Here is a 57,091-nt window from a genome sequence, read left to right on the forward strand (position 1 = left end):
CCCACAACCTCCGGCCCTGCTTTTTTGGCTTTTTTTGGTTTGTTGTTTTTTTTTTTTTTTTGGGGTGGGGGGGGGGGGGGGGCGGCCGCGCGCGGCCCCCCCCCCCCCCCCCCCCCCCCCCCCCCCCCCCCCCCCACGCCGTGCCTCACCCGCGGCGTGCCGCGCTGAGTTCGGCCTCGATCAGGTCGGCGGCCCGGGCCGCGCCCCCGGCGGCGCGGGCCTGCCGCTTCAGCTCGGCGCTGCGGGCCACCACCGTCGGGTCCGAGGTGAGGGCCAGCAGCGTCTGGCGCAGCTCCACGGCGGTGACGCCGGCCGAGTCGACGACCCGGGCGACGCCGAGGGCGGCCAGCTGCTCGGCGTTGGCGAACTGGTCGGCCGCCTGCGGTACGGCGATCATCGGGGTCCCGCAGTAGAGACCTTCGCTGCTGCCGCCCATGCCGGCGTGGGTGACGAAGGCGTCCGCCTGTTCCAGGACGGCCAGCTGCGGTACCCACCGGTGGACCTCCACGCTGTCCGGGACGGGACCGAGCTCGGCCGGGTCGACGTGCGTGCCGATCTGCAGCACGGTGTGCCAGCCGGGCAGGTCGCCGAAGGCGGCGACGCAGCGGCGGTAGAACTCGGGCCGCCGGGTGAAGGCGGAGCCGAGCGAGACGAGCAGCACCTTCTCGGCGTGCTCCGGCCGTACCCAGGAACCCTGGTCGGAGCGGTCGGCCAGGACCGGGCCGACGAAGCTGTAGACCGACCGGTCCACCCGGTCGGCGTTCGGCTGGAGCGCCTCCGGCGGCAGGACGAGACTGCGGAGCGGCCGTCCCTGGAACGCCATGCTGTCGGTGACAGACGAACCCTCCGTGGTCAGCCACGCCGTGAACCGTCGGTAGTAGTCGGCGCCGCGCGGATCGGCCCGCATCGCCTCGACCACGGGTGCCATCTCCTGCTCGTAGCCGTCCCAGGCGACGAACGTCGAGGAGAGCTGGACGGCCGGAATCCCCCACTGCTCGCCGAGCAGCCGGGCCGGCGCGCCGGCGATGTCGTAGAGGAACAGGTCCGGCCGGTCGTCGTCGTAGGCGGCCCGCAGCTGCGGCAGCATGGCGATCGCGTCGTCGAGGAAGAGCGTGAGCTGCTCGATCGGGTCGTCGGTGCCGGCGCCGCCGTCGGCGGGCAGCGTCGAGGCGTACGGCTTCAGCTCCGCGCCGGTGGATCGGATGACCTCGGCGAAGGCGGGGTCGTTGGCATAGGTGACCCGGTGACCGCGCCGCACGAGGGTACGGATGATCTCCAAGCTCGGGTTGACGTGGCCGTGGAACGGAATGCTGACCATGGCGATGTGCGGCACGGGGTCTCCTGAGTTTCGCTGAGACGAGACGTTGCGTCTCGCCACAGCGGAGCATGGCGCCGCCATCCCGTCAAGACGATACGTCTCGTCTCGCTGTAGGCTCGCGGCGTGACCCCGCAGCCCACCCGCCGCAACGAGCAGTCCCGCCGCGCGATCCTCGCCGCCGCCCTGGAGCTGCTGACCGAGACCGGATACCCGGCCCTGACCGTCGAGGCGATCGCCGCCCGCGCCGGAGTCGGCAAGCAGACCATCTACCGCTGGTGGCGTGGCAAGGGCGCGGTCATCCTGGACGCGCTCGCCGACGACATGCCGGAGGTCGTCGCCCTGCCCGACACCGGCGACCTGCGCGCCGACCTGCGCCAGGTTCTTCGGGCCACCGTCGCCGAGTTCGCCGATCCCCGGCTGTCCGCCACCACCCGCGCCGTCACCATCGAGACGCTCGCCGACGAGGACCTGGCCGCCCAGGCGCGCGACCGGCTGCTCCGTCCCCAACTGAATGCGGTCCGCGTACGCCTGGAGGCCGCCCGCGAGGCCGGCCAGGTCCGCCCCGACGCTCCCCTGGACCTGGTGGTGGAGTTGTTGTTCGGCCCGCTGTACCACCGTTGGCTGCTGCGCAACGGCCCACTGACCGACGACTACGCCGACGGCATCGTCGACCTGGTGGTCGCCGCCGTCGCCCCGTCAGCGAGCGCCCGCGGCTAGCCAGTCGCCTGCGGCCTGTCGCGGGCGGCCTATCCGGCGGCCAGTTTCTGCGACATCCGGTCGAGTCCGTCCCGTATCAGATTCCCGTAGCCGTCGTCGCCGAGCGCGCCGATCCTCTCCCGGGCCCGCCGGAGGTAGTCCCGGGCCTGGTCGAGTTCGCCGAGCTTGCGGTGGCACTCCGCCAGGTTGAGATGCAGCGACGGGTACAGCCCGGCGACCGACATCGGCACCCCGGCCTGCGCGACCCGCTCGTCGGTGAGCAGGTCGGCCGCCGCGAGCGCCCGCCGGTCCCAGACAAGCTCCTGGCGTACGTCGTCCTGCACGTCGGCCATCGCGTGCGCGAGGACGCAGACGTGCAGGGGGTCGCCCTGTTCCCCGCCGATCTCGTCCCAGATCCGGGCGAACAGGTCGCGGGCGTCCTCCCGTCGGCCGTGCTGGTGGTGCATCTGTACGCCGTCGTTGATCCGGGTCAGCGTCGCGTCGAACACCATCGCCTGCTCCCTGGGGTCGGCTGCGGTGGCGTGATCGTACGCCGACAGCGCCCACGGAGCCTGCGCGCACATAACTGTCATTATGGTGCAGTGACGGTTTGCACCCTTTGTCGGGTCAACTTATTGGATTACTATTACCGATAATCCGGTAATCAGGTTCGGCGCGGGGGTTCCCTCGGCGCCGAGGTTTGACAGGATCGAGGCATGCGAGCCGCGAGCCGGAGATGGGGGCACCTCGTCCTGACCCCCTGTCTGCTGCTCGCGACGACCGGTTGCACCAGTGAGGACGATTCGGAGCGACCTGAACCTGCCGGCTCCGACTCCACCTCCCCCGGCGCACCGGCCGCGACGCTGCCACCACTGCCTGAGGGCGGACAGCGCCTGCGGTGCGCCGATGCGGTTGCCACGACTCCGGCTCCGGGTGATGGGTACCGGGTCGTGGCCGACGCCGTGGCGGTGCCGTCGACTGTGGTGCGACCCGACGACTCAACCGACGCACGAGGGCCGACGCGTCTCTTCGCCAAATGGGGCCTGTACGTGCGCGCCGGAACAGCAGTGGAAATTCGGGTGGCGCCCGGCTGGGCGGATCGCGCCCGCATCGGGTGGGGCCCGGGTGCCGTCCCGGCGACCACGGTGCAGGTCGGGGCGTGCCCGGCCGCTTCAGCCACGTGGTCGGTCTACACCGGCGGCACCTGGGTGGCGGGCCCGGCGTGCGTGCCGCTGGTGATCCGTTCCCAGGGACGGCAGGTCGAGGTGCGTCTCGCGATAGGCGCCGCGTGTGATGACAGCACCTAGCGTACGAACGGCCTGACGACCTCGAAGGGCTCCGGGAACCGTACGGCGATGCCGCTCTCCCGGCTCTTGCCGTCGAGAAACGCCCTGGCCACGGCGAACCTGTCGAAGAACCCTGGCAGCGGCCGCAGCCCGCGGTCCAGGGAGACGAAGAAGTCGTCCCAGTGGATCGGCACGATCAGGGCGGGCCGGGTCGCGTCCACCACGTGCCGCCAGTAGTCGTCCCGGAACCGTTCGGACTGCACACCCAGCGCGCCGATCGCGAGGTGGAGGACGTCGACGTCGAGCCCGTCGAACGCGTGCGGGACGAAGTTGGCGCTCGGGTGGATCAGCAGCGAGCCGTCGGGGTGGGTGATGAGGAAGGAGAAGCATCCGCCGTCGCGGTACCTGCTCGCCCGGACCGGCGGGACGAGCGGCTTCTCGATCGTGCCGGGGAACCGGTTGCCCGGGCTGTGGAGGCCGCCGAATACGCGCACGGTGAACGCGCCGACGCGGTACTCGCAGCCGTCGGCGATCCGGGTCATCGACTGTTCGCCGAGGCCCGCGCCGCGTCCCACGTTCAGCGTCGACTCGGAGCCGAACAGCCTGCCGCCGAGGTGCTTGACGACAGCGGGGGCGTCCATGACGTGGTCGTAGTGGGAGTGGGAGACGAAGAGCGCGTCGAGGCGGGACACGCCGGCCCGGGAGAGCGCGGCGGTGATCCGCCCGAGGTCGGGAGCCACGCGTCCAAGCGCGACGCGCAGCAGAGAGGGCCTGCTCAGGAAGCCGTCGATCAGGATGCCCGAGGTCCCGTCGGACACGTGCACTGTCGACGTGCCGAAGAAGGTGGACTCGACCGACGCTCCACTGGAGCCCATTCGCACATGGTAGTGCCGTCGCTACGGCGAATACCATGCCGCGGTGATCAAGAACCAGCCGGAACCTCCGGCCGACCCGGAACAGTTCCGGGCGCAGCGGCGAACCTGGAAGCCGTAGGCGCTGGAGACGAGCATCGGTGAGCTCTCGCGCAGTGTGGACGGTTAGCCCGGCGCGATGATCGCCCGTCGTCGATAGGGTGACCGGATGGACGAAGACGCACGACGCCGGCACTCGTCGTCGTTCGGCGCGGCGGCCACCGCGTACGCCGAACACCGTCCGGACTACGCGCGCGCCGCCGTGCGGTGGGCGCTCGAACCCGCGCCCGGTACGCGGGTGCTCGACCTCGGCGCGGGCACCGGCAAGCTCACCATGACGCTGGCCGAGGTGAGCGGCGACGTGACGGCGGTCGAGCCGGACGAGGCGATGCTGGCCGAGCTGCGCCGCGCCGCACCGGGCGTACGCGCGTTGCCCGGCAGCGCCGAGATGATCCCGCTGCCGGACGCCGCCGTCGACGCCGTGGTGGCCGGCAACGCCATGCACTGGTTCGACATGGCCGTGGCCGGGCCGGAGATCGCCCGGGTCCTCTCCCCCGGCGGCGTCCTGGCCGGGTTGTGGAACGTGGTGGACGACCGGGTCGACTGGGTGGCCGGGCTCGCGGCGGTCAGCGGAAGCGCCGCCATCGGCCCCCGGGACACGCCCGCGAGCTGGCGCGCGGCCACGGCCGGCATGCACCTGCCGACGGCGGGCGAGGCCCGGTTCGGCTCGCCCGAGCAGGCGGAGTTCCCGCACGGGCAGCGCCGTACCGCCGATTCGCTCGTGGCAACGCTCGCCACCCGGGCCGGGATGCTGGTCATGCCGGAGCGGGAACGTACGCGGACGCTGGACCGCATCCGCGCGTACCTGGCGAGCCGGCCGGAGACGGCCGACGGGGAGTTCACGCTGCCGATGCTCACCTGCGTGCTGCGGGTACGGCGCAGGTGAACAGCGCCGACGTCCGGGCCGCCGCCACCGGGATGACGGCCGTGCTGCGGCCCGCCGTCGGGCGGGACTGGACGGTACGCGCCGGGGATCTGGACTGGTCCTGCTGGACCACCGCCGCGCACATCGCGCACGACCTGACCGCGTACGCCGGTCAGGTGTCCGGCCGGCCCGGCGGCGGCTATCTCCCGTTCGACCTGCGGGTACGCGCGGACGCCGCGCCCGCCGAGGTGCTGACCGTCGCGGGGGCGGCGGCCGGGATGCTCGCCGCCACCATCGACGCCGCGAGCCCGGACGACCGGGCGTGGCACTTCGGCCCGTGCGATCCGGGCGGCTTCGCCGCGATGGGCGTGGCCGAGATCCTGCTGCACACCCACGACCTGACCCGAGGGCTCGGGCTGGACTGGTCGCCACCGGCCGAGCTGTGCGCCCGGGTGGTGCGCCGGTTGTTCCCGGACGCGCCGGAGGGCGACCCGGCGCCGGTGCTGCTGTGGCTGACCGGACGCGCACCGCTCGGCCACCGGCCACGACGTACCGCGTGGACCTGGCAGGCGGCGCGCCCCTGAGCGCGTGTCAGCGGCGCCACCAGCGCCAACGGAGGCGCGGGCGGGTCCGGGCGGCGTGCGGCGGCGCGGGCGCCGTGACGAGCGGCGTGACGCGTTCCCGGTCGGCACGCCAGCGGCGCACCGCCTCCTCGACGTTCACCGGGCGGACGACCACGCGTGGCCCGGTCGGGGTACGCAGCCAGGCCACCACCTCGGTGTTGAGCGCCGCCATGTACGACCGGACGGCCTCCTCGGTGGGCAGGTCGCGCAGCTCGGCCGGAAGCTGTTCGATGCGGCGGCGCAGTTGCAGCGGCGTGGGCAGCAGCAGGTCGGACGGGATCTGCTCGCGCTCCATGAAGCTGCGGATCCACCAGCCCTCGTCGTAGGGCATGTCGCGCCCCGGGATCGGCTTGCCGGCGCCCGGCAGGTTGTCGAACTCGCCGCGCTCCTGGGCCGAGCGGATCTGCGCCTCGACCGCGGCCTCCCAGCCTGTCGTCACCGCCGTCACCTCCCGTACCCACGGTAGCCGCCACCGTCCGGCAAGGGTCAGCGTCGCGCGGCGCCGGGCTGTTCCCGGGCGCCGGGCGACGCCGCCGCGTAGCGTGCCACCGGGTACGAAAGGGGTGACGGCGTGCGGGAGTGGCTCATCGGCCTCGCTGTGGCGACGGCCTGCCTGGTCGTGAGCTGGGGGGTGCTGGTGCTGCTGGCCCGGCGTCTGCCGCCGGGGCTGCTGCGCGATCTGGCCGCGTTCGTGCCCGACTGCGTGACGGCGGTGCGGCGGCTGCGCCGCGACCCGCGCGTGCCCCGCCGCGCCCGGGTCGCGATTGTCGTCGCCGGACTCTGGGTGGCCAGCCCGATCGACCTGATCCCGGAGTTCCTGCCGGTGATCGGCCCGCTCGACGACATCGTGGTGGTGGCGCTCGCGCTGCGCTATGCCGCCCGGCAGGTGCCCCGGCAGGTGCTGCTCGACGCGTGGCCGGGCGAACCGCGTCTGCTGCTGCGCCTGCTCGGCCCGGCCGCTGCCGCCCGAACCGACAGGTGAGCGCCGCCGGCGTCAGGGCCGGTGGCGGACGTGGCGGTGGCCGTCGCGCGGGTACGGCGGGCGGGCCGGCAGCACCTCGGCGAAGGCGTACCCGCTCTTCTCCGCCACCCGGCAGGAGGCCTCGTTGTCGACCTGGTGCAGCAGCTCCAGGTGGGTCAGCCCGGTGGCGGCGAACCGGGCGAACGCCCACGCGGTGACCGCCTCCACCGCTCGTGGCGCGACGCCCCGGCCGCGTGCCGGCGCGGCCGTCCAGTAGCCGACCTCGGCGGCCGGGCGGCCCGGGCGGACGTCCTTGAGCACCACGCAGGCCACCACCCGGTCCTCCTCCAGCACCGCGAACATGAACCGGTGCCCGGCGGCCCAGCCCTGGTGGCTGCGGCGCAGGAACACCCGCGCCTGCGCCGGCCCGGTCACCGGATGGCTGGTCCAGGCGCGCAGCACCGGATCCCGGTACGCCTCGATCAGCGCGTCGGCGTCACCGTCGCGCCACGGGCGCAGCAGCAGACCGGGCGCGGTCGAAGTGGCCGGCGCGGACAGCACGATCGACATGCGACAAGTATCACCGCCGCCCTCCGATCACGTGACCCGCACAACACCCCCATCAGCGCCCCACGGGTACCCGCGGACAACGGCAACCGGCGTAGGGTCCGGTTCACTGGCGGCAACGGGGAGGCGACATGGTGACTGTCGGCGCGGTCATGGGAATCGCCCTGGTGGCGCTCGGTCTGGTGCTCACGCCCGGGCCGAACATGGTCTACCTGGTGTCCCGGTCGGTGACGCAGGGGCGGCGGGCCGGGCTGGTGTCGCTGCTCGGCGTGGCCGCCGGGTTCCTTGTCTACCTGGCCGCCGCGGTGGCCGGCATCGCGACGGTGTTCGTGCTGGTGCCGCCGCTGTACACGGCGGTGAAGCTGGCCGGTGCGGCGTACCTGCTGTGGCTGGCCTGGCGGACGCTACGCCCGGGCGGCACGTCGGCGTTCACCCCGGCGCCGCTGCCGCCGGACCGGCCCCGGCGTCTGTTCACCATGGGCCTGGTCACCAACCTGCTCAACCCGAAGATCGCCATCCTGTACGTGTCGCTGCTGCCGCAGTTCGTCGACCCTTCGCGCGGGCACGTGGCGGTGCAGAGTCTGCTGCTCGGCCTGACGCAGATCGTGGTCGCGCTGACCGTGAACGCGCTCATCGTGCTCAGCGCGGGCTCGGTGTCGGCGTTCCTCACCCGCAGGCCGGGCTGGGCGCGTCTCCAGCGGTGGGTGATGGGCACCGTGCTGGCGGCGCTCGCGGTGCGGATCGCCGCCGACCGCTCCCGCGCCGCCGTCGCCACTCCCTGACGGGGGTACGCGCGCGAACACCGTCGGGGCGGCGTCACGACGGCTCCTCGCGCACCACCGCCACGCCACCCGGTGCCACAGTCAACGCGCTCCCGACCGCCTCGCCGGTCAGCATCTCGACCCCCGCAGCCGGCACCCGCTGCGGTTCGTCGGTGTGGTTGAGCAGGTAGAGCAGGCTTCCGTCGCCGTCGTGGCGGCGTACCGCCTCGACGCCCGGCGGCGCACCTGGACAGGCCGGGGTCACACCGGCGAGCCGGGCCGCGTCGGTGAGCAGCCGCCGGTAGGTGTCGTCGTCGGGGCGGGTGGAGACGTACCAGGCGTACGCGTCTCCGACCCGGTGCCGGGTGATCGCGGGCCGGCCGTCCAGCACTCCCCCGACGTACGCGCTGACCGTCTCCGCACCGGCCGGGTGCACCGTCTCGGACCAGATCCGGCCGGTCCCGCCGCCGGTCAGCGGCACCCGCTCCCCGTCGGCGAGCGGGTGGAACTCCTCCACCCGCACGCCGAGCAGGTCCCGGTACGCGCCCGGGTAGCCGCCGAGGCGTACCCGGGCGTGCTCGTCGGCGACACCGCTGAGCCAGGTCACCAGCAGGTGCCCGCCGCCCTGGACGTGCCGGCGTACCCAGTCGACAGTGGCGTCCGAGGCGAGGTAGAGGGCGGGGAGCACGAGCAGCCGGCAACCGTCGAGCGGGGCGCCCGGCGGCACCACGTCTGCGGTGACGCCCGCGTGCCACAGCGCCCGGTGCGCGGCGGCCGCCTCGCCGCAGTGGTCGAGTCCGGCGCGGGGCATCCCCGGGTGCCGCAGCGCCCAGTCGCTCGCCGCGTCGTACCCGATGGCCACCGCCGCCTCGACGCGGCCCGGCGCGGTCCCGGTGAGCCGGCCCAGCGCGGCGCCGAGCGCGGTGGCCTCCCGGAACACGCGGGTGTCCGCCCCGGCGTGTGACACCACGGCGGAGTGGAAGCGTTCCGCGCCGCCGGCCGGGGCACGCCACTGGAAGAACATCACCCCGGCGGAGCCGCGCGCGACGTGGGCGAGGCTGTGCCGGGTCATCCGGCCGGGCTCCTTGGTGTGCATCCGCCCGGCGGTGTGGAGCTGGTTGGGGGCGCTCTCGGCCAGCAGCCACGGCGCGGGCTTCCCGGCGCCGTGGCGGGCCCAGCCGCGGGCCAGGTCGGCGGCGAACGCGGTCTGCTCCTCCGCGCCCCTGCCGGTCGCTGACGGGTAGTGGTCGACGGCGACCAGGTCCACCTCGCGCGCCCAACGGGCGTGGTCGACAGGCACCCAGTCGCCGAGCACGTAGTTGGTGGTGATCGGCACCTGCGGGTTCGCCGCGCGCAGCAGGTCCCGCTGCTCGGTGTACGCGGACAGCAGCGTGTCGGACCAGAAGCGGCGGAAGTCGAGCAGCTGGCCGGGGTTGGCGAGGTACTGGGTGGCGCGGGGCGCGCCGACCTGCGCCCAGTCGGAGTAGTGCTGGCTCCAGAAGCTGGTGGCCCAGGCGTCGTTCAGCGCGTCGAGGTCGCCGTGGCGGGTGGTGAGCCAGCGGCGGAACGCCGCCTCGGCGTGCGGGCAGTGGCAGGTGGTGCCGTACTCGTTGTGCACGTGCCACAGCGCCAGCGCCGGGTGGTGTGCGTAGCGCGCGGCCAGCACCTCGGTGATGTTCCGGGCCGCGTCGCGGTAAGCGGGCGCGGCGGCGCAGTAGGTGTCCCGGCTGCCGTGGGTCAGCCGTACGCCGTCGGCGGTGACCGGCAGCGCGTCCGGGTGGCGCAGCGAGAACCACGGTGGCGGCGACGCGGTGGGGGTGGCAAGCGCGGCCCGGATGCCGCCCGCGTGCAGCAGGTCCAGCACGCGGGCGAGCCAGCCGAGCGTGTAGTGACCGGGTTCGGGTTCCAGCCGGGACCAGGCGAACACGCCGACGGTGACCAGGTTGACCCCGGCGGCGCGCATCAGGGCGACGTCCTCGCGCCACACCTCCGGCGGCCACTGCTCCGGGTTCCAGTCCCCGCCGTAGCAGAGCCGGCCGTCGCCCCACAGCGCTTTAGTTGGCATCCCGGCCAAAATAGGAAGAGGTGCGACGGAAAGTCAATGCCATCGATCATTGACAGTTAGTTGGGATTCCAAAGAAACTGGCGAGACCGCCCGTGGACGCCGCGAGGAGACGCCCATGCCGTACCGCCCGCCGCTGGTCCCGTACGAGACGTTCGTGGCCGACCCGCCCGACCTGCCGGTCCGCGCCCCCGGCGAGGAGGGCGCCGACGACGTGCTGCGGGCCGAGGTAGCCGCCACCGACGCGCATGGCGTCACGCTCACCGCGACCTGCACGTCCGGCCGCACGCTCGTCGCCCGCATCGAGGCCGCCGGGGACGGGATCATCCGGGTACGCCTCGCCGACGACCTCTCGGTCCGCAGCCGCTCCGCCGCGGCGCTGACACTGGTCCACCCGCAGCCGCACCCGGCCACCGTGACAGTCGACGGTGACCGGGTGCGAGTGAGCGCCGGCGGCGTGGTCGCCGAGCTGCGCCTGGACCCGTGGGAACTGCGGTTCCGCACTCCCGACGGGCGGCTGCTGCTCGCCTCCGACGGCGGCACCCGGGACATCAGCGGCCGGCGCCGCACGCTGCCGCTGGGCCGCTCCACAGTCGACGGCGAGCCGGTCGCCTGGCACGAGAGCTTCGTCGCGCCCGGCGACGAACGGTTCGTCGGCTTCGGCGAGAAGTTCACGCCGCTGGACAAGCGCGGCCAGCGCCCGCTGATGTGGAACTTCGACGCCTTCGGCGGGGAGTCCGACCGCTCGCACAAGAACGTCCCCTTCTACCTGTCCGACCGCGGCTACGGCGTCCTGGTCGACAGCGGGCTGCCGGTGCAGTTCGACATGTGCGCCAGCACCCACAGCACCGTGCAGATCCTCGTCCCGGACGACCTGCTCGACTACTACGTGCTGGCCGGGCCCACCCCGGCCCAGGTGCTCGACCGGCTGGACACGCTCACCGGGCGGCCGTACCTGCCGCCGAGGTGGGCGTTCGGCGCGTGGATCTCCTCCGGCTTCTTCCCGGACAGCCAGCAGCGCGTGCTGGAACGGGCCCGGCGTCTCCGTGAGCGGGACATCCCCTGCGACGTGCTGCACCTGGACTGCTACTGGCAGGTCGCCGGGCACTGGTCGGACCTGCGCTGGGACGCCGACGCCTTCCCCGACCCGGACGGCATGCTCAAGGACCTCACCGAGCAGGGCTTCCGGGTGTGCCTGTGGATGAACCCGTACCTGATGACCGGCAGCCCGCTCTACGCCGAGGCCGAGGCCGCCGGGTACTTCCTGCGCCGCCCCGACGGCGAGACGTACGTCGCCGACACCTGGCACGGCAGCTACCCGGCCGGGGCCATCGTGGACCTCACCAACCCGGCCGCGGTGCGCTGGTTCCAGGGGCTGCTGCGGCCCCTGCTGGCCCAGGGCGTCGCGGTGTTCAAGACCGACTTCGCCGAGGGTGTGCCGGCCGACGCGGTGGCACACAACGGCCTGACCGGCGTCGAACTGCACAACGTGTACGCGCTGCTGTACAACGACGCGGTGGCCGATGTCACCGAGGAGGTCGCCGGGCACCGCGCGGTGTGGGCGCGCTCGTCGTACCTGGGCGGGCAGCGGCACAGCGCACAGTGGAGCGGCGACGTCAACGCCACCTGGCCCGGTATGGCCAGCACGCTGCGTGGCGGCCTTTCCCACGGGCTGTCCGGGGTGCCGTTCTGGAGCCACGACACCGGCGGCTTCAACGGCACCCCCGAGCCGGACCTCTACGTGCGCTGGACCCAGTTCGGCGCGCTCTCCCCGCTGGTGCGGCTGCACGGCACCACCAGCCGGCTGCCGTGGGAGTTCCCGCCCGAGGCGGAACGGCACGCGGTGGACGCGCTGCGGTTGCGCTACCGGCTGCTGCCGTACCTCTGGTCTGCCGCGGTGGCGAGCGCCCGTACCGGCGGTCCGATGATGCGGGCGCTGCTCGTCGACACCCCGGACGACCCGGTCGCGTGGGCCACCGACCTCCAGTACCGCCTCGGGCCCGACCTGCTGGTGGCGCCGGTGCTCGACCCGTCCGGCGAGCGCGCCGTCTACCTGCCGGCCGGCGACGACTGGCTCGACGCGTACACCGGGCAGCGGCACCCCGGCGGACAGCACCTGCGGGTGAGCGTGCCCCTGGACCGGCTGCCGCTGTACGTGCGGCACGGCGCGCTGATCCCCGTGGTGGCGCCGGCCGCGACGGTCGGGACGGGCCCGTTCCGGGACGTCACGCTCGTGGCCTGGGGCGGCGTCGACGGCGTGAGCGTGGTGCGGGACCCCGACGGCGACACCACAGTCACCGCCGTGCGCGACGGCGACACGCTGCGCGTACGCGTGGAGGGGCCGCTGGACGTGCGGCGCGTCAGCGTGGTCGGGACGGACCCGCCGCGCCGGGTCGTGCTCGACGGCGAACCGGTGCCGCTGACGCCGTTCGCGCAGTGGTTCGGCGGCGGGGACCGGCCGGCCGGGATCTCCCCTATTTAGTTTAAGCTGTAGCCGAACCCACGGCCGGGCGCAGGAGGCGGGCAGTACGTGATCAGCATCGACCGGCCGACGGCCGACCTCGGCGACGTGCGGGTGACCAACCGGGCCGCCGTGCTCCGGCACGTCCGCCGGCACGCCCCCTGCTCCCGGGCGGACGTGGCCGCGCGGACCGGCCTGAACAAGGCGACCGTCTCCAGCCTGGTCGCCGAGCTGATCGAGCACGGCCTGCTGCGCGAGACCGGGCTGACCGAGAACCGGGTGGGCCGCCCGGCCACCATGCTCGTCCTCGACGGCGCGCGTTACGTCGGGCTCGGCCTGCGCGTGGGCGCGGACGAACTGGTGGCGGTCGCCGCCGGACTCGGTGGCGACCCGGTGCTCACCTGGCGGCGCGCGTTCCCCGCCGCCACCGCCGCTCCCGAGGAGACGGTGAAGGCGCTCGCCGCGCTGGCCCGGCGTGCCGTCACCCGGGTCGGGGCGGACCGTACGGTGCTCGGTCTGACAGTCGCCGTACCAGGGCTCGTGGACCCCGACGGCGACGTGCCGGCCGCTCCGGCGCTGGGCTGGCGCGGCGTGCCGCTGGCCGCGTCGGTCCGCCGCGCGCTGCGTGATCCCGGCTTCCCCGTCGCCGTCGACACCGAGGCCAACCTGGCCGTGCTGGCCGAGCGGCGGCACGGCCCGTACGCCGCCACGACCGACCTGGTCCACCTCACCGGCGGCCCGGCGATCGGCGCGGGCCTGATCAGCGGCGGCCGGCTGTTGCGCGGCGGCCGGGGCTTCGCCGGGGACATCGGCCACCTGCCACTGGCCGCCGACGGCCCACCGTGTGACTGCGGACGGCGCGGCTGCCTCACCGCGCTGCTCGGCGTGGACGCGGTGATCGGCCGGCTGCTGCCGGACGCCGGGCGGGTCACCGACCATCTGCCGGAGATCGAACGTGTCCAGGCTCTGGCCCGCGCCGGGGACGAGCCGGTACGCACCGGGCTCACCGAGATCGGCAGGCTGCTCGGGCAGGCGGCGTCGGTGCTGGCCGGGCTGCTCGACCCGGAGGTGGTGGTGGTCGGCGGCCACCTGGCGGCGCTCGCGCCGTGGCTGCTGCCCGCCGCCCACGCCGAGATCGCGTCCCGCGCACCGGTCCCGCCCGGTGTGCGGTTGGAGGCCAGCACGCTCGGGTCCGCTGCGGGTGCGCTGGGCGGGGCCACCGCCGCGCTGGCCGGGGTGGAGGCGGGGCGGCTGCCCGCCGGATGACCTCTTGACCGCACCGGCCGGGAGGTGTCAACCTCGGTAGCGCCGCGTTCCGGGACCGGGCAATCCCGAAGCGGCGTATTTTTCGGCGGTTGTCGAAGCGCTTCACCACCGCTCCGGGCCGACCCCGCCGACCGGCCACCACCACCCTTGACTCGCGTGCGCGCCGCCGTCTCACCGGCTCGACCGTCGAAGCGCTTCGACGGTCGAGCGGCGACCCGCACGCCGACCGGAGGCGCCCACCATGACCGACCCCGCCCCCCACCGTCTCGACGACCTGCTGGCCCGGCTCACGCTGCCGGAGAAGCTCGGCCTGCTGCACCAGTGGCAGGCGCCGGTGCCCCGGCTCGGCCTGCGCCCGTTCCGCACCGGCACCGAAGCGCTGCACGGCGTCGCGTGGCTCGGCACCGCCACCGTCTTCCCCCAGGCGATCGGCCTGGCCGCGAGCTGGAACCCGGACCTCATCCGGGCGGTCGGCGCCGCCGTCGGCGACGAGGTGCGGGTCAAGCACCGGGCCGACCCGGACCGCGTCGGGCTCAACGTGTGGGCGCCGGTGGTCAACCCGCTGCGCGACCCCCGCTGGGGACGCAACGAGGAGGGCTGGTCCGAGGACCCGTGGCTGACCGGCCGGCTCGCCACCGCGTACGGCCTCGGGTTGCGCGGCGACCACCCGATCCGGCTGCGTACCGCGCCGACCCTCAAGCACTTCCTCGGCTACAACAACGAGACCGACAGGGCCACCACCTCCAGCGACCTGCCGCCGCGGGTACTGCACGAGTACGAGCTGCCCGCCTTCCGCGCCCCCCTCGCCGCCGGCGCGGCGGTGGCGGTGATGGCGTCGTACAACCTGGTCGACGGCGTACCGGCGCACCTGAGCCCGCTGATCGAGGGCGAGCTGCGCGGCTACGCCGACGACGACATCATGGCGGTCGGCGACGCCGGAGCCGTCGGCAACATCGCCGGAGTGCAGGAGTACCTGCCCGACCACGTAGCGGGCTTCGCCGCCGCGCTGCGCGCCGGCATCGACAGCTTCACCGAGGACGACGAGGACAACGCCCCCACAGTGGACCGGCTCGGCCAGGCGCTGGCACGCGGTCTGATCGAGCCCGCCCACGTGGACCGGGCGGTGCGCCGGATCCTGTCCGTGCGGCTGCGCCTGGGCGACCTGGACCCCGACCCCCACGACGACGTGCCGCCCGACACGCTCGACAGCCTCGCCCACCGGGAACTCGCCCGCGAGGCCGCCCGCCAGTCGGTGGTGCTGCTGCGCAACGACGGCCTGCTGCCGCTGCGCCCCGGCACCCGGGTCGCGGTGCTCGGCCCGCTCGCCGACACCGTGCTCACCGACTGGTACAGCGGCACCCCGCCGTACGCGATCAGCGCCTACGCCGGGCTGCTCGGGCGTCTGCCCGAGGTGACCACCCACCCCGGCACGGACCGGATCACGCTGCACGCCGGCGACCGGGCGGTACGCCACGACGAGGGTGGCGCGCTGACGCTCGGCGGCACGGCGGCCGAGTTCGACGTGGTCGACTGGGGACAGGACGTGGTGGCGCTGCGCGCCGTGGACACCGGCCGGTACGTCGGCGCCGACGACGCCGGGGCGCTCGTCGCCGACCGCGACGGACCCGGTGGCTGGGTGGTCCGCGAGACGTTCCGCCTGCACCACCGGCCCGACGGCACCGCGCTGCTGCACCACCTGGCCACCGGCCGGCACGTCGCCGTCGACCCGCACGGACGGCTGAGCGTCGCCACCGGCGACCCGGCCGCGTTCACGGTGACGCTGCTCGCGGACGGGGCCGCAGCCGCCGCCGCGCTCGCCGCCGCAGCCGACGTGGCGGTGGTGGTGCTCGGCAACCATCCGATGGTCAACGGCCGGGAGACCGAGGACCGCGCCGACCTGGCGCTGCCCACCGGTCAGGCGGAGCTGCTGCGGGCGGTGCACGCCGCGAACCCGCGTACCGTGCTGGCGCTGACCAGCAGCTACCCGTACGCGGCCGGCTGGGCGCAGGAGCACCTGCCGGCCGTGCTGTGGAGCGCCCACGGCGGTCAGGAACACGGCAACGGGCTCGCCGACGTGCTGCTCGGCGCCGCCGACCCGGGCGGGCGGCTCACCCAGACCTGGTACGCCGACGCCGCCGAACTGCCCGACCTGCTCGACTACGACGTCATCGGCGCCGACGCCACGTACCTCTACCACCGGGGCGACCCGCTGTACCCGTTCGGCCACGGGCTCAGCTACGCCGAGTTCGACTACGCTGACCTCCGATTGAGCACCGCCACGGCGCGCGCCGGCGAGGAGGTGGAGGTGAGCGTCGAGGTCACCAACACGGGCCGCCGCCCGGGCACCGAGGTCGTGCAGCTCTACACCCGGCAGCGCCACTCCCGGGTCAAGCAGCCGCTGCGGCAGCTGCGCGACTTCGCCCGCGTCACGCTGGATCCGGGCTGCGCCACCCGGGTGACGCTGCGCGTGCGTACCGCCGACCTGGCCTGGTGGGACGAGACGCGCGCCGCGATGGTGGTGGAGGACGCCGTCCACTCGGTGCTGGTCGGCCGGTCCGCGCGCGACATCCGGCTCGTCGGCGCGCTCACCGTGACCGGCGGCGACGCGACAGCCGAACCGGCGGGGGCCAGCTTCGGGGCGGCCCGGTGACCGGCCGGAGCCCCGGTGAGCAGGTCACCATCGCCGACGTGGCCCGCCACGCCGGGGTGGCCGCCAGCACCGTGTCGTACGTGCTCAGCGGCAAACGCACCATCTCGGCCACCACCCGCGGCCGGGTGCTCGCCAGCGTCCGCGCGCTCGGCTACCACCCGCACGCCGGGGCCCGCGCGCTGGCCAGCCGCAAGGCCAACGTGATCGCGCTGGTGCTGCCGCTGCGTACCGGCATGCAGGTGCCGGTGGTGATGCGCTTCGCCACCGCGGTGGTCACCACGGCCCGCCGCCACGACCACGACGTGCTGCTGGTCACCGCCGACGAGGGACCGGCCGGGCTGCACCGGATCGCCGGCAGCGCGCTCGTCGACGGCGTGCTGCTGATGGACGTCGAGCTGGAGGACTCCCGGGTGCCGCTGCTGCGCGAGCTGGCGCTACCCGGCGTCCTGATCGGGCATCCCGCCGACAGCACCGGGCTGGCCTGCGTGGACCTCGACTTCCGGCGCGCGGGCGAGCTGTGCGTGGAACACCTGGCCGCCGCCGGGCACCGGCGGATCGCGCTGCTCGGCGCCCCGGCGGCCGTCTACGACCGGGGCACCGGGTTCGCCCACCGCACCCGTGCCGGGGTACGCGCCGCGGCCGAGCGGCTCGGCGTCGACGCGGTGACCCGGCCCTGCGAGGAGGGGCCGGCCGCGGTACGCCGCGACCTGGAGGCGCTGCTCGCCGACCATCCGGACGTCACCGGGCTGGTGGTGCAGAACGAGTCGGCGGTCGGGCCGGTGCTCGCCACGCTGCCGCTGCTGGGCCGCCGGGTGCCCGGGGACACCTCGGTCGTCGCGATCTGCCCGGACGAGCTGGCCGAGCAATCAGGGCTCACCTGCGTACCGGTGCCCGCCGAGGAGGTCGGCCGGCAGGCGGTGGCGTTGCTGATGCGGCGGCTGAGCGGCGAGCCGGTGCCGGAGGTGACGCTGCTGGAACCGCACCTCACAGTGCGGGACACCAGCAGGTGACCGCGCACGGCATCCACGACACCGCGCCGGCCGCCGACTGGACCGACGCGTTCCTCACCGGCAACGGTGAGCTGGGGCTGATGGTCCACGGGCTGCCGCACGCGGAGCGGATCGTGGTCAACCACCACCGGCTCGTCCTGCCCAACGGCAGCCGGCACGCCCGCGCGCCCGAGCTGGCCGGCCGGATGCCGCACATCCGCGCGCTCGTGCTCGCCGGGCGGCGGGCCGAGGCCGCCCGGCTGCTCACCGGCGGCCGGGAGCTGGAGTGGACCCAGTCGTTCCACCCCGGGTACGCGCTCACCGTCGACGCCGTGCCCGGACCGGTACGCGACTACCGGCGCGACACCGACTTCACCACCGGGCAGGTGACAGTCGAGTGGTCGGGCAGGCGGCGGCGCTGCTTCGCCTCCCGCGCCGACGGCGTCGCCGTGCTCCACCTCGACCAGGGCGACTGCGTGGTGGGGGCGACGGGTGAACTGCCCGGCCGGCCGACCGACGTGGTCTACGAGCACGCTGCGTACCGCCGTGACGGGCTGGTGTTCCTGCGGGTACGCGCCCGCTACCCGGACGCCGGCGGCGCGTACGGTTTCGAGGGGCTGACGCTGCTGCGCGGCGACGTGAGCGTCGACGGCGACCGGGTGCGGGTACGCGGACCGGCGCTGCTCACCACGCTCGTGGACCGGCCCGACGCGCCGCCCTGGCGTACCCGGGGATCGGAACGGCGGCTCGCCGCGCTGGCCGGGGACTACGACGCGCTGCTGGCCCGGCACGTGCCCCGCCACGCCGGACCGTACACCCGGGTCGGCCTGGACCTCGGCGTGCCCGCCGCCGACCGGGCGTTACCAGTCGGTGAGTTGCTGGCCCGGCAGGCCGCCGCGCCGGACCGGCTGGACCCGGCGCTGCTGGAACGGCTGTTCCACTCCGGCCGGTACCTGCTGTTCAGCGCCAGCGGGGTGCTGCCGCCCCGGCTGACCGGGCTGTGGCTGGGCTCCTGGGACGCGGCGTGGGCCGGCGACTTCACCACCGACGCGAACCTGAACCTGCAACTCGCGGGCGCGAACGTGGGCGCGTTGCCGGAGGTGAGCGCCGCGCACGCCCGGCTGGTCGCCGCCCAGGTGGACCACTGGCGCGCGAACGCCCGCGCCGTGTACGGGGCACGCGGGCTGCTGGCGCCCAGCCGCACCGACGGCGAGCACGGGCACCTGTTCCACGTCCACCCGGACTGGCCGTTCACCGCGTGGCTCGCGGGCGCGGACTGGCTGCTGCATCCGCTGCACGAACACCACCTGGTCACCGGTGAGCCGCTGGGCGAGGTGGCCGGCTGGCTGGCCGAGGTGGCGGACTTCTTCGCCGACGTGCTGACCGTCGTGGACGGCCGGCCGGCGCTGGTGCCGTCGTACTCGCCGGAGACCGGCCCCTACGACGACGCCGGCCGCGTCGCGCCCGTCGCCGTCAACGCCACCATGGACGTCGCCGCCGCCCGGCACGCGCTGCGGCTGGCCGCCGAGGTGACCGGCGACGACAGGTGGGCCGGGGTACGGCCGCCCGGCTACCTGGTCGACGGGCGCGGCGCACTGGCCGAGTGGGCGTGGCCCGGCAGTGCCGGCGACGAGGACCACAGGCACGTCAGCCACCTGTATCCGGTGTGGCCGCTGGACGAGATCGATCCGGACGACACCCCGGAGCTGGCCGCCGCCGCGCACCGGGCGCTGACCTTACGCGGAGACGAGGACCGGTCCGCGCACGGCAGCCTGCACCGGGCCCTGGCGGCGGCACGGCTGCGCGACGGCGGGCTGGTAGCGGCGAACGTGCGCGAGATCCTCGGCGCGGACATGCTCTTCCGGTCGCTGATGAGCGCGCACAACCCGGGCCGGACCACGTACAACGCCGACGCCGCGCACGCGCTGCCGGCGGTGCTGATCGAGTCGCTGGTGCGGTCCCGTCCGGGGATGCTGCGGTTGCTGCCCGCGCCGCTGCCGGACCTGCCCGCCGGGACGCTACGCGGGATCACCTGCCGGGGCCGGGTCACCGTCGAGGAGCTGACCTGGGCGCCGGGCCGGGTCCGGGCGCGGCTGGTGTCGCCGGTTCCGCAGCGCGTGACCGTGTACGGCCCGAGCGGCCGTCACACGGTCGATCTGGTTCCGGACCGGGCTTACGAGGTGGTGTTCGGCTAGATGTTGTCGGGCTGGCGCAGCGCCGGGTGGCGCTGCCCCGGCGCGGCGTACCAGGGCGGCGCGTCGTCGGTGAGCGCGGTGCCGATCCGCAGCCGGGACCAGTCGTCCAGGTCGGGCAGCGCGTCCGGGGCGAACCAGGCCACCGCCAGCGACTCGTCGCCGTCGGCCGTCGGCGCCCCGCCGACCGCACGGCAGCGGAACCAGATGTTGAGGTATTCGCAGGCGTCGCCGTTGGGGTAGACCACCGGGTGGGTGGCCACGCCGGCGAGCCGGTCGATGGCCACCCGCACGCCCGTCTCCTCGCGGACCTCGCGCACCAGCGCGTCGGCGGGCTGCTCACCCGGGTCCACGGTGCCGGCCGGGACCGACCAGCGGCCGTTGTCGCAGCGGCGGGCCAGCAGCACCCGTCCCGCGTCGTCGGTGACCACGCCGCTGACGCCGTACAGCATCAGCAGGTCGTGGCCGACGTGCCGGCGCAGCCGGGCGATGTAGGGCGAGACGGCCATGACGAGCACGCTACCGGCGGTCCTGCCGGTGCCGCCGGACCATCCCCTCGGCCAGCGTCGCGCCGTCCAGGTCACCGGCGGCCAGCCGCCCGGCGACGGTACGGCGCACCATCCGGTCGGCCAGCGCCGGAGCGTGCCGGGCCAGCGCCAGTTCGATCCGGCCGCGCCGGGTGGTGGCCACGTCGCGTGGCGCGCGCCCGGCGGTGGCGGCGCGCAGGATCGCCGCGACGACCCCCTCGACCGGCTCCGGGCGGGAGACCCCGTTCAGCGACAGCCCGGCCGCCACAGTGCTGTCGTGGATCGGGGAGGCGACCATGCTGGGGTAGACGACGCTGACGCCGACGTGCGTGCCGACCTCGTGGCGCAGCGCGTCGGCGTACGCGACGAGCGCCCGCTTGCTCACCCCGTACGCGGCGGCCAGCGGCAGCGGCAGGACTGCCATCCGGCTGGCCACGAAGATCACCCGGCCGCGGGCGGCCTCCAGGGCCGGCATCGCGGCGGCTGTGGTCCGCCAGGCGGCGAGCAGGTTCACCTCGATCTGGCGACGTACCACCTCGTCGGGTGGCAGCTCGGCGGGCGCGGGCCCGCCCACACCGGCGTTGTTGATGAGCAGGTCGAGCCCGCCGAGCCGGTCGACGGCCGCCGCCACGGCCGGTGGCGTCGCGGCCGGATCGGTCAGGTCGACGCCGAGCACCGGCGGGGTGGCGTCGGGGTCGGCGTGCAGGTCAAGCCCGACCACGTGGGCGCCGGCGGCGGTCAGTGCCGCGCCCAGGTGCTGCCCGAACGTGCCCCGGGCGCCGGTGACGAGCACCCGCCGCCCGGCCAGCCCGCGCACCGCGCCGGTTCCGGTCCGCCGCGCCCCGGCGGCCGGGTCCCGGCCGCTCATCGGGCCGCTCCGGCGCGACGCCGACCGGCGGCCAGTTCCCGGCCCAGCTCGGCCAGGTAGACGTCGAAGTCGACGCGCATGTGCGGGCGGCGCTGGCCCCACCGGGCGGTGGCGGCGCGCAGCTCGTCGCGGCAGGCGGCGGCCTGGCGGGCCGGATCCGGTGGCGCCCAGGTGCCGGCCAGGCGCGCGGCCACCAGCCGGGCCTGCGCCTCGACCAGGGGGAACGCCGCGCCGGTGGACTGCATGAGCCCGACGAACGCCAGCCCGGGGGCGTCCAGGTGGAACACGTGCCGGTACAGCGGCAGCCGGTCCGCGCCGTCGCCGAGCAGCGCCGGGTCGAGGAACGGCACCTCGACCCGGTAGCCGGTGCACCAGATCACCAGGTCGACCTCGTCGTGGCGGCCGTCGGTGAACTCGGCCCGGTGGCCGTCGAGGCGGGCGATGCCGGGCCGGGCCTGGATGTCGCCGTGGGTCAGCCGGGACAGCAGCGCGTCGGACAGCGTCGGGTGGTCCTGGAGGAAGCCGTGCGCCGGTGCGGGCAGCCCGTACCTGCTGGGCGGACCGACCGCCGTGGTGATCATGGTCTGGCTGATCCGCTGCCGCAGCCGCCACGGCAGCCGCCGGGCCAGTGCGCCGTTGAGCGTGTCCGAGGGGCGGCCGAGCAGGTACTTCGGCACCACCCACACGCCCCGGCGCAGCGACAGCAGTGTGCGTTCGGCGGCGTACGAGGCGTCGACGGCGATGTCCATGGCGGAGTTGCCGCCGCCGACCACGAGCACCCGGCGTCCGGCGAGCTGTTCGGGCCCCCGGTAGTCGTGGCTGTGCATCTGCTCGGCGGTGCACTCGCCCGGGTACGGCTCGGGTCGCTTCGGCACCCGATTGTGCCCGTTGGCGACCACCACCGCCTCGACGTCGACCTCGACCGGGCCGTCCGGCCCGGTGGCACGTACCCGCCAGCCGTCTCCGGTGCGGGTGACCCGGTCGACTGTGTGCCGCAGCCGTACCGCCTCGCGCAGCCCGAACCGGTCGGCGTAGTCGCCGAGGTAGCCCGCGATCCGGGTGTGGTCGGGGTAGTCCGGCCAGTCGGCGGGCATCGGGTGGTCGGCGAACTCGGTACGCCCCTTGCTGGTGTTCAGGTGCAGCGTGCGGTACGCGGGCGAGCCGGGCGACCCGTACACCCAGAGGCCGCCGAGCGTGTCCGCGGCCTCGAACGCCACCGCCGGGACACCCGCGTCGGCGAGCGCCTTGAGCGTGGCCAGTCCGGCGGCCCCGGCGCCGACGACAGCGACCCTCGGTGTGGCCATGCCCGCCTCCTTAATCCAACGACCGATGGATAATCTCCGGAGCGCGGGCCGGCGTCAAGCCCGGGTGCCGTCCGGGCCGCCCTGGTACAGCGCGTCGAGGAACCGGTGCACGAACGCCCGGAACTCGCGCCGCTCCCGCGCGCCGGACCCGGCCCCGGCGGCCAGCGCCACCACGTGCCCGTGCACCGCCCAGACCAGGGACCGCACCGTCACGTGCGGGGTCGGCTCGGTCAGCGCGCCCGCCTCGGCCGCGGCCAGCAGCAGCTCCTCGACCAGCCCGTACAGCGGCGCGGCGTAGCGGCGGTCCAGTTCGCCGTGCCGCTGCGGCTCCAGCCAGCGGCGCAGCCACAGCGCGGTGGTCTCCGGCCGGTCCTCCAGGAAGTCGACGAACACGTCCACCAGGTCGTGCAGCGCCCGCAGCGCGTCCTGCGGGCCCGCTGCCAGGGCCGCCCGGGCGCGCTCCCCGGCCGCCTCGATCACCTCCCGTTCGGCGCTGAACACCCGGGCGAAGCAGGCGTCGTAGAGCTGCGCCTTGGTGCCGGTGTGGTGCGCGACGGTGGCCGCGTCCACGCCCGCGGCGGCGGCGACGTCGCGGACGCTCACCGCGTCGAAGCCCCGCTCGGCGAACAACGCGGTGGCGGCGGCGAGCACCAGGTCACGGGTCGGCCGCTGGTCGTCGCGGCGGGGCCGGCCCGGACGGCGGCGAGGCGTGGTCATCCGGCCATTGTTCCCCCTACAATCCAGCAACCGTTGGATTGGGGCCGGCGTGCCCCGAGGACAGGAGACCGCCATGACCGGGCTGGATCAGCGCTCCGACGCGGTCACCCTGCCGCGCGGCCCGCTCGTCGGGTTCGCCACCGGCTCGCTCGGCATGGGCGTCTGGGTCACCGTGCCCGGCCTGCTGCTGCTCTACTTCCTGACCGACGTGCTGGCGGTCGCGCCGTGGCTCGCCGGGCTCACCCTGCTGCTGCCGAAGATCGCCGACGTGCTGCTGCACCCGTGGATCGGGCACCGCTGCGACGTCGAGCAGGCCCGCCGGGGACACCGGCGCCGGCTGCTGCTGGCCGGCTGCGTGCTGCCGCTGGCGTTCGCCGCGCTGTTCGCGGTGCCCGGCGGCCTCACCGGCGCCGCCGCCGCGGGCTGGGTGGCGGTCTTCTTCGTCGCCGGCAACCTGCTGTTCGCCGCCTACCAGGTGCCCTACCTGGCGACCCCGGCGGACCTGCGGATCGGCTACCACGAGCGGACCCGGCTGATGGCGTTCCGGATGGTGGTGCTGACCCTCGGCATCCTCGTCTCCGGGCTCCTCGCGCCGCTGCTGGCCGGTGGCGACGACGCCACCCGGGACGGGTACCTGCTGATGGGCGTGGTGCTGGCGGCCGGGATGCTCGCCGCGATGCTGGTGGGCGTCGCCGGGATCGGCCGGTTGCGCCGTACCGCCGCCGACGCGGTCCCGCCGCACGGCCCGGGCGGGTGGCGGGCACTGGCCGCGAGCCTGCGGGACCGGCAGTTCCGCTGGCTGGTCGGCGCGTACCTGGCCATGTCCACCACCACCCACCTGGTGCTCGCCGGGGTGCCCTACTACGCCGAGTACGAGCTGGGCCGCCCCGGCCTCACCACGGTGCTGGTGGCCGCGTTCGTCGCGCCGGCACTGCTGGTCACCCCGGGCTGGCTGGCGGTGGCGCGGCGGATCGGCAAGCAACGTGCCCTGCTCGCCGGGCAGGCCGCGTTCGCCGCCGGGTCGCTGGTGCTGGCGATCGGCCGTCCGGCCGGGCTGCCGGTGCTGGTGGCCGCCGTGGCGGTGCTCGGGGTGGCGTTCGCCGGCATGCAGCTGCTGCCGTTCTCGATGCTGCCCGACGTGATCCGCGCGGCCGGCGGCACCGAGCGGGCCGGCACGTACACCGGGGTGTGGACCGCCACCGAGGCCACCGGCGCGGCGCTGGGCCCCTACGCGTACGCGTTGTGCCTTGCCGCCGGCGGGTTCGTGGCCTCGACCGCCGGGCAGAGCGTGACCCAGTCCCCGGCCGCGCTGGACGCGCTGCGCTACGGCTTCGGGCTGCTGCCCGCCGTCGTGATGGTGGTGGCGGTGCTGCTGCAACGCCGCTACACCCTCGACGGCGCGGCCCGCGCGGACGCCGCCGGATAGACTTCGCCCCCGATGGACGCCGAGCCCGCCACCGACATCCGACCCTGTGCCCACTGCGGACGCGACGTGCCGCAACGTGTCGGCGCGGGCCGTCCGTTCCGCTACTGCCGGGACAACGACGGCGCCTGCCAGCGGGCCGCCCGCAACTCGCGGATGCGCCACCGCAACTCCCCCGGCCTGCCCGGTCAGGTGGCGCGCACCTGGGAGGCGGTGGACCGGCTCGACCAGATCGTGGAGACGCTCACCGAGGCGCTGCACGCCGAACTGTCCCCGGCCGGTGTGGAACGGCAGCTCGCCGAACTGCGCGCGGAGACCGCCACGCAGGTGGCCGCCGCGCACGCCGAACGCGACGAGGCCCGCCGGGAGGCCGAGGACGCCAGCGCGGCTGCGGCCCGCGACCGGCAGCAGGCCCGCGCCGCGTACGCCGAACGCGACACCGCCGCCGAACGCGCCGAGCGGGCGGAGGCCACGGCCTCGGCGGCGGCCGAGCGGGCCGCCGCGGCCGAGGACGCCCGCGACGCCGCCCGCGCCGAGGCGGGCGCGGCGCAGGCCCTGCGGGTGCAGGCCGAACGCGACCGCGACGCGGCCCGGCACGAACTGCGCACGGTACGCACCGAACGCGACGCCGAACGCCGCCGCGCGGGCGAGCTGACCGCCGAGCGGGACGCCGCCCGCGCCGACGCCGAGCGGGCCACCCGATCCGCCGCCGAGGCCCTGGACCGGGCCGAACAGTCCCGCGCCGAGGCCGACCGGGCCCGCGCCGAGGCGCAGGCCGCCCAGGGCCGGGCCGCCGAGGCGGACCGTTCCGCCCGGGCCGCGACCGAGCGGGCCGACGCGCAGGCCGCCGCCGCACAGCAGGCCCGGGCCGAGCGGGACCGCGCCGACACTGCGCTGGAACGCGTCCGCGCCGAGGCTTCCGCCGCCGTCGAGCGAGCCCGCGCCGAGACGGCCGGCGCGGTGGAGCAGGCCGCCGCCCGTACCGCCGAGCGGGACGCGCTGGCAGCGGAGCTGGCCGAGGCGCGGCGGGCCGCGAGCGCCGCCGAGGCCCGGGCGGCCGACCTGGCCGCGCGGACGGCGACGATCGAGGCGGACCGGGACGCCGCGCAGCGCCGGGCCGGGCAGCTCGCCGACCAGGTGAGCGATCTGGCGACGGCGCTGGCGCGGCTCGGCACGCGTACCGGCTGAGCGGCCACGGGCTGGGAACGGGGCAGCGCCGCACCCGGCCCGGCGGCGAGGATCAGGGCATGGGAAAGACGTACGAGCGCATCGACGGCCGGCTGCGGGACTTCGTCGAGGCGCAGCCGATGTTCTTCGTGGCCACCGCCCCGCTGTCAGGTGACGGCACCGTCAACCTGTCTCCGAAGGGGCTGCGCGGCTGCTTCGCGGTGCTCGACGAGCACACCGTGGCGTACCTCGACTTCGCCGGCAGCAACGCCGAGACCATCGCCCACCTGCGGGAGAACGGCCGCATCACGCTGATGTGGTGCGCGTTCGCCGGCCCGCCGAACATCGTGCGGGTGCACGGGCGCGGCGAGCCGGTGTTCCGCGACGACCCGCGCTGGCCCGACCTGCTAACCCACTTCCCCGACATCGACCCCGGCCCGCACGGCCTGCGGGCGATCATCGTGGTGCACGCCGAGCTGATCCGCGACACGTGCGGTTACGCGGTGCCGTTCATGACCTACGACGCCGACCGGGACCTGCACGAGCGCCGGTTCGCCCGGGAGGACGACACGTCGCTGAGCGCGTACTTCGCCGGCAAGGACCACGTGGCCACCAGCATCGACGGGCTGCCCGGGCTGCCGTTGCCGCTGCCACCGACCCCGGCGGTGTGAGCCCGGTCAGTGGATGCCGGCCATCAGGTGCCGGATCTGGCGGGTGAACATCACCGCGGCCAGGCCCAGCACCACCGAGGCCAGCCCGAAGGTCAGGAAGTACACCGGCTGGGACCAGGTGCCGGCCAGTCGCGCCACCTGACCGCCGATGGCGTCACCGACCGCGGTGGCCAGGAACCACAGGCCCAGCATCTGGCTGGCGTACTTGACCGGGGCGAGTTTCGTGGTGGCGGACAGGCCGACCGGGCTCAGCGACAGCTCACCGGCGACCTGGATCGCGTACACCGCGACCAGCCACAGCGGTGAGACCAGGTCGCCACCGACTGCTGCCCGCGCGGCGGCGGCCATCAGCACGAACGACAGGCCGTTGAGCACCAGGCCGACGGCGAACTTCGTGGGCGTGGACACCCGGTGGCCGAGTTTGAGCCACAGCGCGGCGGCCAGCGGCGCGCCGATGATGATCAGGATCGGGTTCACCGACTGCAGCCAGGACGCCGGGAACGTGAACCCGCCCACCGACCGGTCGGTCTGGTCGGCGGCGAAGATGTTCAGCACCGACCCGGCCTGGTCGTAGATGAGCCAGAACGCGGCGGCGAACAGGAACAGCCACACGTACGCCTTCATCCGGCTGCGTTCGGTGGCGCTGATCTCCCGGTCGGTGAGGATCCGCGCGAAGTAGCCGACCGTCACCAGCACCGTCACCACGGTCAGCAGGTTGACCACCGTGTCGACGGTGAACCAGCCGGCCAGCAGCAGCACCAGCAGCACGGCGAGCAGCACGACGCTCGCCACGCCGACGCGGGTCAGCGCGCGCCGCCGGTCCGCGCCGAGCAGCGGGTCCGCCGGGCGGGCACCCGCGTCGCCCAGGTTGCGGCGGCCGAGCACGTACTGGAGCACACCGAAGGTCATGCCGACCGCCGCGGCGCCGAACCCCAGATGCCAGTTGATCTTCTCGCCCAGGAAGCCGGTGATCAGCGGGGCGATGAACGCGCCCAGGTTGATGCCCATGTAGAAGATGGAGAACCCGGCGTCGCGGCGCGGCGAGTCCCGCTCGTACAGGTCGCCGACCATGGTGGAGATGTTCGGCTTGAGCAGGCCGGTGCCGGCCACGATCAGCGCCATGCCGGCGAACACGCTCCACCCGGTCGGGATCGCCATCACGTAGTGGCCGGCGGCGATCACCACGCCGCCCCAGAGCACGCTGCGGCGCGCGCCGATCAGCCGGTCGGCGACCCAGCCGCCGGGCAGCGCCATCAGGTAGACCATGGCGTTGTAGGTGCCGTACACGGCGTTGGCGCTGGACTCGCCGAGGTCCAGGCCGCCGTCGGCGACCGCGGCGGTCAGGTACAGCACCAGGATCGCCCGCATGCCGTAGAAGCTGAACCGCTCCCACATCTCGGTGAGGAAGAGCGTGGACAGCGCGCGGGGATGACCGAAGAAGGTCTTCCCGGCGGGCGGTCGGGCCCCGACCGGCGCGTCACTGCTCATCGTCACCTCCGGCACGCAAACAGGTGGGTAACATCCCCGTTGGCAGGCGAAACACTCCACCGATTCGGCCCGGCCGGGGACGACCCCGCCGGGCAGCTGTCATGGCCGGTTACCCTTGACACTCCCGACCCGCGTACGGCCCTGCCGCCGTGGCCCCGGGGAATGGGCGAGCGGTCACCGGCCGTTACACCCGAAGACCAGCACCACGAACGAGGGGAAGTCGATCATGGGCGAGCGCATGCTGCGCGGTAGCCGGCTGGGCGCGGTCAGCTACGAGTCCGACCGCAACACGGAGCTCGCGCCACGCCAGACCCGCGAGTACCTCTGCGCCAAGGGCCACCAGTTCGAGGTGCCGTTCGCCGTCGACGCCGAGGTCCCCACGACCTGGGAGTGCAAGTTCGACGGCAGCGTCGCCCGCCTGGTCGACGGCACCGAGCCGGAGCAGAAGAAGGCCAAGCCGCCGCGTACCCACTGGGACATGTTGCTGGAGCGGCGCTCGATCGCCGAGCTGGAGGACATCCTCGCCGAACGGCTCCAGGAGGTCCGTACCCGCCGCGGTCGTGCCTGACCGTCCGTAACGCGCGGAAACGCCCCCGGGATCACCCGGGGGCGTTTCGCTGTCTCCACGCGCCTCAGCGGTCGACGATCTCACCCTCGATGGCCTTGCCCGGGTCGGTGACCGGCTGCGGCGACGAGGCCGGGGCGGGCTCCGGGGCCGACTGCGGCGCACCCCGGTACACACGCACCCGGCGCGGCCCGAACAGGTCACCGGCGACCATCGACGACACCCGCCGCTCGGTGGCCCGGCGCACCCCGCCGCCGGCCAGCCGGCGCAGCGGCGGCACCAGCAACAGCAGCCCCACCACGCCGCTGAACAGGCCCGGCAGCGCCAGCAGCAACGCACCCAGCAGGCCGACCAGCCCGTCGGTCACCTCGGGGCCCGGCGGCCGGCCGGCCTGAGCCGCGGCGCGGAAGCCGCGCCACGCCCGCATGCCCTCGCGGCGCAGCAGCACCAGGCCCAGCAGGGACGCCCCGAACACCAGCAGCACCGCCACGCCGAACCCGACGGCCCGGCCGACCAGCACGAAAACGGTCAGCTCCAGCAACGCGAGCAGCAGCAGGGCCGGTGGTACGAACTTCAGTCCTCGGCGCATCTCACCTCATCCGACCGGGGTCATCACGCCCGTCAAGCATGACACGCCCTCGCTCAAGGCCAGCGCGCGAGCGCATCCGGGCGCGACGGCGTGGCCGCCAGGCGGTCCCGCACGCCCCAACGGGTGACCCGCCACAGCGCCTCCGCCACGATCAGCGGGCTCATCTTGCTGTCGCCGTGTTCCCGCTCGGCGAACGTGATCGGCACCTCCACGATCCGCACCCCGGCCCGGTGCGCCAGCCGCGACAGCTCCACCTGGAACGCGTACCCCTGGGACCGCACCGAGTCCAGGTCGATCGCGTCCAGCGCGCTGGACCGGTACACCCGGTAGCCGCCGGTGGCGTCGCTGACCGGCATGCCCAGCGCCAGCCGCGCGTACAGGTTGCCGACCCGGGACAGCAGCAGCCGCCGCCACGGCCAGTTCAGCACCCGCGCGCCACGCGTCCACCGGGAGCCGATCACCACGTCGGCGTCGCGGGCGGCGTGCAGCAGCGCCGGCAGGTCCTCCGGGGCGTGCGAGCCGTCGGCGTCCATCTCCACCACCGCGTCGTAGCCGCGTGCGCGCGCCCAGGCGAACCCGGCCAGGTAGGCCGCGCCGAGCCCTTCCTTGCCGGCCCGGTGCAGCACGTGCACCCGCGGGTCGCCGCCGGCGATCCTGTCGGCGATCGCGCCGGTGCCGTCGGGGCTGTTGTCGTCGGCGACGAGGACGTCCACCGCCGGCGCCGCCTCGCGTACCCGGGCGACGATGCGCCCGACGTTGCCGGCCTCGTTGTAGGTGGGGATGACCACCAGGACCCGTCCCACCCCGGGATGCCCGACCGTCCGCCTGTCGGCTGCCACGCCCACCGTCGCACCACCTCTCGTCGGCTCAGCCGGGAGCGACCTCCCGGCGCCGGCGCAGCACCGCCGCGCCGGCCAGGGCCGCGACCGCCAGCGCCGTCAGCGCCACCTCCGGCCACACTCCGGCCGTGGTCGCCGGGGTACGCCCGTCTCCGAGTTCCATCTGCCGCACCACCACAGCAGCGGTGTTGAACCCGGTCGCACCGTCTACCCGCCCGTCCGGGGAAACGAACCCGGACACCCCGACCGTGGAGGCCATCAACGCGGCCCGGCCGTGCTCCACGGCCCGCAGCCGCACCATCGCCAGCTGCTGGCGGGCCTCGGCCACGTCGAACGTGGCGTTGTTCGTCTGCACCACCAGCAGCTGCGCGCCGCCGGTGACCGTGTCGCGGACGATGCCGTCGTAGGCGACCTCGAAGCAGATCACGTCGCCGAGCACGGCCGGGCCGGTGTTCAGCACGCCGGGACGGTCACCGGCGACGAAGTCGGACCGGACCCGGTCGACCTGGGAACTGACCTTGCGGGCGATGGACCGCAACGGCACGTACTCGGCGAACGGCACCGGATGCCGCTTCGTGTACACCTGGTCCAGATCCGGGCCGGTTCCCGGCCGCCACAGCAGCCCCGCGTTGCGCACCTCACCCTGGCCGGGACCGACCAGCACCGCACCGACCAGGATCGGCGCGCCGATCGCGTCGGCCGCCCGGGAGATCCGCTCCCCCGCGCCCGGGTTGCGCAACGGGTCGATGTCGCTGGAGTTCTCCGGCCACACCACCACGTCGGGGCGGTCCTGCCCGCCCTCGGCGACCCGCCGCGCCAGCTCCAGCGTCGCGTCGACGTGGTTGTTCAGCACCGCCTGCCGCTGCGCGTTGAAGTCCAGCCCGAGGCGCGGCACGTTGCCCTGCACGATGGCGACGGTGACGGTGTCGCCCGCGCCGCGTACCCCTGTCGGCACGGCCGTGCCGGCGGCGAGCAGCGCCACCAGCGCGGCGGTGAGCCCGGCCACCGGCCGCCACTGCCCGGGCGCGCGCCGCCAGTCCCGCCACGCGGCGGTGACCAGCAGCCCACCGGCGACCGCGACGGCGAACGTGACCAGCGGGGCGCCGCCGAGCGCGGCCAGCTTCAACAGCGGCGAGGTGTCCTGGCTGAACGCCAGCCGCCCCCACGGGAACCCGCCGAACGGGGTGCGGTCACGCAGCGCCTCCTGCCCCACCCACAGCACACCGGTGAGCAGCGGCCACGCCGCCCGGTGCCGGTCGGCGAGCGGCGACACCCACGCGGCGGCGGCGCCCAGCAGCGCCAAATAGGCGGCCTGCAGCAGCGACAGCAGCGCCCACGGCAGGTAACCGGTGTGCAGGTTGGTCCACTCCAGCAGCGGCGCGAACAACGCCACCCCGGTCAGAAAGCCCAGCCCGGCGCCGGCGCGCAGCCGCCGCCGGTGCACCGCGGCGGCCAGCAACGCCACACCGACCGGCGCCAGGGGCCACCACCCGTACGGCGGGAACGCCAGCAGCAGCGCCACCCCGGCCAGCACGGCGGCCGGCACGGCGAGCGTCAGCGGCAGGGGACGCGTGCCGCCGTCACCGGGTGCCCCGTCGGTGGCACGCGGCTGTTCCCGGTCCAGCGTCGTCACCGGCACCTCCCCACGATCACGGGCCGAAGGCTACCCGCCCGGACCGTCGCGGGACCGAACCGGTGTGGGGCGTGCCACCGCCCGCGCGCGGACAGGCGACAATCGGGCGCATGCGGTTCGGTGTGCTCGGCGCGACCCAGGCGTACGCCGCCGACGGCAGCGTGCTGCCCGTCACCGGCGGGCGGCTGCGCGCGCTGCTGGTGCTGCTCCTGCTCGACGCCGGCCGCACCGTGGCGCCGCGGCGCCTCGTCGACGGCGTGTACGGCGACCGGCCGCCCGGGCAGGCCGCGAACGCGTTGCAGTCGCAGGTGTCGCGGCTGCGCCGGCTGCTGCCCGGCGTGCCCGTCGAGTTCGGCCCGGCCGGCTACCGGCTGGCGATCGATCCGCAGCGGGTCGACGTGCACCGGTTCACCGGCCTGGCCGGGGCCGGGCGGGCCGCGCTGGCCGCCGGTGATCCGGCCGGCGCGGCGGCGCTGCTGCGCGACGCGCTGGCCCTTCGGCAACCCGGGCCTGGGCGGGGACACATGGCCGGCCCGGCACGCGCTGGAACTGGCGATCGCCTGGCCGCTGGCGCTGATCGCGGTGGCCGCCCCGGCTGCGGTGCGCCGCTACCGGCGGCTGGGCCGCTGACACGGGGGACATCGGGGGGATGAAATCGGGGCGCGGCCGAAGCCGCGCCCCGATGCTCCCAGGCCCTTCCCGGCCGGTGGGGCGAAGACGATCGGCGCCGACCTTCGGACCGACCCGACGTGGACTGGCTGCCCCCGCCTGGCCGTTGTCTACTGGCCGTGCCTCTCACCCTGCCCGTACACCGGTAACCGCGGCCGGTTCGCGCCGCCCCGCCGACCCCCGCCCGCTGGACCTGGCCGCCGCAACCTTCCGGTCGCTCGGCCAGCGGACGAAGGGACGAAGCGAACAACAGCCGCTTCCCGTGGTAGGACTCAAAGACGGTACGGCGTAGACCCCCGCCGCTGTCAACCCACCCGGGCCTGTCGTGTGTTGCGACACGGCGTGTCGCGTCGGCGCGTCTCGATTCCCGAGCCCGGTTCAGGCGCCCAGGTGGTGCCGCAGCACCGCCGCCGCCGCACCCGGATGATCGTCGGTGAGCAGCCCCGCGGCGGCCAGCACGTAGTCCACGTCGACGACCGGCCGCGCCGCCCGCGGCAACGCCCACCCGCCGGCATGGTCGGTGAGCACCGCGTCGAGCACCGCCGCCGCGTCACCCGGATCGGCGTGCCGCAGCACCCCACCGGAGCCGACGAGCAGCTTCACCTCCCGCAGGTCCCGCCCGGCCCGCTCCCCCGTCGCCGCACCCCGCGCGTGCCGCCGCAACGCCACGGTCGCGGCCAGCGCGGCGATACGCCGGTCCACGGCCCGCTCGCCGTCACCGGCGGGCAGGAACCCCGGGTCGGCGGCCCGGACCGCCGCCGCTGCCACCAGCTCCGCCTCGTCGGCCGGGTCGAGCAGCCGCTCCTCGACCGCCGCGCGCACCACACCCGGCGCGCTCCACCGCATGCCCAGGTCCCCCTCGACGGTGCGGGCCCGCCACAGCGTCCCGGCGACCTCCTGACTCGGGCCGCTGTCCCGCTCGTCGGGGGTGAGCACCGAGTACACGTCGGTGGTCGCCCCACCCACGTCCACCACCGCGAGGTCACCGCCGAGCGTGCCGGCGAGGACCTCCACGCCGGTGAGCACCGCGTCCGGGGTGGCGGCGCGGACCAGCCGCGCGAACCGCGTACCCCGGGACAGCTTCTTGCCGCCGATGACGTGCCGCAGGAACGCCTCCCGGATCGCCGCCCGCGCCGGCGCCGGCTCCAGCACCCCGATGCGCGGCAGCACGTTGCCCGCCGCCGTCACCGGCACCCCCGCGCCCGCCAGCAGCGCGCACAGCTCGTCCCGCACGTCGGCGTTGCCCGCCAGGACCACCGGCACCCGGAAACGGGCCCTCGCCAGCCGCGTCGCGTTGTGGGTGACCGTCTCGGCGTCCCCGCCGTCGGTGCCACCCACAAGCAGCACCACGTCCGGGCGGGCCGCCCGCAACGCCGCCACGTCCGCGCCCGACATCCGGCCCGCCGCCACGTGCACCACGTTCGCGCCCGCCGACAGACCGACCCGCCGGCCCGCCTGAGCGGTGACGAGGGGCTCGTAACCCACGACCGCGAGGCGCAGCCCACCCCCGGCCGACGAACACACGTACCAGGGCACCTCAGCGACCCCGGCCGACGCGGTGGCCGCGCCGACCGCGGCGTCCAGGCCGTGCAGCACATCGGTGCCCACCGTGGTGGGCGCCGACGCCGCCGCGACCAGCCGGCCGCCGTCGAGGTCCACCACCGCGGCCTTCGTGTACGTCGACCCGACGTCGGCGCAGACGACGACCGGCCCGCTCCTCGCGCTCACGCCGACGCTGGCACGACCACCGTGCCGGTCGCGGTGACCGCCACGATCGGCTCGTCGAGCACCTCGGCGGCCGACTCGCCCCTGTCCGGGCGGCCCCGGCACACCACAGTCGCGGCGAAGTCGATGGTGCGGCTACGCGTGCCCACCCGGGTCACCGTCGCCGTCACCTCCAGCACGTCACCGGCCTTCATCGGCGCCCGGAACTGCACATCGGCGTACGACGCGAACAACCCCTCGTCACCGTCGGTGCGGATGCACACCTCGGTCGCCACGTCACCGAACAACCCCAGCGCGTACGCCCCGTCGACCAGGTTGCCCGCGTAGTGGGCGTGGGAGTACGGCACATACCGGCGGTGGACGACGGTCAGACCGACACGGGAATCGCTCATCAGGTGTTCGCCTTCCTGGAGGTGATCAGGGCATGCACGAGGTAACTGGCGACCTCACCCGGGGTGGTGCCACGGCCGAAGATCCGGTCCACGCCCAGCTCACCGGTCATCGTCTCGTCGAAGCGCGGCCCGCCGACGATCAGCAGCGGCCGGCGCCCGGCCGGCATCGCCTCCCGGAACGCCGCCGACATCTCCCGCGTGTTGTGCAGGTGCGCGTCGCGCTGCGTCACCACCTGCGACACCAGCACCGCGTCCGCCTTCTCCCGCCGGGCCGCCTCGACCAGCTCCGGCACACTCACCTGCGCGCCGAGGTTCGTGACCTTCAGCTCCCGGTAGTACTCCAGGCCCTTCTCGCCGGCGATGCCCTTGACGTTGAGGATCGCGTCGATGCCCACGGTGTGCGCGTCGGTGCCGATGCAGGCGCCCACCACCGACAGCTTGCGGCGCAGCCGCCGCTTCACCACCGCGTTGACCTCCTTGGCCGACAGCAGCGGATAGTCACGCTCCACCACCTGCACCTTCGCCAGGTCCACCAGGTGGTTCACCCGCCCGTACACCACGAAGAACGTGAACCCGTCGCCGATCGGCTTGGCGTGCACCAGCATCGCCGGGTCCATGCCCATCTTGTTTGCGAGCTGCACCGCCGCGCCCTCGGCCCGCTTGTCGTGCGGCACCGGCAACGTGAACGACACCTGCACCATGCCGTCACCTGTGGTGTCCCCGTACGGCCGCACGACCGTCTTCTCGCTCATGCCGCCGCTCCCCTCCCGCTCAACGCCGGCTGCTCCAGGATCTCCGTGGCCGGGTTGTAGTAGTCCGCCTCGTGCCGCGCCACCCCGTCCAGGCCCTTGCCCCGGTCCGCCGGCCGCTTCATGATCCCGAACGTGCCCTCGGCGATCGCCGTCAGCAACGACTGGTCCCCGATGCGCTCCAGCAGGTCCACCGCCTCACCGAGCACCCGGTGCGCCCGCGCCTGGATGAACCCGCCCGGCGCCGGCACGAAGTCCTCGTGCAACCCGCCCGCCGCGCCCAGCACGTACCGCACGTTCTGCAGGGCGATGTCCCGGTCCGACAGCCACGGCGTCACCACCGCCTCGGTCATCATCCCCACCAGCAGGATCCCCTGCCCGGTCATCGTGCCCACCAAATTGAAGAACCCGTCCAGCAGGTTGCCCCGGAACACGTCACCGGTCATGTGCTTCGTCGGCGGCATCCACTTCAACGGCGCGTCAGGGAACAACTCCCGCGCCAGCAACGCGTGCGCCAGCTCCAACCGGAACGACTCCGGCACATCCGGGTTGATCTCGAACGCGTGCCCCAGCCCCAGCTGCCAGTCCGCCAGCCCCGCCTCGTGCGCGAAGAACTCGTTGAGCAACTGCGACACCGTCACCGTGTGCGCCTCGTCCACCGCGTCCGCGGTGGTCAGGTAGTTGTCCTCACCGGTGTTGATGATGATCCCCGCCCGCGCGTGCACCTGCCGCGAGAACCGCTGGTCCACGAACGTACGGATCGGGTTGATGTCGCGGAACAGGATCCCGTACATCGAGTCGTTGAGCATCATGTCCAGCCGCTCCAGGCCGGCCAGCGTCGCCATCTCCGGCATGCACAGACCCGACGCGTAGTTCGTCAGCCGCACGTACCGGCCCAGCTCCCGCGACGTCTCATCCAGCGCCGCCCGCATCAACCGGAAGTTCTCCTGCGTCGCGTACGTGCCAGCGAACCCCTCCCGGGTCGCCCCCTCCGGCACGTAGTCCAGCAGCGACTGCCCCGTCGACCGGATCACCGCGATCACGTCAGCGCCCGCCCGCGCCGCCGCCTGCGCCTGCGGAATGTCCTCGTAGATGTCACCCGTCGCCACGATCAGATAGATCCACGGCCGCCGCGCCGGATCACCGAACCGCTTCACCAGCCGGTCCCGCTCCGCCCGCCGCCTGTCGATGCCGCGGATCCCCGCCGCCACCGCCTTACGCGACGCCCGCCGCGCAGCCGTCGCCGCCTTCCCCGACGGCTGCGCGAACCGCACCGACCCGGCCGCCGCCTTCTGCGCCAGCAACGTCACATCGGCGATGCCCTCACGCGCCAGCGCGTCGAACACCGGCGCCGCCACCCCGTGCCCCAGCCCCACATCGGCGACCACCGCGTCGACGAGGCGGTTCACCCACGGGATACCGTCCGGGTCCGCGCCGGACACCCCGGCCAGCCGCAGCACCGCCCGCTCCACCGACACCGTGGTGTGGCTGCGCGCCAGATCCACCACCGGCTGCCCCGCGCGACGCGCCAACTCCCGCGCCCGCGCCACCAGCGCCGGATCCAGCCCAAGCTTCCCTGTCACGAAGACCCTTCCTGATAGATCACGTCACCGCGCAACACAGTGGCCCGGCACACCGGCAGCGGCGTCGGATCGTCCGCCCCCCGCAACTCCGGATCCTCCGCCAGCACCACCGGCAAACCCCGCTCCACGCCCGCCGGGGTGTCCCACACCGCGAACGTCGCCGGGGCCCCCAACGCCAGCACACCCTCGTTGTCCAGGTGCACCGCCCGCCACCCGCCGCGCGTGTGCGCCGCGAACGCCGCCCGCACACTCATCCGCTGCGCCGGATTGTGATGCGCCGCCGCCGCCCGCACCGACCCCCACGGATCAAGCGGCGTCACCGGCGAATCCGACCCGAACGCCAACGCCACCCCGACGCCGTGCATCGCACCCATCGGATTCGACTCCAACGACCGCGCCAACCCCAGCCGCGACTCGTACATCCGGCCCGCGCCGCCCCACAACCTGTCGAACGCCGGCTGCATGGACGCCACGATCCCGAACTCCACGAACCCGGCGATCAACGCCTTGCTCATGATCTCCGCGTGCTCCACCCGGTGCCGGGCCGCCCGCAACCGGTCCACACCCAGCGACCGCGCCGCCAGACCGAACCCCTCCAGCACCGTCCCGATCGCCGCGTCCCCGATCGCGTGGAACCCGCCCTGCAACCCGTGCGCCGCACAGTCCAGCAGATGATCACGGACCTGCTCCGCCGACACGTACCCGTGCCCGCACGCCCCCGCCTCACCGTCCAGGTACGCCGCCGACACGTGCGCCGTCCGCGACCCCAGCGCCCCGTCGGCGAACAGGTCACCACCCGCGCCCACCGCACCCAGCTCCCGGGCCTTCGCCGCGCCCAGCAGCTCACCCCAGTACCCGTACACCTCCGGCACCCCGGCCCCCGAGATCGCCAGCAGCCCGGTGAAGTCCTCCTCGTCGGAGATGTCCGGCCCACCGCACTCGTGCACCGCCGCGATACCCAGCGACGCCGCGTGCGTCAACGCCCGCCGCTGCGCCGCCACCCGCTGCGCCCGCGTCACCGACCCGAACGCCGCCGCCCGCACCACGTGATGCGCGTCGCGCCGCAACCACCCCGACGCGTCGTACCCGGCCGCCGACACCACCTCCGGGCACGCCGCCAGCAACTCCGCCGACACCAACGCCGAATGGATTGACGCCTGCGACAGATACACCCGCCGCCCACCGGCCGCCCGACCCAGCGCCGCCGCACCCGGCAACACCGCATCCGCCCAGCCCGACTCGTCCCAGCCGTGCCCCAGCACCACCGCGTCACCCGGCAGCCCCGCCGCGAACGCCGACACCGCCTCCAGCAACTCACCAGCCGACCGCACCGCCGACAGATCCAGCCCCGACAACGCCAACCCGGTATCCGTCGCGTGCACGTGCGCGTCCACGAACGCCGGCGTCACCAGCGCACCACCCAGCTCCACCACCCGGTCCGCGCGCGGCGCCTCCGCGTCCGTACCCAACCAGGCGATCCGCCCGTCGCGCACCAGCAGCGCCGTCGCGCTCGGGTCGGCCGGACAGTGCAGCACTCCGCCGCGATACAGCGTCGAGGGGTTCGTCATGGTGTCAGTCTGCCGAAAGACGCGCCTCGAACAGGCCGCGCACCCCCGGCTCGGCCCGCAACAGATCCAGCGCCAGCGCCGCGTGCCCCGGCACGTACCCGTTGCCCACCAGCATCGTCACGTCCGCCGCCAGGCCCTCCGCGCCCAACGCCGCCGCCGCGAAACTCGTCGCCATCGAGAAGAAGATCACCGTACCGCCGTCCGCCGTGGCCAGCACCGCGCCGTGCTCACACCCCGGCACGTCCACGCACACCACAGTCACGTCCGCCGGCACACCCAGCGCCGTCGTCACCGCCGTCGACAACCCCACCGGATCCCGCGCGTCAGCCAGCGCCACCGCGTCGGCCAGCCCGGCCGCCGCCAGCGCCTCCCGCTCCGCTTCCACCGGAACCACCCCGACGGTACGGGCGGCACCCGCCCGCCGCGCCGCCGCGAGCGACAACGACCCGCTCTTGCCGGCACCGCCGATGACCGCCACCGACACCGGACGCGGATCACCCTCACGCGAGCGCCGCGCCACCTGCTCGGCCACCACCCGCGCCGTCAACGCCGGCGCCCCGCACACGTCCAGCACCGCCAGGGACAACTCCGGGTGCAGGTCCGGCGGCAGCACCGCCGCGATCGACCGGGCGAACAGGATCGCGTACCCCTCGCACGGCACCTGCTCGCTGCGCCCGTCCCACCGGGCCAGCCCGTCGGTGATCGTCAGCGGCGTCAACGTCAGCGACACGAGCGTCGCCACCCGGTCACCCGGCTTCAGCCCCAGCGGCGAGCGGCGGCCCGCCTCCTCGACGGTGCCGATCAGCATGCCGCCGGAACCGGTCACCGGGTTCTGCATCTTCCCCCGGGTCGACACGATCTCCAGCACCTCGGCGCGGACCTTGTCCCCGTCGCCGCCGTGCTTCTCCGCCAGCTGCCGGAAACTCGCCGCGTCCAGGTTCAGCCGCTCGACCCGGATCCGCACCTCGTTCGCCGCGATCCGCGGGTCGGGGTCCAGCCGCCAGGCCGCCTGCGGGAGCACCCCCGCCGGTTCCACTACTCGGTGCAGACCCACCGGTGACGTCACGCCGACCCCCTATGTCCAGCCGCCCGAACCCCTGGTCAGGACTCGCGTCGCGGGAAAACTTCCGGCAGACTAATTTCTTCACCGCAGATTTTCCAGTAGCCTACGCATCCGTTGATCAACCCGCACGCTGACGAGGAGGGGCCGTGACCCAGACCCAACCGGTGGAGACCATCCCGACGCCCCGCCCCGCGCCGGTCGCCGTTCCGACCGCCGGCCAGCCCTACGAATACCGCCGCGCGCCCCTCGTCGAACCCGACTGGACCCGCTTCCCCGGCTGGCGCCACGTCACCCGCGACCAGTGGGAGAACGCCCAGTGGCAGCGGGTCAACTGCGTCAAGAACATCAAGCAGCTCCGCGCCGTCCTCGGCGACACCGTCGACGAGACGTTCTACGCCGACCTGGAGGCCGACCAGAAGGCGCTGGCGACCATGTCCATGCTGGTGCCGCCGCAGATGCTCAACACCATGGTGCCGTTTGAGCCGATGAGCACCGAGGCGCTGCTCGCCGACCCGATCCGCCGCTACATGATCCCGGTCGCCTCCGACCGGCGCACCGACTGGCCCTCGCACCCGTACGCCAGCCGCGACAGCCTCCACGAGCACGACATGTGGGTCGCCGAGGGGCTCACCCACCGCTACCCCACCAAGGTCCTCGCCGAGCTGCTCTCCACCTGCCCGCAGTACTGCGGCCACTGCACCCGCATGGACCTCGTCGGCAACTCCACCCCCGCCGTCGACAAGCTCAAGCTCACCCTGAAGCCCGTCGACCGCTACGACGCCCACATCACCTACCTCAAGGCCCACCCCGGCGTACGCGACGTGGTCGTCTCCGGCGGTGACGTCGCCAACGTGCCGTGGCGCAACCTCGAGTCGTACCTGATGCGCCTGCTGGAGATCGAGACGATCCGCGACATCCGGCTCGCCACCAAGGCGCTCATGGGCCTGCCCCAGCACTGGCTCCAGCCCGACGTGGTCGAGGGCCTCGAACGGGTCGCCCGCACCGCCGCCCGCCGTGGCGTCAACCTGGCCATCCACACGCACGTCAACCACGCCCAGTCGCTGACCCCGCTGGTCGCCAAGGCCGCACAGACCGCGCTCGACGTCGGCGTACGCGACGTGCGCAACCAGGGCGTGCTCATGCGCGGCGTCAACGCCACCAGCGCCGACCTGCTCGACCTCTGCTTCGCGCTTCAGGGCGAGGCGGGCATCCTGCCGTACTACTTCTACATGTGCGACATGATCCCCAACGCCGAGCACTGGCGCGTCCCGGTCTGGCACGCCCAGCAGCTCCAGCACGACATCATGGGCTACCTGCCCGGCTACGCCACCCCGCGGATCGTCTGTGACGTGCCGTTCGTCGGCAAGCGCTGGGTGCACATGCTCACCGACTACGACCGTGAGCGCGGCATCTCGTACTGGACGAAGAACTACCGCACCTCGATCGAGTCGGCCGACCTGGAGGCACTGAACAAGCGGTACGCCTACTACGACCCGATCGACACGCTGCCGGATGCCGGCCAGGCCTGGTGGCTCGCGCACCGCGACGACTGATCCCGGACACCCGACGGCGGGCCACCTCTGCGATGAGGTGGCCCGCCGTTCGCGTACTCACTTGGTGAAGGCGTCCTTGGCGTCGCGGCCGGCCTGCTTGGCGTGTTCCCCGGCCTGCCGGGCGCGCGCCGTGCTCTGCTCGGAGGCACCCTCGGCCCGCAACCGCTCGTTGTCGGTGACGTCGCCGATCCGCTCCTTGGCCATGCCGCTCATCTCCTGGGCCTTGTTCTTCGCCTTGTCGGTGAAGCTCATGTCGCCCTCCGATCGTCCGGCTGAGCCTTGCCCTTGTCGCGTCCCCGGTGCCGGTCGTCGCAAACGTTGTTGCCCGGCGCACATCGCGTAGGGCGTCCTAGGACAATAGGTTGAAGGTGGGCACCTACCGGCCCAGGTCACGCACCCGGTCCGTGACGGCGGTCAGGAACGCGGTGAGCGCCGGCGCCGGTGGCGTGTCCCGGGTGACAGCCACCAGGCGACGCCGGAGGTCGGTCTCGGCGATGCCACGGACCGCCAGCGCCGGGTCGTCCCCGGGCAGCGTCAGCGCCGGCATCAGGGCGACAGCGGCCCCGGCCCGGACCAGCTCCAGCTGCACGTCCGCATCGCTGGAACGGTGCCGCAGGTCCGGTTCGTAGCCACCGAGACGGCGGCACGTCCCGACCACCATGGCGTGGTGCCCGGTGCCCTCGGCGGAGGCGGTCCACACCTCGGACCGCAGGTCGGTGACCGCTACGTGTCCCCCGGGCCGGGCGAGACGATGAGCGGCGGGAAGCACGAGCCGCAAGGGCTCCTCGAGCAGGAGCGTGAAACGGAGCCCCGCCGGCCGAGGTCGGGGCTGGCTGTCGTACTCGTCGCCGATGACCAGGTCGACACTGCCCAGGCGCAGGCCCGGCAGGGACTGTTCGAGTTCCAGCTCGAAGATCTCCACCCGGACCCGCGGGTGCTCGGCTCCCATCCGGGCGACGGCCGGCACGAGCAGGCGGCGCGCCGCCGACTGCAGGCCGCCCGCCCGGACGGTTCCCCGGACGTCACCGTCGAGGGCGGCCAGGTCCGCCTCCGCCGCCTCCGCCGCCGACAGCAGCACCCGGGCGTGCCGGGCGAGCACGTGCCCGGCCTCGGTGAGCCGTACGCCGCGACCCGCCCGGCCCAGCAGCCGGACGCCCACCTCCTTCTCCAGCAGGGCAAGCTGCTGCGAGACAGTCGACGGGCTGTAGCCCAGAGCCGCGGCGACAGCGGCCATCGTGCCGCGTTCCTCGAACTCCCGCAGGAAGCGCAACCGCCGCAGGTCCAGCTCGATCATGCGGGAATCCTAATGATTAAGCTGCGGAATTCATCGCTGGACCTGGGCAGTCGGCTCCGGTGATCCTTGGCGCGTGGGTGCCGCACTGTGTCTCCTGTCCGCCGCCTGTTTCGGCGCGATGGCCGTCTTCGGCAAGCTCGCGTACGACGCCGGCGTCTCCCCCACCGCGCTGCTGCTGGTGCGCTTCGGCCTGGCCGCCGTACTGCTCGGACTCGTCCTGCTCGCGCGGCCCGGCCTGCGCCGCGTGACACCGGGGCCGGGCGACGCGGGCGGCGGGCGGCCGGCGACGAGGCGCGGCCGGATCGCGGCGGTCGCCCTCGGGCTGGGCGCGGTCGGATACGCCACGCAGGCGAGCCTGTACTTCGCCGCACTGGAACTGATGGACGCGTCCCTGCTGGCGCTGATCCTCTACACGTACCCGGTCCTTGTCACAGTGGCGGCGGTGCTGCTCGGCCGGGACCGGCTCAGCCCGAGACGTGGCGCGGCGCTGGTGGCCGCCTCGGGTGGGACGCTGCTGGTGCTGCTCGGCGCCGGTGGCGCGGGCTTCCATCCGCTCGGGGCGCTGCTGGCCTTCGCCGCCGCCGTCACCTACACGGTCTACATCCTGGTCTCCGACACCGTCGTACACCGGCTGGCACCCGTGGCGCTGTCGGCGCTGGTGATGACCGGCGCCGCCGGCACCCTCGGCGGTCGCGCCCTGCTCACCGGCGGCGTCGACCTCAGCTTCGGGTGGCGCGGATGGTTCTGGCTGGCCGCCATCGCCGTGGTCTCCACGGTCGTGGCGATGCTGGCCTTCTTCGCCGGCCTGAAGCGGACCGGTCCGTCGACCGCGGCCATCCTGTCCACCTTCGAACCGGTGGTCACCGCCGCACTGGCCACGCTCACCCTCGGCGAGGCCCTGACCCCCGCGCAGCTCGCCGGAGGCGCGCTGGTGCTGGCCTCCGCCGCGGTCCTGCAACTGCGCCCCGGCCGCGCGCCGGACCGGGAACAGGCGCCAGGCCGGCCGGAGCCGGCACGCGACACCGAGCCCGCGCCGGCGACCCGGTAGCGCCGCCTTCCCGGTAAACCTTCGGCGGGCCGGCTCCGCCCCGGCGTGGTTGACTGGGCCGGTGAACGAGATCCTGCTGATCCGGCACGGCGAGACCACCTGGAGCGCCGCCCACCAGCACACCTCGTACACCGATCTCGACCTGACCCCCGACGGCGAGCGGCAGGCGGCCGCGCTGGCCCCGTTGCTCGCCGGCCGGCGCTTCGCCCGGGTGCTGTCCAGCCCCCGGCGGCGCGCCACCCGCACCGCCGCCCTGGCCGGGCTCACCGTCGACGCGGTCGAACCCGACCTGGCCGAGTGGAACTACGGCGAGTACGAGGGCCGCACCACCGCGGACATCCAGCGGGAACGGCCGGGCTGGTCGATCTGGACCGACGGCGGCCCCGGCGGTGAGTCACCGCACCAGGTGGGCGACCGCCTGGACCGGGTCCTGGACCGGGCCGCAGCGCTGCTGGTGCAGGGCGACGTCGCAGTGGTCGGGCACGGACACAGCCTGCGGGTGCTCGGCGCGCGCTGGATCGGGCTGCCGCCCTCGGCCGGCGCGCTGCTGCGGCTGGACACCGCGACGCTCAGCGTGCTCGGACACGAGCACGGCCGGCGGGTGATCAGGCGGTGGAACCTGCCGGCTCCGACGCCGGCCGGGGACGCCCCCGACCGGACAGCTCGCCACTGATCTTCGGCGGCCGGTTCTCGTACGGCGTGGACAGCACCACCGTCGTGCGCGTGGTGACGTTCGCGGAGGTGCGGATCTCCTGCAGCACCCGTTCCAGGTCGGCCGGGCTGGCCACCCGCACCAGCAGGAGATAGAAGTCCTCCCCCGCCACCGAGTAGCACGAGTCGATCTCGGGCAGGTGCGCCAGCCGATCCGGCGCGTCGTCCGGCTGCGACGGGTCGAACGGCCGGATCGCCACGAACGCGGTAAGCGGCAGATCCAGCGCCTCGAACGACACCCGCGCGGCGTACCCCTTGATCACCCCGCGCTGCTCCAGCCGGCGGACCCGCTGGTGCACGGCCGACACCGACAGGCCCACCCGCTCGGCCAGGTCCGTGTACGACAGCCGACCGTCCCCGGTCAGCGCGGCGACGATGGCACGGTCGATCTCCTCCACGCGCTGCACCCTAGCCGGAAAAGCGCTCCCACGCCGCACCCGGCCCGCCGCGGTGACCCTCAGCGCGCCGTCCGGTCGCGCACCGCGTCCGCGGCGTAGTTCAGCACCTCCGCCATGTCCTCCTCGTCCGTGAACGGCAGGTCGGTGAGGATGTCGGTGACGGACATGCCCTCGGCCATCATGGCCAGCAGGGTGGCCACGGGGATGCGTGACTGCCGCACGCAGGGCGCACCCCCCATGACGTCGGGGTCCACGGTGATCCGGGGGAAGGTCACCGCGACAGGCTAGCCCCTCGCCAGCGCGCGGGAGATGACCAGCCGCTGGATCTGGTTGGTGCCCTCGACGATCTGCAGCACCTTGGCCTCGCGCATGTACCGCTCGACCGGGTGGTCGACGACGTACCCGGCGCCGCCGAGCACCTGCACCGCGTCGGTGGTCACCCGCATCGCCACGTCGGTGGCGAACAGCTTCGCCTTCGCCGCCTCGATCGAGTACGGGCGGCCCGCGTCGCGCAGCCGCGCGGCGGCGAGCGTGAGCGCCCGGGCCGCGGAGATCTGGGTGGCGGCGTCGGCCAGGTTGAACCCGAGCCCCTGGAAGTCGATGATCGGGCGGCCGAACTGACTGCGCTCCCGGGCGTACCCGACGGCGTAGTCCAGCGCGCCCTGGGCCAGGCCCACCGCGCACGCGGCGATGCCCAGGCGACCCGAGTCCAGCGCGGACATGGCGATGGTGAACCCGGCGCCCTCGCCGCCGATCAGCCGCTCCGCCGGCACCCGGGCGTCGTCGAAGGCGATCTGCGCGATCGGCGAGGCGTGCAGGCCCATGGTGCGCTCGGCGGCCTGCGGGTGGATGCCCGGGGTGGACCGGTCGGCCAGCAGGCAGGAGATGCCCTTCGGGCCGGGGCCGCCGGTGCGGCAGAAGATGTTGTAGAAGTCGGCGACCCGGGCGTGCGTGATCCACGCCTTGGTGCCGGTCACCACGTACCCGCCGCCGTCGCGTACCGCCCGCGTGGTCAGCGACGCGGCGTCCGAGCCACCCTGCGGCTCGGAGAGGCAGTACGCCCCGAGCAGCTCCCCACCGATCATGTCGGGCAGCAGTTTGCGCTGCTCGTCGGTGCCGAACTGGGCCAGCGGGTAGCAGGACAGCGTGTGCACGCTGACCGCCTCGGCCACGGCGAGCCACCGGCTGGCGAGGATCTCCAGCACCTGGAGGTACACCTCGTAGGGCTGGTCGGCGCCGCCGTGTTCCTCGGCGTACGGCAGGCCGAGCAGTCCGGCCCGGCCCAGGGTGCGCAGCACCTCCCGGGGGAACTCGCCGCGGGACTCGAACCCGGCGGCTGCCGGGGCCAGCTCGCGGTCGGCGAGTTCGGTGGCGAGGTCCAGCAGGTCGTGGGCCTCGCCGGTGGGCAGGATCCGGTCGACGTTCATAGCGCGGTGAGCTCCGTGGGGTGGGTGAGCCGGTGCGGCGTCCGGGGTACGGACACGTTCAGCTTAACGGTCGTTCGGGTAGGGCAGGGAGCACCTCCGCGCACACCCCGTGGTCGCCACTTGACCCGACCGTCAGAATGGTGCGTGCTCGGCCGTCATCGATCGGAGGGTGCCGATGGATTACGCCGCCGGTGTCGGAGACCGGACAGTCTACGTGAGACGGTCTCCCCTACTGCGATCATGGACGTCCATCGCCGCCGCCCGTCGCCGTGCCGTCGCGGCACCGCAGGTCGGCCCTGTTCCCCAGCCGCGTGACGAACCGGATGGCACATGACGCAGCTTCCGTCTCCCGGCGCCGATCCCCGGCACCGCATCGAGGAGGAACTGGTCGAGCTGCTGTCCGGGATGCGCCTGCTCCAGGAGGCCGACAGCCGCCAGCAACTGGTCGTCCGGCTGCGCGAGCGGCTGTCCGACCAGGGCCTCGACGACTACCGCAACCCCCGCGCGCAGAGCGCGGAGATCGTCCGCGGCTGCCGGGGCGACCTGGGCGCCCTGGTCGACGTCGTCGCCCTCTTCGGGCCGGCCGCGGCCCAGCTCGGCCGGCTGCACCGGCTGCGCCACGAGATGGACGTGGTGGAGCTGCTGACCCCCGAGGACTGGACCAGGCTGCGCCCGGCGCTGTCCACGCACCGACCGGACTCGCTCGGCTGGCTCTACCAGCGGGCCACCGCCCACACGACCGCCACGCCCCCGTCGTGGTGCGTCAGCGCCTGGGACGTCTTCGTCTACCTGACCGGACAGAACGCGCCCGCACGCGGGCTGCCCCCGAACATGCTCTTCCTGGTCCTGCTGGAGCACGAGGTGGACACCGCCACGGCCCGCGCGATCCGCGACCGCAACCAGCGGCAGGCCAGCCTGCTGGGCCTGACCGGGGACCTGGACCTGCGGCGGGCGCGGGTCAACGCCGGCGACCAGACCCCCGAGCCGTACGTCTACCTGGTGATCCAGGTCGAGCCGGACCTCGCCCCCGGCAGCACCGTCTACACCGTCTCCCACTACCGGCAGTGGCAGGGCGCGCAGGGCTGGCACTCCCGCCGCCACGGCCAGCTCACCGACGTCGCGTACGCGGACCTGGAGGCGACTGTGGAGTGGATCGTCCACCAGATGGAGATCGAGTGGTCGGACCGGCGGGCCGACGTCGCCGTCGAGCTGGTCCTGCCGGTGGAGCTGCTCAACGAGGACGTCGCCTGGTGGCGTAAGGAGGCGGCCAGCGCCCACCTGGAGCAGAAGGTGCTGGCGATGGACTACCCGGTGGTCGTCCGCAGTCTCGACCGGCTGCGCCAGCCCGAATGGCACCGCGCGTGGCGACGCCGCTGGGAACACCTCCAGGCCGAGCCGGCGCACAGCCGCCTCTTCCGCAGCCGGCCCGACGGCACGGCGTACTTCACCCGGCTGGAGGCCGAGCTGACCGCCGACCTGAGCTGGTCGACGCTGCTGCTCAGCTCCGCGCCGGCGACGCCGCCGGAGAACCGCTTCGGCTTCAAGGAAGTGATGACCGCCCTGCGGGCGGGCCTGCCGGTGATCGTCTGGCACCGCACCCGCCCGTCCGACACCGAGTTCTGGGAGGAGATCCGGGACATGACCGCCGACGGACGCATCGCGCGCCTCCCGGTGCACGCCCGGCGGGCGCGGCTGGACGCGCTCGCCCTGGAGCCGCACACCGACCGCCACAACGGCCGCCACCTGGTGGTGCTCTGGGACGACCCGGACCGCACCCCGGAGCTGAACCGGCCGGACGACCGGCTGGGGTGGCCGGCATGAGCGCGCCGGAGAACGCCGGCTGGCGCGTCTACCGGGGCACCGGGGAACCGATCGACCCGGCCGAGCGGGACCGGCGCTGGCCGGCGCCGCCGCGCTGGCGTGCCTTCGACGGCGGGCCGGACGAGCCGCCGGCGCCCGCCGAGGATCCGGACCGGGAGCGCCGGCTCGGCCCGGTCACGACCCGCCACCCGGACCCGCGCGAGGTGGACGTCGTCAACGCGGCGCTGCTGCTCCGCCGCCCGCTGCTGGTCACCGGCCGGGCCGGGTCCGGCCGGTCCAGCCTGGCCTACCGGATCGCCCGGGAGCTGGGCCTCGGCCGGGTGCTGCACTGGCCGGTCAGCACGCACGACACGGTCCGCGCCGGCCTCTGGCAGCACGACCCGCTCGGGCGGGTGCGCGCCGGGCAGAGCCCCGGCCGGTCCGTCGGGGAGGAACTCGGCGAGCACCTCAGTCTCGGGCCTCTGGGCACCGCGCTGCTGCCCTACCGCACCCCCCGGGTGCTGCTCATCGACGAGCTGGACCAGAGCGACATCGACCTGCCCCAGCAGTTGCGTACCGTGTTCGACGACGGCGGCTTCGCCATTCCCGAGCTGGTCCGGGCGGCGCCGCGCAGCCCCGAAGTGACGGTGCACACGGCCGACCCGGGCGGCCGGGCCACGGTGCGCGGCGGCCGGATCCGGTGCCACGAGTTCCCGCTCGTGGTGATGACCTGCACCGAGGACCGGGCGTTCCCGCCGGCGTTCCTGCGCCACTGCCTGCGGCTGCGGATGGCCGACCCGGACGAGGCGACCCTGCTGGGGATGGTGGAGGCCCACTTCGCCGAGCGTCCTGCGGCCGCCGCCGGGCTGGTGCGGGCGTTCCTGGAGCGGCAACGCGATCCGGACCCGCCGACGCTGGACCAGCTCCTCGACGCGGTGCAGCTCGCCACCGCCGACGGCGGCGAGGCCGACTGGGACCGTCTCGCCGAGGTGCTGTGGCGTGGCGGGCCGACGGCGGACCCGGAATGACGGTGCCGGCCCGGCTCGCCGTCGGCCCGGCCGGTGCCGGCACGACCTCCGGCGAGGAGAACCTCGCCGAGGTGCTGCGTCCCTTCCGGCGGCTGGTCTCGCCGCGGGAACTGATCGTGTACGACGAGGAGGCCACCGCCGCGCAGGCCGAGGCGGGCCTGGTCCGGCCCGTGCTACGGCGGGCCGCCCGGGCTCGCTGGGACGCGGTGCTCGTGGTGGACGACCACCCGTCGATGTCGGTCTGGTCGGCCCGGGTGCGGACCTTCGTCACGCTGCTGCGCCGGCACGTGGCCTTCCACGACGTACGCGTGTGCCGCCTCGATACCAGCGGAACCGGCCCCGAGGAGGTGATGCTGCGCCACGGTCGTCACGGCCCGGCCGTGCCCGCGGGGACGGGACTGCCTGCGGTACGGCGGCACCGGATCGTCCTGGTGCTCTCCGACGGGGCCGCCCCGGCCTGGCGCAGCGGCGCGGCGCTGCCGCACCTGCGCGCGTGGGCGCAACGCCACCCGGTGGCCGTCGTGCACCTGCTGCCGCAGCAGATGTGGCACCGGGGCGGCCTCGCCGCGCAGCGTCTGGGCCTGCGGGCGCCCCGGGCCGGGGTGCCGAACGCCCGCCTGTGGTGGCGGCAGCCGGACCCGCTGCGGGCGCTGCCCGACCTGGGCCGCCGGGCGGACCCCGACGCCATCCCGGTGCCCGTGGTGGAGCTGCGGACCCGCTGGCTGGCCGCCTGGGTGGACCTGATCGCGGGCCGTCATCCGCGCTGGGTCGACCTGCCCGCCGTGCTGGCGTACGCCCGGGCGCCGCAACCGCCGCGACGGCGGGCGCCGCAGCGGTGGGATCCGGCGGCGGCGCTACGCGAGTTCGTCTCCTGGGCCTCACCGACGGCGCTGCGGCTGGCCACCGGCCTGGCCGCGGCGCCGCTGGAGCCGGCGGTGATCGCGGTGGTCCGCGACGAGGTGGTGCCGGAGGCCGGCGACGTGCACCTCGCCGAGGTGTTCACCGGGCCGCTGGTCGAGCCGCGGCCGGGGCGGGCGGGCGTCGACTTCCGCCCCGGCGTCCGGGAGGAGCTGCTGGCGATCGGCCGCCGGGCCGACACGGTACGGGTCTGGCGGACGGTAGCGGCCCGGCTCGGCCCGGAGCGGCCGGAGCTGGCGGCGTGGGGCCGCGTGCTGTCCGACCCGGACGGCACGCCGCTGGACCCGGCCGGTTCCGTCGCCCGGATCGAGACGGCGGTGCTGCGCGCGCTGTCCGGGCGCTATCTGCGGCGGGCCCGGCGGCTGCGCGAGGCGATCGAGCCGGACACGCCGGGCGAACGCGACGTCCGCGACACTCCCGCATCGCGGGGCACGAATGTCATCATGGCGGTAGGCGAAGATGCCGACGTCCCCCGTAGCGTCCCCGCTGAAGGAGCCGGTTTGTCGTCGACCCCAGTGGACGCCACCACCCCCAGCCGGACCCCCGCCGTCTGGGGCAACGTCCCGCCCCGCAACCCGAACTTCACCGGCCGCGCCGACCTGCTCGCCCTGCTGCACCGCCAGATTCAGGGCGGCACCACGGCGGTGCTGCCGCACGCGCTGCACGGCATGGGCGGGGTGGGCAAGTCGCATCTCGCCGTCGAGTACGTCTACCAACATCAGGGCGAGTACGACCTGATCTGGTGGATCCCCGCCGAGCGTGCCACCCAGATCGGCGCCTCGCTGGTCGAGCTGGCCCACCGGATGAACCTGACCGCCGGGCCGGACGTGGGCAGCGCCCGCCTCGCGGTGCAGGAGGCGCTGCGGCTCGGCCGGCCCTACCCGCGCTGGCTGCTGATCTTCGACAACGCGGAGAGCCCCGAGGTGCTCCTGCCGTACCTGCCCATCGGCGGTTCCGGCAGCATCATGATCACCTCGCGCAACCCGCAGTGGGCCTCCATGGCGCGCACGCTCGAGGTGAACGTCTTCAGCCGTACCGAGAGCGTCGAGCTGCTCCGCCGGCGCGGCCCGGAACTCACCGACGAGGAGGCCGACCGGCTCGCCGAGGCGCTCGGCGACCTGCCGCTGGCCCTGGAGCAGGCCGCCGCCTGGCGGGCCGAGACCGGCATGCCGGCCGAGGAGTACCTGCGGCTGTTCGAGGAGAAGCGGGTCGAGCTGCTCGAACAGGCGCCCCCGATGGACTACCAGCTGCCGGTGGCGGCCGCGTGGAACGTCTCGCTGGACCGGCTGGTGGTCGCCAACCCGGCCGCGTTCCGGCTGTTGCAGGTGTGTTCCTTCCTCGCCCCCGAGCCCATCCCCCGCACGCTGTTCAGCGGCGCGCAGAACGCCGACATCCACCCCGACCTCAACGGCGCCCTGCGCGACCCGATGCGGCTCGGCCGCGCGATCCGCGACATCAACAGGTACGCGCTGGCCCGGGTCATCCACCGCACCAACTCGATCCAGATGCACCGGCTGATCCAGGCGGTGCTCCTGGACCGGATGAACGACGCCGAACGCGACGCCATGCGCGCCAGCGCCCACCGGCTGCTCGCCACCGGCGACCGCAACGACCCGGACACGCCCGGCAACTGGCCGAGCTACGCCGACCTGTACCCGCACGTGCTGGTCTCCGGCGCGGTCGAGTCCGCCCAGGGCTGGGTGCATCAACTCGTCTACAACGAGGCCCGCTACCTCTACTGGTGGGGCGACATGGAGGCGTCGCTGGAGCTGTCCCGGCACGCCTACCAGACCTGGCGGGAGCGGCTCGGCGAGACCGACCCGATGACGCTCCAGGTCGGCCAGTGGCTCGGTTTCATGCTCTACCGGCTCGGCCGGCACTCCGAGGCCGCCGACCTGAACACCCGGATCCTGCGGGCCCACGAGAGCGCCACCGCCGAGGACACCGAGGAGCTGTTGAGCGCCCTCGGCGCGGTCGCCGCCGACCTGCGGGTCGCCGGCGACTTCACCCAGGCCCTCCGGATCGACGAGGACGTCTACCGGCGGCACGTGGCCCTGCTCGGCGAGGACGACCCGAGCACGCTCAACGCCGCCCACAACCTCGCCGTCAGCCTGCGCCTCACCGGCGACATGCGGCGGGCATTCGCCGTCGACCAGGCCACCTACGCGCACCGGGTGCTGCTGTTCGGCGAGGACCACGCACAGACGCTGGAGTCCCTGCTGAACCTCATCATCGACCGGCGGGAACTGGGCGAGTACCTGCCCGCCCGGGCCGAGATGCAGAACGTGGTGGACCGGCTGCCGCTGGTCTGGGGCAGCGCCCAGACGCAGACGCTGCTGGCCCGCCGCCGGCTGGCCTCCGCGGTGCGCAAGGCAGGTGACCACGTCGCCGCCCGCGCCCTCTCCCAGGAGGTACGCGACGGCTTCGCCGCCCGGTACGGCGAGGCCCACCCGGACACGCTGCTCGCCGCGTTCGGTCTCGCCGTCGACCTGCGCGCCACCGGCGAACTGGACGCCGCGGCGCAGCTCAGCGAGGAGATCGGCGAGCACTACCGGCAACTGTTCGGCGACGAGCACCCGTACACGGTGGCGGCCCGGGCGAACGCGGCGATCGTGCACCGGCTGCGCGGCGACGCGGCGCGGGCGCGGTCGATGAACGAGGCGGGCCTGGCGGTGCTGACCCGCCGCCTGGGCGGGGACCATCCGCTGGCCCTCGCCGCGTCCATCAACCTCGGCAACGACCTCTACGTGCTCGGCGAGCACCGGGCCGCGTACGAGCTTGACCAGGCGACGGTGGAGCGGGCGCGGGAGGTGTTCGGGCCGGAGCACCCGACCACGCTGATCGCGCTGGGCAACCTCGCGATGGATCTGATCGCACTCGGCCGGGACACGGAGGGGCAGGCGCTGCTCGACGAGATCGGCCCGACGTTCCGCCGGACCCTCGGCGACACGCACCCGGCGACCCGGGCCGGTCTGGACCCGACGGTCCGCGGCGACTGCGACCTGGATCCGATGCCGCTGTAGCCCGGGGGTCCACGGTGGCGGTGACCGCCCGCCACCGTGGACAGTGGCGTCAACCCGCGGAGGGTCCCACCCAGGCCGCCAGGTCCACCGGGTCGACGGGCGATCCGGCGCGGAGCAGACGGTGCACGGCCCGGACCAGCTCGGGCCGGCTTCGCAGCGCCTCGGCCGCCGGGGCGAAGCCCAGCGCGGCTGTGGTAAGCCCCAGCCCGGCCCACGCCGACGGGCTGGCCGAGCCGGTCGACAGCTCCGCCAGATAGAGCTCGTGTGCCTGTCCGACCTCACCGGCGGCGTAGGCGAGGTCGGCCGCGGACGCGCCGCTGACCTGCTCGCCGACGCTCGACGGGTCCTTGCGCAACCGCGCGAAGCCCTCCGGGTCGGTGAGCCGCCACAGCAGCAGCACCGCGCGGGTGTCGAGCCGGCGCGCGCCGGCGTCCGCCTCGACCGGCGGCTCCGGGTAGTCGCCGTCCGGGCGGGCGTCACCGGCCTCCCGGGCCGCCGCGAACGCCTGCGCCACCGCCGGGTCGGGACGCCGGTGGTGCAGCCGCCACTGGGCCCGGTGATCGTCCACAGCGGCGTCGGCCGCGGCGAGCACCTCCCCCGGCACCGGCTCGGACCACCAGGTCGCGGCGGTGTCGGCGAGGCCGGCCAGCAGGCGCCGGCCGACGTCGGTCAGCTCGGGCCGGGTCCGCAGCTCCGCCAGGGTCGCGGTGACCTGCCGCCGCCACCTGGCGAACTCGAAGTGCGCCACGGTCCGTGCCGCGCCGCCGGCCACCGGACGGTACGCCCGCCAGAACTCGGTGATCCCCACGAAGGCGTACACGCCCTGGAGGAGACCGCCCAGTGGGCGCGGGTCGTCCCGCCACGGCGCGTACAGCCTGTGCCGCGGCTCGGCGATCAGCAGCGGGGTCAGGTGCAGCAGGCCGCCGAGCTTGATGTGCTGGAACTCGTGGACCAGTGTGACAGCGAGTTCCGGCGCGTCCTCCGGCTCGGAGATGAGCATGCTGCCGAACGCGTCCCCGGCCGACGCGCTCATGGTGCGGAACCGCTCCGCGGGGCGTTGCGGCACCACCGAGAACAGGCCACGGGCGATGGGCGCCGCACGTTCCGGGCACACCCGGACGAGCAGTTCCCACGCCTGGGTGAGCAGCGTCCGCCAGCGGTCGATCGCCGCGACCGTGTCCAGGTCCGGCGGGGTCGGGCTGCGCAGATTCCGGTACGGGTCGAGGAAGTCCAGCCCGACCGTCAGCTCCTGCCCTCCGGCCTCGGCCCGGACGGTGGGCAGCGCGAACCAGCCGTCCGTGCCGCCGCCCGCGCTGTCGAACGCGACCCGGTGGCCGTCCAGCGCGACCGTCGCCTCGCCGTCGGCGGCGGCGACCTCGGCCACCGCCCACCGCTGCCCGGCCGGCAGCACGGCGCCACCGAGCGTCGGCAGAGCGGCGAACCCGTCGCGCACCGGCACCCGTAGCGTGAACGACGGCAGGCCCGCGCGTACGCCGGCCGCGGCCGCGAGCGCGTGCAGGTACCCGAGGTCCACCCAGAGTGGACCCTCGGCGGTTACTGTGGAGCCGCGCAGCCGCCGCAGGACGTAACCGGCCCAGGTGCCGACGTGCGGATGCGCGAGCAGCCGGTCGACGACGGCCGGGGCGTGGCGTTGCGCGGCGACCAGCAGCGCCCAGGCGTCGGCCACCGGCGGCAGCGGACCCGCCGCCTCCGGTGTCTCGGCCACCGCGTCCAGCACGGCGCGCAGTTGCAGGAGCCGCCAGCTGTGCTCGGCGGTCAGGAGCTCATCGACGGTGCCGGCGTCGCCGGCGCCCGCCGCCAGGGCCCCGAAGTGGTGGCGGCCGAGCCGGTGCCGCACCGGCTCGTCCAGCGGCAGCGTGACGGTCATGCGTCCTCCACCCGGACGGCCGAAATCAGTCGAGTCGTTGCGGATTGTAACCACTGGTGATGCTCTCGGGATCGTCGACACGGCGCAGCAGCCGGCCCATGACCGGACCGAGAATCTCCTGGTCAAGCTCAGGAAGGCGGTCCAATGAGACCGCTCCAAGATCGACTAACTCCGAGTCGACGTCGATTGCGTACGGTTGATTCACGGGGAGTCATTATCCATATTGGCGGCCCTCGACAGCGCCCGGCTTGCCGAATCGCCACAACGTGGCGCGACGGCTTTCGGACCATCCCCGGCGAGCGGCGCGGTGCTAGCGTGACGGCGTGGCCACAACCACTGTGGTGTTCGTCCACGGCTTCCTCTCCTCGGACGAGGTGTGGTCGGCCTGGCGCGATCTGATCCGCCGCGATCCCGCGCTCGCCGACGTGGAGACACACGCCTTCCGCTACGCCACGTCGTTGCTGTCCGTGCACCCGCTGCGGCAGGTGCCGACGTTCGACGAGGTGGCCGACGGGCTGCGCACGTTCCTGCGCCACGATCTTGCCGGTTGTCCCCGGCTGGCGTTGGTCACGCACAGCCAGGGCGGCCTGGTGGCGCAGCGGGCCCTGGCCCGGATGCTCACCGACGACGATCCCGACCTGGCCCGCATCCGCCTCCTGCTCATGTACGCCTGCCCGACGGCGGGTTCCGACCTCGGCCTGCCGGCCCGCCGGGTGCTGCTGCGCGCCAACCCGCAGGAGCGGGAACTACGGCCGCTCAACGCCGCGGTGCTCGACGCCCAACGCGCCGTGCTGCACCGGATCGTGCACGTGCCCGAACCGTCGATGCGGGTGCTGGCGTTCGCGGGCGAGAGCGACGCCGTCGTGTCACCGGCGTCCGCCCGCAGCGTCTTCCCGGACACCGGAGTGCTGCCCGGCGACCACTTCGGCATCGTCCGGCCCGACTCCCCGCGGCACCGGTCCTATGTCGTCCTCCGGCAGGCGCTGCTGCACCTGGCCGCCGAGCCGCCGCGGGCGACCGTCGTGCCCGCGCCCCGCACCGCCACCGGTTCGCCGTCGTCCCTGAACGACGGCGAACTGGTCGATCTGCTTCTCGAGGTGCCCGGGATGACCGACCCGGCGTTCCGCGCGCAGGCGTACGCGCGGTTGCCGCCGCGCGTACGCGAGCAGTTGTCCCGGCCCGGGCCGGTCCGGCTGGAACTGCTCGCGGCGCTCGACACGCTGCGCGACTACCGGCACCTGGCCGCCGGCCGGGCGTTCGCCGACGCCCTGGCGGCCCTGGTGCCGGAGCATCCCGTCGTGGCCGAGGTGCGGGAGCGGCTGGTGGCCCTCGACGCGGGGTGACCGGCGGTCACAGCGTGACGAGTTCCGTGGTGGTGGTGTTGAGCCGTCGTACGCCGTCGCCCGTGCAGACCACGATGTCCTCGATCCGGGCGCCGTGCCGCCCGGCCAGATAGATCCCGGGCTCGATCGAGAAGGCCATGCCGGGCTCCATCGGCCGGGGGTTGCCCGTCACCACGTACGGCTCCTCGTGGCCGTCGAGGCCGATGCCGTGCCCGGTGCGGTGCAGGAAGGCGTCACCGAAACCGGCGGCGGCGATGACGTCCCGGGCGACCGCGTCGAGGGCCTCGGCTGTCACGCCCGGCGCGACAGCGGCCACCGCTGCGCGCTGCGCCTCCCACAGCACCGCGTAGTAGTCGGCGAACTCGGCCGGGGCGCTTCCACCGGCGACGTACGTGCGGGTGCAGTCGGAGCGGTAGCCCGACGGCATGGTGCCGCCGATGTCGACCACCACCGGCTCGCCGGCACCGATCGGGCGGTCCGAGGTGCCGTGGTGCGGGCTCGCGCCGTTCGGGCCGGCGGCCACGATGACGAAGTCGACAGCGGCGTGCCCGGCCGCCCGGATCGCCGCGGCGAGATCGGCGGCGACCTCCCGCTCGGTGCGACCGGGGCGCAGCCACTCCCCCATCCGCAGGTGCACCGCGTCGATCGCGGCGCTCGCCTCGGCCAGCGCGGCCATTTCGGCCGGCGACTTGCGGATCCGCATCTCCCGCAGCACGTCGGAGGCGAGCCGCTGGGCCGCGCCGGGCAGCGCGTCGCGCAGCGCGAGGACCTGCTGGGCCCACATCCGGTCGGCCAGGCCGACGGCACGGACCGGGCCGGGCAACGCCGCCCGCACCAGCGGCCACGGGTCGGTGCCGTCGGCGTGGTCGACGATCCGGAAACCGGTGCCGGGCGCGGCCTCGGCGTCGGGGCGTTCCAGCACCGGCACGATCAGCGTCGGTTCACCCTCGGCGGGCAGCACCAGGCAGGTCAGCCGCTCCCCCTCGCGGGCGTCGTAGCCGGTCAGGTAGCGCAGGTCGGAACCGGGGGTGAGCAGCAGCGCGTCCAGGCCCGCCGCGGCGGTCGCGCGTTGCGCCGCGGGCAGCCGCGCGGCGGGGTACAGATCATCGACTCCCACCTCCGCAGATTAACGGGCGTTCGGGTCCGGGCGGGATTCCGCTCGGTGTTCGCAGACGCCGGCCATCCGGTCCGCCTCGATCTTGGTCATGCCGGATGCCTGGAGCAGCTCGCCGACCACGATGAAGAGCTGCGAGGCCACGATCGTGCCGGAGAAGCCGAGGCCGGCCGCCCGCGCCCGGGAACGGGCGATGTCCGACAGCCGCTCCAGCGCCGCCCCGGCCGTCCGCGCGTCACCCGCGGCGAGCGCGTTCGCCGTGGCGGTCAGCTCCTTGGCGAACAGGTCCAGGGTGGGCCCGGCGGCGCGGTGCACCACCCGGACCGGGTTCACCGGCA

General features: G+C 74.3%; 50 protein-coding genes (1 of these 50 cut by a window edge). 21 read left to right on the forward strand and 29 right to left on the reverse strand.

Annotated elements, in window-relative coordinates; translation table 11 throughout:
* Positions 1-145: 145 nt before the first annotated feature.
* Positions 146-1,318, reverse strand: coding sequence for a macrolide family glycosyltransferase (locus ACGFIA_RS23600; RefSeq protein ID WP_393262279.1), 1,173 nt, complete (start codon positions 1,316-1,318; stop codon positions 146-148).
* Positions 1,319-1,441: 123 nt separating this feature from the next.
* Between ACGFIA_RS23600 and ACGFIA_RS23605 the strand changes: the two genes are divergently transcribed.
* A complete protein-coding gene (locus ACGFIA_RS23605) occupies positions 1,442-2,035 on the forward strand; it encodes a TetR/AcrR family transcriptional regulator (RefSeq protein ID WP_393262077.1) in 594 nt (197 codons plus the stop codon).
* 29 nt (positions 2,036-2,064) lie between these two features.
* Here the strand turns inward: ACGFIA_RS23605 and ACGFIA_RS23610 are convergent, their stop codons facing one another.
* Together ACGFIA_RS23610 and ACGFIA_RS23615 are read right to left on the reverse strand one after the other, a co-directional pair.
* Complete coding sequence (locus ACGFIA_RS23610) at positions 2,065-2,598, reverse strand: tetratricopeptide repeat protein (RefSeq protein WP_357479131.1); 534 nt, start codon at positions 2,596-2,598, stop codon at positions 2,065-2,067.
* A 719-nt stretch (positions 2,599-3,317) separates the two neighbouring features.
* Positions 3,318-4,175 carry an MBL fold metallo-hydrolase gene (locus tag ACGFIA_RS23615; RefSeq protein ID WP_357472651.1) on the reverse strand — a complete coding sequence of 286 codons (858 nt, stop codon included), beginning with the start codon at positions 4,173-4,175 and terminating at the stop codon, positions 3,318-3,320.
* A gap of 205 nt (positions 4,176-4,380) precedes the next feature.
* On the opposite strand from ACGFIA_RS23615, the gene ACGFIA_RS23620 reads away from it, so the two are divergent.
* Together ACGFIA_RS23620 and ACGFIA_RS23625 are read left to right on the forward strand one after the other, a co-directional pair.
* A complete protein-coding gene (locus ACGFIA_RS23620) occupies positions 4,381-5,157 on the forward strand; it encodes a class I SAM-dependent methyltransferase (RefSeq protein WP_357472654.1) in 777 nt (258 codons plus the stop codon).
* Complete coding sequence (locus tag ACGFIA_RS23625; RefSeq protein ID WP_357472657.1) at positions 5,154-5,720, forward strand: maleylpyruvate isomerase N-terminal domain-containing protein; 567 nt, start codon at positions 5,154-5,156, stop codon at positions 5,718-5,720. The genes ACGFIA_RS23620 and ACGFIA_RS23625 overlap by 4 nt, the downstream gene beginning before the upstream one ends.
* A 7-nt stretch (positions 5,721-5,727) precedes the next feature.
* Here ACGFIA_RS23625 and ACGFIA_RS23630 read toward each other — a convergent pair whose 3' ends face one another.
* Positions 5,728-6,198: a DUF1992 domain-containing protein gene (locus ACGFIA_RS23630; RefSeq protein WP_393262082.1), complete on the reverse strand. Its 471-nt coding sequence runs from the start codon at positions 6,196-6,198 to the stop codon at positions 5,728-5,730.
* A gap of 132 nt (positions 6,199-6,330) precedes the next feature.
* Here ACGFIA_RS23630 and ACGFIA_RS23635 point away from each other — a divergent pair, with 132 nt between their 5' ends.
* Positions 6,331-6,741 carry a DUF1232 domain-containing protein gene (locus ACGFIA_RS23635; RefSeq protein WP_357387325.1) on the forward strand — a complete coding sequence of 137 codons (411 nt, stop codon included), beginning with the start codon at positions 6,331-6,333 and terminating at the stop codon, positions 6,739-6,741.
* Between the two features lie 12 nt (positions 6,742-6,753).
* Here the strand turns inward: ACGFIA_RS23635 and ACGFIA_RS23640 are convergent, their stop codons facing one another.
* Positions 6,754-7,290, reverse strand: coding sequence for a GNAT family N-acetyltransferase (locus tag ACGFIA_RS23640; protein WP_357387323.1), 537 nt, complete (start codon positions 7,288-7,290; stop codon positions 6,754-6,756).
* Positions 7,291-7,418: 128 nt separating this feature from the next.
* On the opposite strand from ACGFIA_RS23640, the gene ACGFIA_RS23645 reads away from it, so the two are divergent.
* Entirely contained in the window at positions 7,419-8,069 is a 651-nt protein-coding gene (locus ACGFIA_RS23645; RefSeq protein ID WP_357387321.1) for a LysE family translocator, read from the forward strand.
* A gap of 34 nt (positions 8,070-8,103) precedes the next feature.
* On the opposite strand, the gene ACGFIA_RS23650 is transcribed toward ACGFIA_RS23645, so the two are convergent.
* Positions 8,104-10,113, reverse strand: a complete 2,010-nt coding sequence (locus ACGFIA_RS23650) for a beta-galactosidase (protein WP_393262086.1) — start codon at positions 10,111-10,113, stop codon at positions 8,104-8,106.
* Positions 10,114-10,228: 115 nt separating this feature from the next.
* Between ACGFIA_RS23650 and ACGFIA_RS23655 the strand changes: the two genes are divergently transcribed.
* The 5 genes from ACGFIA_RS23655 to ACGFIA_RS23675 all read left to right on the forward strand — a co-directional run bounded on the left by ACGFIA_RS23655 (position 10,229) and on the right by ACGFIA_RS23675 (position 19,671).
* On the forward strand, positions 10,229-12,592 hold the full coding sequence (locus ACGFIA_RS23655) for a TIM-barrel domain-containing protein (RefSeq protein WP_393262089.1): 2,364 nt from the start codon (positions 10,229-10,231) through the stop codon (positions 12,590-12,592).
* Positions 12,593-12,640: 48 nt separating this feature from the next.
* A complete protein-coding gene (locus tag ACGFIA_RS23660; RefSeq protein ID WP_357387315.1) occupies positions 12,641-13,837 on the forward strand; it encodes an ROK family transcriptional regulator in 1,197 nt (398 codons plus the stop codon).
* A 241-nt stretch (positions 13,838-14,078) separates the two neighbouring features.
* Positions 14,079-16,487, forward strand: a complete 2,409-nt coding sequence (locus ACGFIA_RS23665) for a beta-glucosidase (RefSeq protein WP_393262092.1) — start codon at positions 14,079-14,081, stop codon at positions 16,485-16,487.
* On the forward strand, positions 16,484-17,497 hold the full coding sequence (locus ACGFIA_RS23670; protein WP_357387311.1) for a LacI family DNA-binding transcriptional regulator: 1,014 nt from the start codon (positions 16,484-16,486) through the stop codon (positions 17,495-17,497). Before ACGFIA_RS23665 ends, ACGFIA_RS23670 begins: the two co-directional genes overlap by 4 nt.
* The gene (locus ACGFIA_RS23675; protein ID WP_393262095.1) at positions 17,494-19,671 is read left to right on the forward strand and encodes a glycoside hydrolase N-terminal domain-containing protein; all 2,178 of its coding nucleotides are present in this window, start codon (positions 17,494-17,496) and stop codon (positions 19,669-19,671) included. The genes ACGFIA_RS23670 and ACGFIA_RS23675 overlap by 4 nt, the downstream gene beginning before the upstream one ends.
* On the opposite strand, the gene ACGFIA_RS23680 is transcribed toward ACGFIA_RS23675, so the two are convergent.
* From ACGFIA_RS23680 to ACGFIA_RS23695, 4 genes are read right to left on the reverse strand one after another with little or no spacing between them, the layout of a single operon-like run.
* Positions 19,668-20,177, reverse strand: coding sequence for an NUDIX domain-containing protein (locus ACGFIA_RS23680; RefSeq protein WP_357387307.1), 510 nt, complete (start codon positions 20,175-20,177; stop codon positions 19,668-19,670). The genes ACGFIA_RS23675 and ACGFIA_RS23680 overlap by 4 nt on opposite strands.
* Positions 20,178-20,187: 10 nt before the next feature.
* Positions 20,188-21,063 (reverse strand): SDR family NAD(P)-dependent oxidoreductase, encoded by an 876-nt coding sequence (locus tag ACGFIA_RS23685; RefSeq protein WP_393262098.1) that lies wholly within the window; start codon positions 21,061-21,063, stop codon positions 20,188-20,190.
* On the reverse strand, positions 21,060-22,367 hold the full coding sequence (locus ACGFIA_RS23690; RefSeq protein ID WP_357387303.1) for an NAD(P)-binding domain-containing protein: 1,308 nt from the start codon (positions 22,365-22,367) through the stop codon (positions 21,060-21,062). The genes ACGFIA_RS23685 and ACGFIA_RS23690 overlap by 4 nt, the downstream gene beginning before the upstream one ends.
* 54 nt (positions 22,368-22,421) lie before the next feature.
* Positions 22,422-23,084: a TetR/AcrR family transcriptional regulator gene (locus ACGFIA_RS23695; protein ID WP_393262101.1), complete on the reverse strand. Its 663-nt coding sequence runs from the start codon at positions 23,082-23,084 to the stop codon at positions 22,422-22,424.
* Positions 23,085-23,157: 73 nt separating this feature from the next.
* Between ACGFIA_RS23695 and ACGFIA_RS23700 the strand changes: the two genes are divergently transcribed.
* From ACGFIA_RS23700 to ACGFIA_RS23710, 3 genes are read left to right on the forward strand one after another with little or no spacing between them, the layout of a single operon-like run.
* Entirely contained in the window at positions 23,158-24,510 is a 1,353-nt protein-coding gene (locus tag ACGFIA_RS23700; protein ID WP_357387299.1) for an MFS transporter, read from the forward strand.
* Positions 24,511-24,522: 12 nt separating this feature from the next.
* Positions 24,523-25,695 (forward strand): hypothetical protein, encoded by a 1,173-nt coding sequence (locus ACGFIA_RS23705; RefSeq protein ID WP_393262105.1) that lies wholly within the window; start codon positions 24,523-24,525, stop codon positions 25,693-25,695.
* 59 nt (positions 25,696-25,754) lie between these two features.
* A complete protein-coding gene (locus tag ACGFIA_RS23710) occupies positions 25,755-26,345 on the forward strand; it encodes a pyridoxamine 5'-phosphate oxidase family protein (protein WP_357384640.1) in 591 nt (196 codons plus the stop codon).
* A gap of 6 nt (positions 26,346-26,351) precedes the next feature.
* Here ACGFIA_RS23710 and ACGFIA_RS23715 read toward each other — a convergent pair whose 3' ends face one another.
* Complete coding sequence (locus ACGFIA_RS23715; RefSeq protein WP_357384638.1) at positions 26,352-27,833, reverse strand: peptide MFS transporter; 1,482 nt, start codon at positions 27,831-27,833, stop codon at positions 26,352-26,354.
* 226 nt (positions 27,834-28,059) lie between these two features.
* Between ACGFIA_RS23715 and ACGFIA_RS23720 the strand changes: the two genes are divergently transcribed.
* The gene (locus ACGFIA_RS23720) at positions 28,060-28,401 is read left to right on the forward strand and encodes an RNA polymerase-binding protein RbpA (protein WP_007070998.1); all 342 of its coding nucleotides are present in this window, start codon (positions 28,060-28,062) and stop codon (positions 28,399-28,401) included.
* 64 nt (positions 28,402-28,465) lie between these two features.
* Here ACGFIA_RS23720 and ACGFIA_RS23725 read toward each other — a convergent pair whose 3' ends face one another.
* From ACGFIA_RS23725 to lnt, 3 genes are read right to left on the reverse strand one after another with little or no spacing between them, the layout of a single operon-like run.
* Complete coding sequence (locus ACGFIA_RS23725) at positions 28,466-28,987, reverse strand: FxsA family protein (protein ID WP_393262109.1); 522 nt, start codon at positions 28,985-28,987, stop codon at positions 28,466-28,468.
* A gap of 53 nt (positions 28,988-29,040) precedes the next feature.
* Complete coding sequence (locus ACGFIA_RS23730) at positions 29,041-29,832, reverse strand: polyprenol monophosphomannose synthase (RefSeq protein WP_357384634.1); 792 nt, start codon at positions 29,830-29,832, stop codon at positions 29,041-29,043.
* A 22-nt stretch (positions 29,833-29,854) separates the two neighbouring features.
* On the reverse strand, positions 29,855-31,450 hold the full coding sequence (gene lnt, locus ACGFIA_RS23735) for an apolipoprotein N-acyltransferase (RefSeq protein ID WP_393262282.1): 1,596 nt from the start codon (positions 31,448-31,450) through the stop codon (positions 29,855-29,857).
* 119 nt (positions 31,451-31,569) lie between these two features.
* On the opposite strand from lnt, the gene ACGFIA_RS23740 reads away from it, so the two are divergent.
* Positions 31,570-32,112, forward strand: coding sequence for a helix-turn-helix domain-containing protein (locus tag ACGFIA_RS23740; protein WP_357384630.1), 543 nt, complete (start codon positions 31,570-31,572; stop codon positions 32,110-32,112).
* A 394-nt stretch (positions 32,113-32,506) separates the two neighbouring features.
* Here ACGFIA_RS23740 and ACGFIA_RS23745 read toward each other — a convergent pair whose 3' ends face one another.
* From ACGFIA_RS23745 to ACGFIA_RS23770, 6 genes are read right to left on the reverse strand one after another with little or no spacing between them, the layout of a single operon-like run.
* Positions 32,507-33,856 (reverse strand): glutamate mutase L, encoded by a 1,350-nt coding sequence (locus ACGFIA_RS23745; protein ID WP_393262113.1) that lies wholly within the window; start codon positions 33,854-33,856, stop codon positions 32,507-32,509.
* Positions 33,853-34,245: a hotdog domain-containing protein gene (locus ACGFIA_RS23750; protein ID WP_357384626.1), complete on the reverse strand. Its 393-nt coding sequence runs from the start codon at positions 34,243-34,245 to the stop codon at positions 33,853-33,855. The genes ACGFIA_RS23745 and ACGFIA_RS23750 overlap by 4 nt, the downstream gene beginning before the upstream one ends.
* A complete protein-coding gene (locus ACGFIA_RS23755) occupies positions 34,245-34,997 on the reverse strand; it encodes an OAM dimerization domain-containing protein (RefSeq protein WP_357384624.1) in 753 nt (250 codons plus the stop codon). The genes ACGFIA_RS23750 and ACGFIA_RS23755 overlap by 1 nt, the downstream gene beginning before the upstream one ends.
* Positions 34,994-36,577 carry a lysine 5,6-aminomutase subunit alpha gene (locus ACGFIA_RS23760; protein ID WP_393262117.1) on the reverse strand — a complete coding sequence of 528 codons (1,584 nt, stop codon included), beginning with the start codon at positions 36,575-36,577 and terminating at the stop codon, positions 34,994-34,996. Before ACGFIA_RS23760 ends, ACGFIA_RS23755 begins: the two co-directional genes overlap by 4 nt.
* A complete protein-coding gene (locus tag ACGFIA_RS23765) occupies positions 36,574-38,145 on the reverse strand; it encodes an amidohydrolase family protein (RefSeq protein WP_357384620.1) in 1,572 nt (523 codons plus the stop codon). Before ACGFIA_RS23765 ends, ACGFIA_RS23760 begins: the two co-directional genes overlap by 4 nt.
* A gap of 4 nt (positions 38,146-38,149) precedes the next feature.
* Positions 38,150-39,211, reverse strand: coding sequence for a zinc-binding alcohol dehydrogenase (locus ACGFIA_RS23770; RefSeq protein WP_357384618.1), 1,062 nt, complete (start codon positions 39,209-39,211; stop codon positions 38,150-38,152).
* 143 nt (positions 39,212-39,354) lie between these two features.
* Between ACGFIA_RS23770 and ACGFIA_RS23775 the strand changes: the two genes are divergently transcribed.
* Positions 39,355-40,761, forward strand: a complete 1,407-nt coding sequence (locus tag ACGFIA_RS23775) for a lysine 2,3-aminomutase (RefSeq protein ID WP_357384616.1) — start codon at positions 39,355-39,357, stop codon at positions 40,759-40,761.
* Positions 40,762-40,818: 57 nt separating this feature from the next.
* Here ACGFIA_RS23775 and ACGFIA_RS23780 read toward each other — a convergent pair whose 3' ends face one another.
* A complete protein-coding gene (locus tag ACGFIA_RS23780) occupies positions 40,819-41,013 on the reverse strand; it encodes a CsbD family protein (RefSeq protein ID WP_174534135.1) in 195 nt (64 codons plus the stop codon).
* Between the two features lie 124 nt (positions 41,014-41,137).
* Complete coding sequence (locus ACGFIA_RS23785; RefSeq protein ID WP_357384614.1) at positions 41,138-42,055, reverse strand: LysR substrate-binding domain-containing protein; 918 nt, start codon at positions 42,053-42,055, stop codon at positions 41,138-41,140.
* A gap of 73 nt (positions 42,056-42,128) precedes the next feature.
* On the opposite strand from ACGFIA_RS23785, the gene ACGFIA_RS23790 reads away from it, so the two are divergent.
* Positions 42,129-43,103, forward strand: a complete 975-nt coding sequence (locus ACGFIA_RS23790) for a DMT family transporter (protein ID WP_357384612.1) — start codon at positions 42,129-42,131, stop codon at positions 43,101-43,103.
* A 61-nt stretch (positions 43,104-43,164) separates the two neighbouring features.
* Positions 43,165-43,776, forward strand: a complete 612-nt coding sequence (locus ACGFIA_RS23795) for a histidine phosphatase family protein (protein WP_357384610.1) — start codon at positions 43,165-43,167, stop codon at positions 43,774-43,776.
* Here the strand turns inward: ACGFIA_RS23795 and ACGFIA_RS23800 are convergent.
* From ACGFIA_RS23800 to ACGFIA_RS23810, 3 genes are read right to left on the reverse strand one after another with little or no spacing between them, the layout of a single operon-like run.
* Positions 43,709-44,212 carry an Lrp/AsnC family transcriptional regulator gene (locus ACGFIA_RS23800; RefSeq protein WP_357384608.1) on the reverse strand — a complete coding sequence of 168 codons (504 nt, stop codon included), beginning with the start codon at positions 44,210-44,212 and terminating at the stop codon, positions 43,709-43,711. The genes ACGFIA_RS23795 and ACGFIA_RS23800 overlap by 68 nt on opposite strands.
* A 59-nt stretch (positions 44,213-44,271) precedes the next feature.
* Positions 44,272-44,487, reverse strand: coding sequence for a DUF433 domain-containing protein (locus tag ACGFIA_RS23805; RefSeq protein WP_393262123.1), 216 nt, complete (start codon positions 44,485-44,487; stop codon positions 44,272-44,274).
* 9 nt (positions 44,488-44,496) lie between these two features.
* The gene (locus ACGFIA_RS23810; protein ID WP_357384605.1) at positions 44,497-45,639 is read right to left on the reverse strand and encodes an acyl-CoA dehydrogenase family protein; all 1,143 of its coding nucleotides are present in this window, start codon (positions 45,637-45,639) and stop codon (positions 44,497-44,499) included.
* A gap of 330 nt (positions 45,640-45,969) precedes the next feature.
* On the opposite strand from ACGFIA_RS23810, the gene ACGFIA_RS23815 reads away from it, so the two are divergent.
* Positions 45,970-47,460, forward strand: coding sequence for a hypothetical protein (locus ACGFIA_RS23815; RefSeq protein WP_393262126.1), 1,491 nt, complete (start codon positions 45,970-45,972; stop codon positions 47,458-47,460).
* Positions 47,461-48,139: 679 nt separating this feature from the next.
* Positions 48,140-52,408, forward strand: a complete 4,269-nt coding sequence (gene fxsT, locus ACGFIA_RS23820; RefSeq protein WP_393262129.1) for an FxSxx-COOH system tetratricopeptide repeat protein — start codon at positions 48,140-48,142, stop codon at positions 52,406-52,408.
* 49 nt (positions 52,409-52,457) lie between these two features.
* On the opposite strand, the gene ACGFIA_RS23825 is transcribed toward fxsT, so the two are convergent.
* Positions 52,458-54,296, reverse strand: a complete 1,839-nt coding sequence (locus ACGFIA_RS23825; protein ID WP_393262132.1) for an HEXXH motif domain-containing protein — start codon at positions 54,294-54,296, stop codon at positions 52,458-52,460.
* Positions 54,297-54,321: 25 nt separating this feature from the next.
* A complete protein-coding gene (locus ACGFIA_RS23830) occupies positions 54,322-54,501 on the reverse strand; it encodes a hypothetical protein (RefSeq protein ID WP_354869538.1) in 180 nt (59 codons plus the stop codon).
* A gap of 118 nt (positions 54,502-54,619) precedes the next feature.
* On the opposite strand from ACGFIA_RS23830, the gene ACGFIA_RS23835 reads away from it, so the two are divergent.
* On the forward strand, positions 54,620-55,639 hold the full coding sequence (locus ACGFIA_RS23835; protein WP_357472736.1) for a hypothetical protein: 1,020 nt from the start codon (positions 54,620-54,622) through the stop codon (positions 55,637-55,639).
* A gap of 7 nt (positions 55,640-55,646) precedes the next feature.
* Here ACGFIA_RS23835 and ACGFIA_RS23840 read toward each other — a convergent pair whose 3' ends face one another.
* Positions 55,647-56,756, reverse strand: a complete 1,110-nt coding sequence (locus ACGFIA_RS23840; RefSeq protein ID WP_357384595.1) for a Xaa-Pro peptidase family protein — start codon at positions 56,754-56,756, stop codon at positions 55,647-55,649.
* Between the two features lie 9 nt (positions 56,757-56,765).
* Positions 56,766-57,091, reverse strand: the final stretch of a protein-coding gene (locus ACGFIA_RS23845) for an FUSC family protein (RefSeq protein ID WP_357472741.1). Its footprint extends 487 nt past the window's final position; 326 of the gene's 813 nt are visible here — the last part of the coding sequence; the start codon falls outside the window, past its right edge — the gene reads right to left on this strand; the stop codon is at positions 56,766-56,768.

It is taken from the genome of Micromonospora sp. NPDC049203 (assembly GCF_043197215.1).
Lineage (GTDB): Bacteria > Actinomycetota > Actinomycetes > Mycobacteriales > Micromonosporaceae > Micromonospora.

Coding starts and splice junctions, on each gene's coding strand:
- ACGFIA_RS23600 (WP_393262279.1), bottom strand. CDS start 1,318: ATGGTCAGCATTCCGTTCCACGGCCACGTCAACCCGAGCTTGGAGATC.
- ACGFIA_RS23610 (WP_357479131.1), bottom strand. CDS start 2,598: ATGTGCGCGCAGGCTCCGTGGGCGCTGTCGGCGTACGATCACGCCACC.
- ACGFIA_RS23615 (WP_357472651.1), bottom strand. CDS start 4,175: ATGGGCTCCAGTGGAGCGTCGGTCGAGTCCACCTTCTTCGGCACGTCG.
- ACGFIA_RS23620 (WP_357472654.1), top strand. CDS start 4,381: ATGGACGAAGACGCACGACGCCGGCACTCGTCGTCGTTCGGCGCGGCG.
- ACGFIA_RS23640 (WP_357387323.1), bottom strand. CDS start 7,290: ATGTCGATCGTGCTGTCCGCGCCGGCCACTTCGACCGCGCCCGGTCTG.
- ACGFIA_RS23645 (WP_357387321.1), top strand. CDS start 7,419: ATGGTGACTGTCGGCGCGGTCATGGGAATCGCCCTGGTGGCGCTCGGT.
- ACGFIA_RS23650 (WP_393262086.1), bottom strand. CDS start 10,113: ATGCCAACTAAAGCGCTGTGGGGCGACGGCCGGCTCTGCTACGGCGGG.
- ACGFIA_RS23655 (WP_393262089.1), top strand. CDS start 10,229: ATGCCGTACCGCCCGCCGCTGGTCCCGTACGAGACGTTCGTGGCCGAC.
- ACGFIA_RS23665 (WP_393262092.1), top strand. CDS start 14,079: ATGACCGACCCCGCCCCCCACCGTCTCGACGACCTGCTGGCCCGGCTC.
- ACGFIA_RS23680 (WP_357387307.1), bottom strand. CDS start 20,177: ATGGCCGTCTCGCCCTACATCGCCCGGCTGCGCCGGCACGTCGGCCAC.
- ACGFIA_RS23685 (WP_393262098.1), bottom strand. CDS start 21,063: ATGAGCGGCCGGGACCCGGCCGCCGGGGCGCGGCGGACCGGAACCGGC.
- ACGFIA_RS23690 (WP_357387303.1), bottom strand. CDS start 22,367: ATGGCCACACCGAGGGTCGCTGTCGTCGGCGCCGGGGCCGCCGGACTG.
- ACGFIA_RS23695 (WP_393262101.1), bottom strand. CDS start 23,084: ATGACCACGCCTCGCCGCCGTCCGGGCCGGCCCCGCCGCGACGACCAG.
- ACGFIA_RS23700 (WP_357387299.1), top strand. CDS start 23,158: ATGACCGGGCTGGATCAGCGCTCCGACGCGGTCACCCTGCCGCGCGGC.
- ACGFIA_RS23705 (WP_393262105.1), top strand. CDS start 24,523: ATGGACGCCGAGCCCGCCACCGACATCCGACCCTGTGCCCACTGCGGA.
- ACGFIA_RS23710 (WP_357384640.1), top strand. CDS start 25,755: ATGGGAAAGACGTACGAGCGCATCGACGGCCGGCTGCGGGACTTCGTC.
- ACGFIA_RS23715 (WP_357384638.1), bottom strand. CDS start 27,833: ATGAGCAGTGACGCGCCGGTCGGGGCCCGACCGCCCGCCGGGAAGACC.
- ACGFIA_RS23720 (WP_007070998.1), top strand. CDS start 28,060: ATGGGCGAGCGCATGCTGCGCGGTAGCCGGCTGGGCGCGGTCAGCTAC.
- ACGFIA_RS23725 (WP_393262109.1), bottom strand. CDS start 28,987: ATGCGCCGAGGACTGAAGTTCGTACCACCGGCCCTGCTGCTGCTCGCG.
- ACGFIA_RS23740 (WP_357384630.1), top strand. CDS start 31,570: ATGCGGTTCGGTGTGCTCGGCGCGACCCAGGCGTACGCCGCCGACGGC.
- ACGFIA_RS23750 (WP_357384626.1), bottom strand. CDS start 34,245: ATGAGCGATTCCCGTGTCGGTCTGACCGTCGTCCACCGCCGGTATGTG.
- ACGFIA_RS23755 (WP_357384624.1), bottom strand. CDS start 34,997: ATGAGCGAGAAGACGGTCGTGCGGCCGTACGGGGACACCACAGGTGAC.
- ACGFIA_RS23765 (WP_357384620.1), bottom strand. CDS start 38,145: ATGACGAACCCCTCGACGCTGTATCGCGGCGGAGTGCTGCACTGTCCG.
- ACGFIA_RS23780 (WP_174534135.1), bottom strand. CDS start 41,013: ATGAGCTTCACCGACAAGGCGAAGAACAAGGCCCAGGAGATGAGCGGC.
- ACGFIA_RS23785 (WP_357384614.1), bottom strand. CDS start 42,055: ATGATCGAGCTGGACCTGCGGCGGTTGCGCTTCCTGCGGGAGTTCGAG.
- ACGFIA_RS23810 (WP_357384605.1), bottom strand. CDS start 45,639: ATGAACGTCGACCGGATCCTGCCCACCGGCGAGGCCCACGACCTGCTG.
- ACGFIA_RS23815 (WP_393262126.1), top strand. CDS start 45,970: ATGACGCAGCTTCCGTCTCCCGGCGCCGATCCCCGGCACCGCATCGAG.
- ACGFIA_RS23825 (WP_393262132.1), bottom strand. CDS start 54,296: ATGACCGTCACGCTGCCGCTGGACGAGCCGGTGCGGCACCGGCTCGGC.